Origin of the sequence: uncultured Arthrobacter sp. (assembly GCF_947493765.1) — a bacterium.
In the GTDB taxonomy this organism is placed as follows: Bacteria; Actinomycetota; Actinomycetes; order Actinomycetales; family Micrococcaceae; genus Arthrobacter_D.
The window spans coordinates 1-57472 of sequence record NZ_CANLSZ010000010.1 but is presented as its reverse complement, the minus strand read 5'-3'; the positions used below and the strand labels follow the sequence as shown (position 1 = coordinate 57472).

At 69.3% G+C, this 57472-nt stretch carries 51 protein-coding genes (1 of these 51 cut by a window edge); 21 read left to right on the top strand and 30 right to left on the bottom strand.

Going from position 1 to position 57472, the window contains the following annotated elements:
- Together Q0747_RS12705 and Q0747_RS12700 are read left to right on the top strand one after the other, a co-directional pair.
- A protein-coding gene (locus Q0747_RS12705) for an AbrB/MazE/SpoVT family DNA-binding domain-containing protein (protein ID WP_298255195.1) crosses the window boundary here: on the top strand, positions 1-26 show its final stretch. 247 nt of this gene lie to the left of the window's left edge; 26 of the gene's 273 nt are visible here — the last part of the coding sequence; its start codon lies off the left edge, out of view; the stop codon is at positions 24-26.
- Positions 23-421: a PIN domain-containing protein gene (locus tag Q0747_RS12700; RefSeq protein ID WP_298255193.1), complete on the top strand. Its 399-nt coding sequence runs from the start codon at positions 23-25 to the stop codon at positions 419-421. Before Q0747_RS12705 ends, Q0747_RS12700 begins: the two co-directional genes overlap by 4 nt.
- 53 nt (positions 422-474) lie before the next feature.
- Here the strand turns inward: Q0747_RS12700 and Q0747_RS12695 are convergent, their stop codons facing one another.
- From Q0747_RS12695 to Q0747_RS12685, 3 genes are all read right to left on the bottom strand, one after another.
- Positions 475-1245, bottom strand: a complete 771-nt coding sequence (locus Q0747_RS12695; RefSeq protein ID WP_298255191.1) for a hypothetical protein — start codon at positions 1243-1245, stop codon at positions 475-477.
- 225 nt (positions 1246-1470) lie between these two features.
- Positions 1471-2139, bottom strand: coding sequence for a CPBP family intramembrane glutamic endopeptidase (locus Q0747_RS12690; RefSeq protein WP_298255189.1), 669 nt, complete (start codon positions 2137-2139; stop codon positions 1471-1473).
- Positions 2140-2220: 81 nt separating this feature from the next.
- Complete coding sequence (locus Q0747_RS12685) at positions 2221-3399, bottom strand: thermonuclease family protein (RefSeq protein ID WP_298255187.1); 1179 nt, start codon at positions 3397-3399, stop codon at positions 2221-2223.
- 753 nt (positions 3400-4152) lie between these two features.
- Between Q0747_RS12685 and Q0747_RS12680 the strand changes: the two genes are divergently transcribed.
- A complete protein-coding gene (locus tag Q0747_RS12680) occupies positions 4153-5490 on the top strand; it encodes a DUF1524 domain-containing protein (protein WP_367277719.1) in 1338 nt (445 codons plus the stop codon).
- A 98-nt stretch (positions 5491-5588) separates the two neighbouring features.
- On the top strand, positions 5589-6425 hold the full coding sequence (locus Q0747_RS12675; protein WP_298255185.1) for an endo alpha-1,4 polygalactosaminidase: 837 nt from the start codon (positions 5589-5591) through the stop codon (positions 6423-6425).
- Positions 6426-6505: 80 nt separating this feature from the next.
- On the opposite strand, the gene Q0747_RS12670 is transcribed toward Q0747_RS12675, so the two are convergent.
- From Q0747_RS12670 to Q0747_RS12645, 6 genes are all read right to left on the bottom strand, one after another.
- Positions 6506-7804: a Wadjet anti-phage system protein JetD domain-containing protein gene (locus tag Q0747_RS12670; protein WP_298255183.1), complete on the bottom strand. Its 1299-nt coding sequence runs from the start codon at positions 7802-7804 to the stop codon at positions 6506-6508.
- Positions 7794-11192 (bottom strand): ATP-binding protein, encoded by a 3399-nt coding sequence (locus Q0747_RS12665; RefSeq protein ID WP_298255180.1) that lies wholly within the window; start codon positions 11190-11192, stop codon positions 7794-7796. Before Q0747_RS12665 ends, Q0747_RS12670 begins: the two co-directional genes overlap by 11 nt.
- Complete coding sequence (locus Q0747_RS12660; RefSeq protein WP_298255178.1) at positions 11182-11832, bottom strand: DUF4194 domain-containing protein; 651 nt, start codon at positions 11830-11832, stop codon at positions 11182-11184. Before Q0747_RS12660 ends, Q0747_RS12665 begins: the two co-directional genes overlap by 11 nt.
- Complete coding sequence (locus Q0747_RS12655) at positions 11829-13247, bottom strand: DUF3375 domain-containing protein (RefSeq protein WP_298255176.1); 1419 nt, start codon at positions 13245-13247, stop codon at positions 11829-11831. Before Q0747_RS12655 ends, Q0747_RS12660 begins: the two co-directional genes overlap by 4 nt.
- Positions 13248-13351: 104 nt before the next feature.
- A complete protein-coding gene (locus Q0747_RS12650; RefSeq protein ID WP_298255174.1) occupies positions 13352-14272 on the bottom strand; it encodes an acetamidase/formamidase family protein in 921 nt (306 codons plus the stop codon).
- A 4-nt stretch (positions 14273-14276) separates the two neighbouring features.
- Positions 14277-15731 carry an APC family permease gene (locus tag Q0747_RS12645; RefSeq protein ID WP_298255172.1) on the bottom strand — a complete coding sequence of 485 codons (1455 nt, stop codon included), beginning with the start codon at positions 15729-15731 and terminating at the stop codon, positions 14277-14279.
- Between the two features lie 150 nt (positions 15732-15881).
- Here Q0747_RS12645 and Q0747_RS12640 point away from each other — a divergent pair, with 150 nt between their 5' ends.
- Complete coding sequence (locus tag Q0747_RS12640; RefSeq protein ID WP_298255170.1) at positions 15882-16649, top strand: FadR/GntR family transcriptional regulator; 768 nt, start codon at positions 15882-15884, stop codon at positions 16647-16649.
- A 72-nt stretch (positions 16650-16721) separates the two neighbouring features.
- On the opposite strand, the gene Q0747_RS12635 is transcribed toward Q0747_RS12640, so the two are convergent.
- Both Q0747_RS12635 and Q0747_RS12630 read right to left on the bottom strand, forming a co-directional pair.
- Positions 16722-17417: an ABC transporter ATP-binding protein gene (locus Q0747_RS12635; RefSeq protein ID WP_298255168.1), complete on the bottom strand. Its 696-nt coding sequence runs from the start codon at positions 17415-17417 to the stop codon at positions 16722-16724.
- Positions 17414-18487 (bottom strand): FtsX-like permease family protein, encoded by a 1074-nt coding sequence (locus Q0747_RS12630; protein WP_298255166.1) that lies wholly within the window; start codon positions 18485-18487, stop codon positions 17414-17416. The genes Q0747_RS12635 and Q0747_RS12630 overlap by 4 nt, the downstream gene beginning before the upstream one ends.
- 168 nt (positions 18488-18655) lie before the next feature.
- On the opposite strand from Q0747_RS12630, the gene Q0747_RS12625 reads away from it, so the two are divergent.
- Both Q0747_RS12625 and Q0747_RS12620 read left to right on the top strand, forming a co-directional pair.
- Positions 18656-19843, top strand: coding sequence for a sensor histidine kinase (locus Q0747_RS12625; protein ID WP_298255165.1), 1188 nt, complete (start codon positions 18656-18658; stop codon positions 19841-19843).
- Positions 19840-20466 (top strand): response regulator transcription factor, encoded by a 627-nt coding sequence (locus Q0747_RS12620; RefSeq protein ID WP_298255163.1) that lies wholly within the window; start codon positions 19840-19842, stop codon positions 20464-20466. The genes Q0747_RS12625 and Q0747_RS12620 overlap by 4 nt, the downstream gene beginning before the upstream one ends.
- A 113-nt stretch (positions 20467-20579) precedes the next feature.
- Here the strand turns inward: Q0747_RS12620 and Q0747_RS12615 are convergent, their stop codons facing one another.
- On the bottom strand, positions 20580-20753 hold the full coding sequence (locus Q0747_RS12615; protein WP_298255263.1) for a hypothetical protein: 174 nt from the start codon (positions 20751-20753) through the stop codon (positions 20580-20582).
- A 170-nt stretch (positions 20754-20923) separates the two neighbouring features.
- Here Q0747_RS12615 and Q0747_RS12610 point away from each other — a divergent pair, with 170 nt between their 5' ends.
- Entirely contained in the window at positions 20924-21397 is a 474-nt protein-coding gene (locus tag Q0747_RS12610) for a GreA/GreB family elongation factor (RefSeq protein WP_298255161.1), read from the top strand.
- Positions 21398-21468: 71 nt separating this feature from the next.
- On the opposite strand, the gene Q0747_RS12605 is transcribed toward Q0747_RS12610, so the two are convergent.
- Both Q0747_RS12605 and Q0747_RS12600 read right to left on the bottom strand, forming a co-directional pair.
- Positions 21469-23082, bottom strand: coding sequence for an alpha-amylase family glycosyl hydrolase (locus tag Q0747_RS12605; protein WP_298255159.1), 1614 nt, complete (start codon positions 23080-23082; stop codon positions 21469-21471).
- Positions 23083-23090: 8 nt separating this feature from the next.
- Positions 23091-24125 carry a LacI family DNA-binding transcriptional regulator gene (locus tag Q0747_RS12600; RefSeq protein ID WP_298255156.1) on the bottom strand — a complete coding sequence of 345 codons (1035 nt, stop codon included), beginning with the start codon at positions 24123-24125 and terminating at the stop codon, positions 23091-23093.
- 202 nt (positions 24126-24327) lie between these two features.
- Here Q0747_RS12600 and Q0747_RS12595 point away from each other — a divergent pair, with 202 nt between their 5' ends.
- The 4 genes from Q0747_RS12595 (at position 24328) to Q0747_RS12580 (ending at position 28903) form a co-directional block, all read left to right on the top strand.
- Positions 24328-25593, top strand: coding sequence for a M20 family metallo-hydrolase (locus Q0747_RS12595; RefSeq protein ID WP_298255154.1), 1266 nt, complete (start codon positions 24328-24330; stop codon positions 25591-25593).
- A 186-nt stretch (positions 25594-25779) separates the two neighbouring features.
- Positions 25780-27015, top strand: a complete 1236-nt coding sequence (locus Q0747_RS12590) for an amidohydrolase (RefSeq protein WP_298255152.1) — start codon at positions 25780-25782, stop codon at positions 27013-27015.
- Complete coding sequence (locus Q0747_RS12585) at positions 27012-28421, top strand: amidase (protein ID WP_298255150.1); 1410 nt, start codon at positions 27012-27014, stop codon at positions 28419-28421. The genes Q0747_RS12590 and Q0747_RS12585 overlap by 4 nt, the downstream gene beginning before the upstream one ends.
- Positions 28422-28627: 206 nt before the next feature.
- A complete protein-coding gene (locus Q0747_RS12580) occupies positions 28628-28903 on the top strand; it encodes a hypothetical protein (protein WP_298255149.1) in 276 nt (91 codons plus the stop codon).
- Positions 28904-28960: 57 nt separating this feature from the next.
- On the opposite strand, the gene Q0747_RS12575 is transcribed toward Q0747_RS12580, so the two are convergent.
- From Q0747_RS12575 to Q0747_RS12540, 8 genes are all read right to left on the bottom strand, one after another.
- Positions 28961-31504, bottom strand: a complete 2544-nt coding sequence (locus Q0747_RS12575; protein WP_298255147.1) for an AMP-binding protein — start codon at positions 31502-31504, stop codon at positions 28961-28963.
- Between the two features lie 43 nt (positions 31505-31547).
- Positions 31548-32696 carry an ABC transporter ATP-binding protein gene (locus Q0747_RS12570; RefSeq protein ID WP_298255145.1) on the bottom strand — a complete coding sequence of 383 codons (1149 nt, stop codon included), beginning with the start codon at positions 32694-32696 and terminating at the stop codon, positions 31548-31550.
- Positions 32693-34393: an iron ABC transporter permease gene (locus Q0747_RS12565; RefSeq protein WP_298255143.1), complete on the bottom strand. Its 1701-nt coding sequence runs from the start codon at positions 34391-34393 to the stop codon at positions 32693-32695. The genes Q0747_RS12570 and Q0747_RS12565 overlap by 4 nt, the downstream gene beginning before the upstream one ends.
- A complete protein-coding gene (locus Q0747_RS12560; RefSeq protein ID WP_298255141.1) occupies positions 34390-35412 on the bottom strand; it encodes an extracellular solute-binding protein in 1023 nt (340 codons plus the stop codon). The genes Q0747_RS12565 and Q0747_RS12560 overlap by 4 nt, the downstream gene beginning before the upstream one ends.
- Before the next feature lie 135 nt (positions 35413-35547).
- Positions 35548-36411: an ABC transporter permease gene (locus Q0747_RS12555; protein ID WP_298255139.1), complete on the bottom strand. Its 864-nt coding sequence runs from the start codon at positions 36409-36411 to the stop codon at positions 35548-35550.
- Positions 36401-37348 (bottom strand): ABC transporter ATP-binding protein, encoded by a 948-nt coding sequence (locus tag Q0747_RS12550; protein WP_298255137.1) that lies wholly within the window; start codon positions 37346-37348, stop codon positions 36401-36403. Before Q0747_RS12550 ends, Q0747_RS12555 begins: the two co-directional genes overlap by 11 nt.
- 46 nt (positions 37349-37394) lie before the next feature.
- The gene (locus Q0747_RS12545) at positions 37395-38594 is read right to left on the bottom strand and encodes a hypothetical protein (protein ID WP_298255135.1); all 1200 of its coding nucleotides are present in this window, start codon (positions 38592-38594) and stop codon (positions 37395-37397) included.
- Between the two features lie 836 nt (positions 38595-39430).
- Positions 39431-39691: a GlsB/YeaQ/YmgE family stress response membrane protein gene (locus Q0747_RS12540; RefSeq protein ID WP_298255133.1), complete on the bottom strand. Its 261-nt coding sequence runs from the start codon at positions 39689-39691 to the stop codon at positions 39431-39433.
- A gap of 243 nt (positions 39692-39934) precedes the next feature.
- Here Q0747_RS12540 and Q0747_RS12535 point away from each other — a divergent pair, with 243 nt between their 5' ends.
- Positions 39935-40459: a DUF421 domain-containing protein gene (locus Q0747_RS12535; protein WP_298255131.1), complete on the top strand. Its 525-nt coding sequence runs from the start codon at positions 39935-39937 to the stop codon at positions 40457-40459.
- Entirely contained in the window at positions 40456-41217 is a 762-nt protein-coding gene (locus Q0747_RS12530; protein WP_298255130.1) for a hypothetical protein, read from the top strand. The genes Q0747_RS12535 and Q0747_RS12530 overlap by 4 nt, the downstream gene beginning before the upstream one ends.
- Here the strand turns inward: Q0747_RS12530 and Q0747_RS12525 are convergent, their stop codons facing one another.
- The 4 genes from Q0747_RS12525 to Q0747_RS12510 form a co-directional block, all read right to left on the bottom strand.
- Positions 41218-42441, bottom strand: a complete 1224-nt coding sequence (locus Q0747_RS12525; protein WP_298255129.1) for a helix-turn-helix domain-containing protein — start codon at positions 42439-42441, stop codon at positions 41218-41220.
- A 117-nt stretch (positions 42442-42558) separates the two neighbouring features.
- The gene (locus Q0747_RS12520) at positions 42559-43245 is read right to left on the bottom strand and encodes a glycosyltransferase family 2 protein (protein ID WP_298255127.1); all 687 of its coding nucleotides are present in this window, start codon (positions 43243-43245) and stop codon (positions 42559-42561) included.
- A complete protein-coding gene (locus Q0747_RS12515) occupies positions 43242-44606 on the bottom strand; it encodes a PIG-L family deacetylase (RefSeq protein ID WP_298255125.1) in 1365 nt (454 codons plus the stop codon). Before Q0747_RS12515 ends, Q0747_RS12520 begins: the two co-directional genes overlap by 4 nt.
- Positions 44603-45649, bottom strand: a complete 1047-nt coding sequence (locus tag Q0747_RS12510; protein WP_298255123.1) for an acyl-CoA dehydrogenase — start codon at positions 45647-45649, stop codon at positions 44603-44605. The genes Q0747_RS12515 and Q0747_RS12510 overlap by 4 nt, the downstream gene beginning before the upstream one ends.
- A gap of 122 nt (positions 45650-45771) precedes the next feature.
- Here Q0747_RS12510 and Q0747_RS12505 point away from each other — a divergent pair, with 122 nt between their 5' ends.
- Together Q0747_RS12505 and Q0747_RS12500 are read left to right on the top strand one after the other, a co-directional pair.
- Positions 45772-46632 carry a chromosome condensation regulator gene (locus tag Q0747_RS12505; RefSeq protein ID WP_298255121.1) on the top strand — a complete coding sequence of 287 codons (861 nt, stop codon included), beginning with the start codon at positions 45772-45774 and terminating at the stop codon, positions 46630-46632.
- 212 nt (positions 46633-46844) lie between these two features.
- On the top strand, positions 46845-48227 hold the full coding sequence (locus tag Q0747_RS12500) for an MFS transporter (protein WP_298255119.1): 1383 nt from the start codon (positions 46845-46847) through the stop codon (positions 48225-48227).
- A gap of 95 nt (positions 48228-48322) precedes the next feature.
- Here the strand turns inward: Q0747_RS12500 and Q0747_RS12495 are convergent, their stop codons facing one another.
- Complete coding sequence (locus tag Q0747_RS12495; RefSeq protein WP_298255117.1) at positions 48323-49228, bottom strand: LysR family transcriptional regulator; 906 nt, start codon at positions 49226-49228, stop codon at positions 48323-48325.
- Positions 49229-49352: 124 nt separating this feature from the next.
- Between Q0747_RS12495 and mmsB the strand changes: the two genes are divergently transcribed.
- Both mmsB and Q0747_RS12485 read left to right on the top strand, forming a co-directional pair.
- On the top strand, positions 49353-50243 hold the full coding sequence (gene mmsB / locus Q0747_RS12490; RefSeq protein WP_298255253.1) for a 3-hydroxyisobutyrate dehydrogenase: 891 nt from the start codon (positions 49353-49355) through the stop codon (positions 50241-50243).
- A 27-nt stretch (positions 50244-50270) separates the two neighbouring features.
- On the top strand, positions 50271-51755 hold the full coding sequence (locus Q0747_RS12485; protein ID WP_298255116.1) for a CoA-acylating methylmalonate-semialdehyde dehydrogenase: 1485 nt from the start codon (positions 50271-50273) through the stop codon (positions 51753-51755).
- Between the two features lie 72 nt (positions 51756-51827).
- Here Q0747_RS12485 and Q0747_RS12480 read toward each other — a convergent pair whose 3' ends face one another.
- Both Q0747_RS12480 and Q0747_RS12475 read right to left on the bottom strand, forming a co-directional pair.
- Positions 51828-52673 carry an NAD(P)-dependent oxidoreductase gene (locus tag Q0747_RS12480; protein WP_298255114.1) on the bottom strand — a complete coding sequence of 282 codons (846 nt, stop codon included), beginning with the start codon at positions 52671-52673 and terminating at the stop codon, positions 51828-51830.
- 48 nt (positions 52674-52721) lie between these two features.
- Positions 52722-53387 (bottom strand): SDR family NAD(P)-dependent oxidoreductase, encoded by a 666-nt coding sequence (locus tag Q0747_RS12475; RefSeq protein WP_298255112.1) that lies wholly within the window; start codon positions 53385-53387, stop codon positions 52722-52724.
- A gap of 231 nt (positions 53388-53618) precedes the next feature.
- Between Q0747_RS12475 and Q0747_RS12470 the strand changes: the two genes are divergently transcribed.
- Both Q0747_RS12470 and Q0747_RS12465 read left to right on the top strand, forming a co-directional pair.
- Positions 53619-55244: a glycoside hydrolase family 13 protein gene (locus tag Q0747_RS12470; RefSeq protein WP_298255251.1), complete on the top strand. Its 1626-nt coding sequence runs from the start codon at positions 53619-53621 to the stop codon at positions 55242-55244.
- Positions 55245-55369: 125 nt separating this feature from the next.
- Complete coding sequence (locus Q0747_RS12465) at positions 55370-55990, top strand: DnaJ family domain-containing protein (protein ID WP_298255249.1); 621 nt, start codon at positions 55370-55372, stop codon at positions 55988-55990.
- Positions 55991-56055: 65 nt separating this feature from the next.
- Here the strand turns inward: Q0747_RS12465 and Q0747_RS12460 are convergent, their stop codons facing one another.
- Positions 56056-56742: an NADPH-dependent F420 reductase gene (locus Q0747_RS12460; protein ID WP_298255110.1), complete on the bottom strand. Its 687-nt coding sequence runs from the start codon at positions 56740-56742 to the stop codon at positions 56056-56058.
- A gap of 265 nt (positions 56743-57007) precedes the next feature.
- Between Q0747_RS12460 and Q0747_RS12455 the strand changes: the two genes are divergently transcribed.
- Positions 57008-57322 carry a GAF domain-containing protein gene (locus tag Q0747_RS12455; RefSeq protein ID WP_298255108.1) on the top strand — a complete coding sequence of 105 codons (315 nt, stop codon included), beginning with the start codon at positions 57008-57010 and terminating at the stop codon, positions 57320-57322.
- Positions 57323-57472 lie beyond the last annotated feature (150 nt).

Genomic DNA, 57472 nt, shown 5'->3' with positions numbered 1-57472 from the left:
TTACCGATTCCGAGGACCATTCATGATCGGCTTGGACACCAACGTCATAGTCCGCTTCCTCACTCAGGATGACTCCATTCAGTCGGCGCTCGCTGCCTCGCTCCTCGGCTCCCTCACCCCGGTCCAGCCCGGTTACATCAGTCCGGCGGTGCTGGTCGAGACCTACTGGGTGCTGAGGCGCGGGTACCGGCTTCCGGCGAAGGATGTCGTATCGGCGCTTCTGGCACTTGTATCGAGCGACGAGATCCTCGTGGAGCACGCGGACCTCGTGCGTACTGCGTTGCGACAGGCGCTCGAAGGGCATGACTTCGCCGACGCCTTGATAGCGCTCGACGGCGTCCGGCGGGGCTGCGAGTTCACTGCGACCTTCGATCGGCATGCTTCAGATCTCGAGGGTATGAAGCTCCTGGACAGTGCTTGAGCCTGACCGGTACGGCAGCCGATGCAGACGCTCGAGTGCACATGCCGGCCGGGTCAGGCACCACCACCGAGGACATCCACGTGCACGTGGTCCAGGTGCCGGAGGATCTCGTTCGCGGGGGCCGGCGCCTTATAGGGGTGCCACTGCCCCCGGGCGATGCGGGCGCTCCAGAACTGGTCGTCGAAGATCACGTACTGGATGTCCAGACTCCCGGCATGGGCCACCAGCCACTGCGCCAGGAGCCATCCTTCACGCTGATTCTCCTCGGTGATCGGCCGGAAGAAGACGTCGATCGCCCGGCCGTCGTAGTGGGTGGATTCCTCCCCGTGTCCCTGGCCGACGCCACCGGGTGCGAAGCCGCCCAGGCTCTGCTCACCGAACACCTCCACCATCGCCGTGCGTACCTGCTCGGCGCGGGGAGTGAGCCCGCTGTCGGTCAGCGCCTGCTCCGGCAGGTCCTCGGCGGTCTCACCTCGGCAGCTCAGCACCGGTCCGGGGCCCTCCGACGGACCGACGGCCAGCGCCTGCATCACTGCTTCATCGAGATCGGCGGTGTCCGGGGTCTCTACTCCGCGGGCCTGCAGCGCGGCCGCCGTCGTCGCACGTTCCGCCTCGGCCCGGTCGAGGCCGGTCTCACCATCCGGGGTCCGGACCACGCAGTCCGGCCTCGACAGAAGGGATCCGGCCTCGTTTCCCAGAGTGTCGATCGCGCTCGGTCGAAGCAGCACGAGGACTGTCGCGAGCACTGAGAGCACGAGGAGGAGGACCACCAGTCGCAGGGGGCGGTGCGGCGGGTTGCGGCGTCGGTTCGTCGACGTCGTCACGGCATGCATCCGTTCCCTCGGACGAGGACCTCGAGCCGATTGCCCATCCTCGCGCAAGGGAAAACCGGCCAGACCGATCGGCAGTTCGGGACGATGACCACTCCTTCTCGAGGTGCCTCGGATCTCCGCAGACCAGAGACAGGCACCGAAGGATCAATCGACGGCGGCACCCATTGGTTCCCGTAATGGCCGGTCTGTCGGAGAACTCACGGTGGTCCCTGCAGCTCAGGTGCTCGCGACTGCTGCCAGTACGACGACGGGGAGATCGGCGACGAGGTGAGCCACGATATTCACGGCCAGGCTTCGGCGCCAGAGGTAGAGTGCCCCCAGCGCGACGCTCAGCGGGAAGACGACGAAGACGGTGTGGGGCAGGCCCCACGCCCAATGTGTGAGCGTGAACAGGAGTGCGGGCACGAGCAGTACCAGCACGGTCGGCGCACGCAGGGCAGTGAGCGCGCCCATTGCCACAGCCCGGTAGACGACCTCCTCGGTCACCGCGGCGGTGAGCACCCCGACGACGGCGATACCGACGTCGAACTGTGCGGCGGTCTCGACGGTGCCTGTCTCGTAGCCGCCGATCCCAGCGGCACCGACACTCAGCAGGGGAACCGTGAGTGCGAGTCCTACCCCCGCTGCAAGTGCGAGCATCGTGTCCCGAAAGCTCAGGCGTTTCAGGCCGAGCGTTTCGGCCGGGGCGAGGCGACACCAGCCGATCGCGGCAAGGATCGCGATCACCCACATCGAGGCGAGAGCTACATACGTCCCCACCGGTCCGAGGCGACTCGCGAGCGGGGCCGAGGCGAGAGTCGTGACGAGGGCGGCGACGAGGCAGGTTGTCGCAAGGCCCACGAGGGCATAGCGCGATCGCGCCTGTGCTCCCGACGACTGTGGCATCTGCTCTCCAGCGCATCCGCAACGGCATTACTGGGTCGGATCAAGCGTGACCCCTTCAGGGCACCGGTAGCAATACCACCATCAGCACGGGCGGTAGGTCTTTCCGCCGGGTGCGTAGCAGCGTGGACCGGTGTACCCCGGGTACGGGTCCTGGGCTGCCGGGGGAGGCGGGGCTACGTACGGTTCGACGGGAGGGACGTAGGGCTCGGGTGCCGGCGGGAGATTGCGGATCCCCTCCTGCTCGGCGGCCGCCGCGGCTTCGGCTGCGAGGCGGTCGGCCTCGGCGCGCGCCTCTGCCTCAGCCATGACCCGCTCGGCCTCGATGCGGGCGGTCTCCACGGCGTCGGCCCTGACACGCTCGGCCTCGATCCGTTCTGCTTCCGCGAGTCTGGCAGCCTCCGCTTCGGCGGCTTCGGCGGCCTCTGCCTCTGCGCGGGCCTGGGCTTCCGCTTCCTCGAGAGCCGTGATCTCCGTGTTCACGGTAGCGAGTCGCCGCTGGCCGTCAGCGATCCGGATATCGAGGTCCCTCGCCATCGCCGCCGCTCGTGTGCCACCGAGAGCGAGGACGCGCACGGTGTCCTTGCCGGCATCGAGCGCCTCCCGCACGGCTTTGGCGGTGACCAGGGCAGCGGCGATCCCCGCTGCGGTCGAGGCGAGGGCAGTCCTCGTCTCGCCCATGGGAGCCTCGGTTGCGGCAGTCAGGGCCTCTCCGGCCTGCGTCGCTTCGGCAGGGAGTGTGCACTCCGCCATGGGATCCAGCAGGCCGACACCTGCCTCGGTCGCCTCGTTGTACGCAGCCTGGACGTCGTCGTAGTACTTGCTGTTCGGTTCGACGAGGAGGGGGACGCCCAGGCCCACCCGCGCGAGTTCGGCGTTGACGAGGGTCTGGTCCTCGACGAAGACGGCGGCGAGGACGCGGTCGTACCGGTCGGTGCGCTCGACGTCGAAGTCCAGCGCCACCTGGGTGCCGGGCGGCGTGAGTGACTCGAACTTCTCGGTGGCTTCCTGGCCGAGGCACTCGACCGGCTTGTCGGGGTGCTTGGTCTCGGGCGTGTCGACATTCAGCAGCCGGACCGTCTGGTCGGAGCCGTCGAAGGCGATGACGAGGGTGTCTCCGTCGATCACTCGCACCACGGTGCCCGGCTCGAACTCGGTTGCCGTCCCTCCTGACGACGTCGGGCCCGTGCAGGCTGTCAGGGTGGAGGCGAGGATCGTCGCGGTCAGGAGGGCAGCTGGTGCAATGCGGCGGAACTGAAGCAAATTGATCGGTCTTTTCTGCAGATATCAGGGGGATGACGGTGTACGCGGACCACACTCCACGGCTACCACTGGAATTCGAAGCATGTCTCGATGCTGCTGGAGGAGAAATTGCGGGCTCCGCGGATCGAATATATGCCTACTTCCTCGCCTGAGCCGACCTTCTCCCGGACGTCAGTTGGTGCTCAAAAGCGCGCAACTCTTCTGAAAGCATCGGTCCGGTCGATGCTGTCCTCACGGTCAAGGTGGTTTCATCCCGGGTAAGGCTGCCGTCGATACGCGCAAACCCTCGCGGTCTCCTCAAAAGCGTCTCCGGGTAACTTTTGTCGGTATCCAGAACTTCCTGGGCTATCGGCTCCTGCGCGCTTTGTGCAAGGGCCCTCCAGGCCTTGTGCCGTTTGATCTGCTCGGTGTGCGTCCTCGAGGCGACGGAGGGGTTGGTGGTCGGATTCTTCGCTTCCCGATGTGAGCACTGATCCCAGTGGAAAGACCCGACCGCGCGACGACTACAGCGACCTCCGGGGTCTTGCGGAAAACCTGCGCCAAAACTGAGACGCACTCGTCGGGGAGTGCTCGCTCCCATGTGAGCGGTGAACGATTCTCGGGTTCGTCGTCGACGGCAGTAGTGTTCGCGGGAAACAGCAGCATTGATCCTGGGGGCTTTCCATTTCTTCGCCATCACGTCCGCCTGCCCGCTCGACGTCGTCGAATCGCCGGCCGATCAGGCCGCTGACCGCCGTCGTCGCCGGTCTGGGGTTGTTCCTGATCGTTATCGGTCTCATCACTAGCGGCATCAGCGGTGCCTTGATCATGGCCGCGACCTTCGCGTTCTTCACCGGCCTCTACACGCTGCTGACCAATAGACCTTCCTGGGCTCGTCTCGGCGGTCGCCGGGCCGGCGGCATCACCGCGGGGGTGGCCGTCGTCGCTCTCCTGGTGGGTGGGGCGATCGCGCCGGCGGACGAGACTGTCCCCACCGCCGTTGCGGAACAGGCCTCCGAGGAGGCTGCGGAGCCGTCGGACGAGGCGAGCAGCGGACCGACCAGCACGCCGTCGCCCACACGGTCCGCAACACCGACTCCGAAGCCGACACCTACGCCGACGCCCTCCGCCACCGCCGGCACGACGCCGGACGTTGCACCACTCGATCCGGACGCTGTTGCCGAGGCGTCGGGGGATCCGTCCGCGCCGGCCAAGCAGCCCGAGGCCAATACCGAGGCGCTCGCGCTGCTGGAGACCCTGGCCGTCAAGGGCCGTGCTCCGAAGACGGGCTACGACCGCGAGGAGTTCGGCCGGGCCTGGCTCGACGTCGATCGCAATGGCTGCGATACCCGCAACGACATCCTCAACCGTGATCTCAGCGACATCGTCCACACGAACTCCGTGCCCTGCAAGGTCGAATCCGGTGTGCTGGACGATCCCTACACCGGAACCATCATCGATTTCCAGCGCGGACAGTCCACGAGCAGCGAGGTGCAGATCGACCACGTGGTGGCCCTGGCCGACGCCTGGCAGAAGGGCGCGCAGCAGTTGACCTTCGACCAGCGGGTGGCCTTCGCCAATGATCCGCTGAATCTGCAGGCCGCGGACGGCCCGGCGAACCAGCAGAAGGGCGCGGGCGACGCCGCCACCTGGCTGCCGCCGAACACCGGCTACCGCTGCGAGTACGTGGCGCGGCAGGTCTCGGTCAAGGCGACCTACACGCTCTGGGTCACCCAGGCCGAGCATGACGCCATGAAGCGGATCCTCTCCGATTGCAACGGGATCCTTGCCCCGACCAATCAGATGGCACCGTCGGTCGCGCAGCCGACAGAGGCCGCACCGCCGGCGCCGGCCCCGGCCCCAGCGCCCGCTCCTGCTCCGGCGCCTGCTCCGGCCCCAGCGCCCGCTCCTGCTCCGGCGCCTGCCCCAGCTCCCGCTCCCGCGCCGGTACCCGCTCCAGCACCTGCCGTGCCGGCGGCTCCTGCCCCCGCAGCTCCCTATTACCAGAACTGCGACGCGGTCCGTGCGGCCGGTGCAGCTCCGATCACAGCAGCCTCACCCGGGTTCCAGCCCAAGTTCGACCGCGACGGTGACGGCGTGGGCTGCGAATAGCGACAGCGATCCGACCGGTTGCGGACATCACGGCTTCCTCAGGACGAGCACCGGTTCGTCATCGGCGCAGCCCCCCGATGACGGATTATTGTCAGCTCATGAGAATCCCGCCGACGCTCTGCATGGTCGCGGTCCTCGTGACTGCGCTGGCAGGGTGCTCGGGAACGCAGGAGGCGTCGTCGGCGCTCAGTGAGGAGTCTTCGACCGACGGCGTTGCCGTATCTGACGCCTTTCCGGCGGGTGCTCGACTGGACTACCAGCTGGGCGGTGCGTACGAGCCCGCTACCGGTGTCCAGGTGGTGGTGCGCGACGTCTCGGATCCGCCTGCCGCGGATCTCTACTCCGTCTGCTATCTGAACGGGTTCCAGACGCAGCCGGAGGAATCGGCGTCCTGGGGCGCGGACGGGCTCGTACTGCTGGTCGACGGCGTACCGTTGGCCGATCCCGAATGGCCGGACGAGTTCCTGCTCGATACCTCGACGGCGGACCAGCGCACTGCGATCGCCGAGCGGATCGGCGTGGGTTTGCAGGAGTGTGCCGACAAGGGGTACGAGGCCGTGGAGCTGGACAATCTCGACTCTTACACCCGGTCCGACGGGCTCCTTACTCTCCCGGACAATCTGGAGCTCGCCGCCATGCTCGTGGAGCACAGCCACGACCTCGGGATGCTCGTGGGACAGAAGAACGCGGCCGAGGAGTCCGCCACGTTCAAGGACGTCGGGTTCGACTTCGCCGTGGCGGAGCAGTGTGTCGAGTTCGACGAGTGCGCGGACTACGCCGACGCCTACGGCACAGCGGTCCTGGGCATTGAATATCCGGAGGAGTCCGGAGTCGAGGACCCGTGTACGGCCCCGGACCGGCCGGAGTCCATGGTCCTGCGGGACAGGGACCTGACCAAGCCCGGTGACCGCGCGTACCTGTACCGGGCGTGCTGAGTAGGCCGAATCGGGGCTGCCAGGGCCATTGACGAATCGTCGGTGCATGGCCGCCGGCGGCAATCCGAGGACAGGAGCGCCTAGAGCAGCAGCCGATCCAGGGCCCACTGCCACCGGACAAGCTCCTGCTCCAGCCGTACCGACGGACCATGGCGGTCCTCCCGTAGGGCGTCGTACGCCACCCACTCCTCCGCCGTCAGCCGGGTGAGGACCGCGCGCGACGGCGACGGCTCCATACCCCAGCGGTCCCGGTGCTCCAGCAGCGTCTCCTCGTCCATGAGCACGCTGGCCACGTGCGGATGGAGGGATCTCAGCTGATCCAGGATGCGGAAGCCGTGCGTGTCCAGATCCCCCCAGTAGTCCACCCTGCAGGACCGCAACCACGCGGCATCCTGCAGGGCGGAGAAGCCGTATCCCTCACCGAAGAGGGCCAGGGTGCCGGGACTGTCCGGGAGCGAGAGGAAGTTGACCAGATTCTCCGTGACGACCACGCGCTCCATCGGGAGACCGAGTTCGGCGAAGGCCTCGGCGGTGACGGTGATGTCCCGGGCGCCGCCGAGTACCTCGAGGCCAGGATCGAGCAGCCGGAAACGGACGCGCTCGGGTGCCCGCAGGAAACCGTGGCGGGCCGCGAAGCGGGCAGTAGGCGTGCGTCCCGCTGTGCGGCGGGCGAGGGCGGGCAGCTCGTCGGAAGGAGTGGTCGAGGGATCCGATCCGGCGGGATCTGCCTGCAGCCCGGTCTGCAGCTCACCGGACGGCGTTGTCGCGGGATCCGGGTCGGCGGGCCCTGTCTGCAATGCGGTCACCATCTCGTCGATGGTCTGGCGGTGGCCCTCGACGAACTTCGTGTGCACGCCGGGGAGTCCGAGCTGGCGCACATGGATGCCCGGGTCCGGATGATCGCGCAGCCACACGGCCACCCGCGCGGCCGTCAGCGCGTCCTCGCCCGACTCCACGAGCCGGAGCGGCCGGGCGACGGCCCACACGCGGAGACCGGGGTCGAGCTCCGCGAGGCGCCGCGCCAGCTCGACGGCGCTCCGCGCGTCGCGGGTCTTGCCCACGAACGAGATCTCGTCGTCGACCGCCGCGAAGACGACCGCGGCGGGCACCTGATTGGCGCCGATGGTGGTGCTGCCGAGCTCCACGAATTCGACGTCGTAGGCTCCCGCGGCGGCGGTGAGCTCGCCCGCCCAGCGCCGGGCGGCGGGGTAGTGGTCGCGCAGCTCGGCGGCCGTGGGTTTCTTCAGCGCACGACGTCGGGGGTAGGTACCGGTGGGCTCCAGCACGTCGCGCAGGAGGGCGCCCCGGTCCCACGCCTTTTCGGACGCGGCCCGCAGATCGGCCAGCGTGGTCCACCGACCCGGTGCCTCAGCGGGCACGGCGCTCCTTCTCCTCGCGGTACTCCTCGATGGTCATGTTGCGCAGCTGCGAATCGTCACCGGCGGTATTGGCCACGAAGCCCACATGGGACACGTACGGCTCGATCACGTGGATCTTCTGCAGCGGGGTGACGATCAGCAGCTGCAGCTCCATGCGCTTGAACAGCTCCAGACCGTAGCGCGCCGACTCGTCCGAGCCGCGCCCGAAGGCCTCGTCGATCACCACGAACCGGAAGCTGCGGCCCACGGACCTGGAGCTCCGGGCACCGTTCCTCGCAGCGCCGAGGCCGAACTGGAAGGCGAGCGCCGCGGCGAGGATGGTGTAGGCGAGCTTCTCCTTCTGCCCGCCGGACTTCCCGCCCGAATCGGTGAAGTGCTCGAACTCCTCGCCGGTCTCCGTCCATTTCTCCGACGCCGAGAACGTGAACCAGTTCCGCACGTCGGTGACCCGCGCCGTCCACCGCTCGTCCAGGGCCGTGTATCCCTCGCGACCGCGGAAGCGCTCGATCAGGCGCGCCACCTGCAGGTACTTCTGCTCGGAGTACTGTTCGGTGTCCCCGAGACTGCCCTCCGAACACGCCCGCAGATCCGTCCCGAACTGGCGCACGTCGAGGTCGGACGTGCTCTGGTGCTCGAGCTGGATGTGGCGGCCCGGGTTGTAGTCGATGTCCGCCAGGGACGCGTTGATCTCGTCGATCCGGCCGACGATGTCCTGCCGGCGGCTGTCCAGGAAGGCGTTGAACGCCACCACCTCGTGGATGGTGTTCTGGTTCAGCGACTCCTTGAAGTGGGCCTCGAACCGCGGCAGGTCGTTGCTGGTCAGCTGATCGAGCATGCGGTCGTAGTCCGCGGACGCCTCGAGCGACGCGTCCAGGTCCGCGGTCTCCGTGGGGTAGGCGTTGCGGAAGTCCGCCATCTGCCGCACGGTGGACGCCGCGGCCGTCGCGATGCGCTTGGTCAGGGCGTCGATGGTCGCCGTGAGGACAGAACGCGCCGCGGTCTCCGTCGCGGCGGTGTTCCGGTACGTGAGCGACTTCCCGTCCAGGGTCTCGGACGCGAGGCGGGCGATAGCGGTGAGCACGGCGTCGTCGCCCGTCAGGGGAGTCGTGTCCAGGATCCCGCGGCACTCCGCGATGGTCTCCGCGATGTCGCGTGCGTCCTTCTCGTTGGCGCCGATGCGCTGCTGGAGCGTGGTGTTGCGCGTGTCCAGCTTCGCCAGGCGTACCTGCAGATCGGTCTCGGACCGGGTGAGCTGCTGCAGGACGTCGCTCGCCGCCTCCAGCTCGGCGCGTTCGGTGGTCAGGTCCGCGATCCTGCGGGAGGTGGACTGCCAGCCGATCTCGGCGAATCCCGTGACGGCGCGGACGGTTCCCAGGTGCTGGTTCTTCCGGCCCAGCTCACCGAGCGATGCGTTGAGCCGTGCCAGCCGGGCGTCGATCCCGGCGAGCCGACCCTGCAGCCCCTCACGCTCGGCGTGCAGCCGGGCCATCTTGTCGTGGTTGTCCCAGCCGAGCACGTAGTGACGGCGATCGCCGAGTCCCTGGCGATCATCCTTCTCGTGGCGTCCCCGGCCACCCTTGAGCTGACCTCCCAGCGTGAGGGCCTTGGGGTGACGCCGGAAGTCCTCCATGGTCTCGCAGCACACGTAGTCGAACCGGCTGGTCAGCTCGTCGAGCAGGAAGTCCCGCAGCGGCGTGCCCGCCTTGATGGCGATCTTCCCGGCGAGGGTGCCCGGGACGGCGGGCTGCGGCGCGTAGCTGCCGTTGATGCGCCGATACACGAGGCGCCCGCGCAGATCGTTGCCCTCCACCCACGCGCTGACAGCGCGGTAGTGCTCCTCCGGCACCAGCAGGGACAGGGCGAAGCCGCGCAACGTCCGCTCGGCCGCGCCCTCCCACGCGGCTTCGCCGTCGCGCACGCGCAGCAGCTCGCCCGCGTAGGGCAGCTCGGTCGCGGCGATGCCCGTGCCTTCGCAGAGTCTGCGCCGCATCTCGAGCTGGGCGAGGGGGAGCAGATCGGGTCGGGACTGCAGGGAGCCGAGCTCGACGTCGATGGTCTTCAGCTCGTCGGCGGTGCCGGAGCGTTCCACGCTCACGGCGGTCTGCTGGTCCTGCAGCTCCGTGGTTCGCTCCCGGAGCCCGGTCTCCACCTCGTCCAGTTGCGCCCGGTTGGCGTCGAACAGCACGCGGTCCTCGGGGATCCGGAGTCCGAGATCCTCGGCGGCGGTGCGGTAGTTCTCGAAGCGGGCCCGCTGTGCCCGTGCCTCCTCCTCCGACCGGGCGAGCTCCGCGTCGATCGCCGCCAGCCGTCCGCCCCCGTTGGTGCGGATGTCCTCCTGGATCCCCGAGAGCTCGTGCCGTGCTGCCGCGAGCTCCGCGCCCAGCAGAGCGCTGTCCTCCCGGTACCGGGTGGCCGTGCGGGCGAGCTCGTCCTGGTGCTCCAGGCTGAGGTCCAGCTGCTGCTGCGTGAACCACGGATGCAGCTGGTCCCGCTGGACGCGGGCGAGTCCGTCCTCCGAGCTCAGACGTGCGTGCAGGGCGGAGTGCTCGCGGATCGGCGTCAGCAGGGTTATCTGGTCCTTGGCCCGCAGGACGGCGTCGTGGGCGCGTTTCAAGTCGTCGAAGTGGTGGATCAGATTCGCGATCCGGGCGGCGACGTCGTCCTCCTCCAGCATGTTGGTCCGCACGAAGGACGTGATGTTCTCGACCTGCTTCATGGAGATGGTGCGGTGGAACAGGTCCATGGCCTGGTTGCCGCTGATCCCGAAGTGGCGCTTGAATGCTGCGGCATACGGGTCGAAGGAGTCGTGGACAGCCACACCCGCGCTGCGCAGCTTCCGCTTGAGCCTCGCGGGGTCCTGACCGAAGTCGGAGAAATCGGCGGCAATACTCTGGTCGGTCTCGGCGAGGGAGTAGAAGCGGGCGGGCTGACCCGCCTCCTGCGTGGCCCACAGTGTGATTGCGAGGGTCACGGTGGTGTCCAGCTGCGCGTTGTGGAACACCCCGAGCACCACGGAGAACGCGCCGGTGGAGCGCAGGGCCACGGGCTTCGAGTACTCGCCGCTGCTGCTGCGCGTGCTCTTGTGGAAGCCGCGCACGTAAGACATCAGGCTGCGCTCCTTCTTCTGCGCACCCGCTGCCTTGTTGTAGTCGATCCGGTTCGCCGGCAGCAGCAGCGTGGTGATGGCGTCCACCACCGTCGACTTGCCCGACCCGATGTCGCCGGTGAGCAGACTGTTGACGCCGTCGAGCGTGAAGGTCCTGACACCACCGTGGAAGGTGCCCCAGTTCAGCAGTTCGAGGCGCTGCAGGCGGAAGCCCGGCAGTGCGCCGCCGTCCTCCGCGGGATCGGGCAGGGTGAAGAGGCTGTCCTGGAGCTCAGTGCTCATCTGCTGCTCCCTCTGCTGGTGCCTGTGGTGCGTCGTCCGCTCGTGCCCCGCCGGTGAGCAGTGCGCGGTAGTCGGCGAGCCGTGCGTCGAACTCCTCGAGCCACTGCGCGTCGACGAAGGCCTTGAGGATCCGCATCACCTCGTATGTGCCCTGCTGCCCGCGCATCTTCCGGAGGAACCCCAGCTCCACGATCTTTTTGATGTCGGTGCCGAGCCGGTCGAGCACGCGGGCCTCGTTGCTGCTCTCCGGCAGGAACACCGAGACCATGTCGGCGATGTCCTCCTCCGTCATGACCAGGCGCAGCTCGCTGCTGTTCGTGTCGAACTCGAGCATCCGTCCGCGCAGCAGGGCCAGCAGCAGACTCACGGTGAAGGTGAGCTGCCGGCGCGGGATCAGGCGGGGCAGGGTGCCGTCGGCGTCCTGGCGGGAGCGGAGGAAGGCGTAACCCTCGGGCTCGTCGAGGATCAGCTCGAGACCGAGTACGGCCACGTAGTCCCGTACCTGGGAGGTCAGGGCCAGCAGGGCCTGCCAGGTCTTCTCGTCCGCCTCGGCGTAGACGACGCCCTTGAAGAGGCGGGTCACCACACCCGGGAGCTCGGGAGGTGTGGCGGAGTCGTGGTCGGGCGTGGACAGGGTCACGAGGGCCTCACGAAGATGATCCGGTCGATGGTCGCCTCGCGGATGCTGCCATCGGGCAGTGTCCAGGCGAGCTGTTCGGTGCTGTCCGCGGTCACGGACGCCCACGGCGACTCGGTGGCCAGCTGATAGTACGCCACGATCTCGGACAGTCCCTGGGAGAGCGGGAAGGCCGTGGTGATCTCCGCGAGCGTGACCTGGTCGGCGTCGTCGAGCAGCGCCTCGATGCGTGAGTTCAGGCGCTCGGTGTCCACGTGGAACTGGTCGAAGAGCGCACCGGCATCGACGTCGGCGTCGTCGGCGAGGTGGACGACGTCGTCCACGCTCACCCGGCTGCTGGGCTCGTAGAGCGGGCGCTCGAACGGCAGCGCGACCTCCACGGTGGGTGCATCGATGCTCAGGAAGGGGCCCGACGGCGGCCGGGTGCGGGTGGCGAGCGCGCGGCCCTCGACCCGCCGGATGAGCTGCATGATGCGCTTGTTCTCGAGGAACACCTTGTCGTCCAGCAGCCGGCGCATCTGCTGGGAGAGCTGCCGGACGGTCGCCTGGGTCTGCTCGACGGCGGGCAGCCAGTCCTGGTGCAGGGTCCCGAGCCCGCGGAGTTCCTCCCGTCCGGCCAGCGCGTCGATCTGCGTGGCCCGCTGCAGCAGATCCCGTAACTCCGTGCGGAGCTGCGGGGACATGAGATAGTCCCAGAACCCCTGGAAGGTGCGTCCCTGCAGGGAGCTCGTGATGCCCTGCTGGTTCGCGAAGATCGAGGCGAGCAGCTCGCCCTGCGTCCCCTCCCACGTGGTGATGTGCTCTCGTACCTCGCGGTCGAGGGTGCGGAAGTTCTGCTCGACCTCGCGGAAATCGGCGAGCAGATCCCTGGCGAGACCGGTGAGCTGCTGCAGATGATCCAAAGCCTCCGGTGCTCCCATGACGCTGACCTGACCGGTCTCCAGGCGCTGCATCTCGGCGTCGATCGCGTCCCGCTGCCGCCGGAGCTCGGTCAGGCGCACCTCCGGGTCCGTCTCCGAGCCCTGCACCAGCGCCTTGAGGACGGCGAAGATGCTGGTGAGCCGGGACTGCGTGGCCACGAAGGAGCGACCCTTGAGGGACTCCACCCAGCGGACCGCGTCCTCGGAGGTCGCGGTGAGGTCGTACCGCGGTTCGTCCTGGCCGGGCACGTAGTACTTGCGCAGCCACGCCTTCTCCGGCGCCGCCCAGTCGTCGAGGTAGTCGGCGGCAGAGCGCGGGAAGGCGTCCTCGCCGAGGCTCTCCCGCACACCGAACAGCACGTCGTCGAGCACGTCGACGATGTGCTGTCGCCCCAGGTTCCGCTGGTTCGGCTCGGTGAAGGCCGCCATGAACAGTGCGAGGGCCAGGGGCGCGTGCTGGGCACGCAGCAGCGACCATCCCGCGTGGTTCTCGCGCAACGACGCGATCCTGTGAAAATCCACTCATGCCCCAGGGTCTCTACGTGTCCGGTCTCCTCTCCATGGTAGGTCCCCGTGTATGAGCCCCTGAAGTCCGCGACGAGCTACAGGACGCTCTTCGGGAGGCGGTGGGTGGTCACCGCCCCAACAGGCGTCATGGGGTGCAGCGGGTCGGGATCACCACTGCCCGTCGGCCCGCCGAGCCGGCTGTGCCCGACGGCGCTCATCAGGGCATAGGCGTCACCCTGCTCCCAGCCACGATCCGTGACGAGGAAGTCGAACATGTCCTCGTACCCGCGCGTGATGCTCTCCTGGACGGGATCGCCGAGACCCACGAAGATCCACTCGTCGTCGGTCTCCACCCGCGGGGCACGCAGCTCCATGCCCTTGACGACGTCGACGCTCACCACGGCGATCCCCTCCGCCTCGATCGCGACGAAGGAGGACTCACCCTCGGCCATGATGGCGTGGATGTCCCCGATGGACAGATACGCGCCCTCCACCATCACCGGCAGATAGACGGTGGAGCCCGGCCTGCACTCCGTCAGATCCATGTTGCCGCCCTGGGAGTAGGAGGGCATCACGGTGGAGTTCACGCCGTTCGCAGGCGCCGTGCCGATGCAGCCGATCATCGGGCGGGGCTCGAGCACGTGCCGGTCCGTCACGTGGACACCCTGGGTATCGATGGGGACGCGGCGCGTGAACATCTCCGACCCCATCCGGTGCTGCAGTGCTCCGGTGCCGGGCAGGCTGACGGACCAGCCGCAGTCCTTGAGCCTGATCTCGTGGATGGTCACGGCCAGCGCGTCGCCCGGCTGGGCGCCCTCCACGTGGACGGGACCGGTGACGGGATTCAGCTGTGCCGTGAGCTTGCCCATGTCGCGGTGCTCGTGCAGCTGCGCGTACACCTCGTCACTCGTCTCGAAGCCGATGCGCTCACCCGTTCCGGGCTCGATCCGCAGGGCGGGTTCGGTGGTGGACGAGAAATTCGGCTGGCCGTGGGACTTGTCGAGGAAGTGGTCCATGGTGTCAGAGTCCTCCGCGTTCTCCGGTGGCGGGCACCGGTCGTTGGTCGTCGTCGGGCCCGCCGTCGGCGGCGTCCGACCCGAGCGCACCGGTGGTGCGGCCGGTCCTACGGTAGTAGGCGAAGACGACGGCGCCGATGATCAGCCAGACCACGCCGCCGATCTTGGCCTCGATGCTGGCGTTGAGGAGCACGTAGCCGATGATCAGGAAACCGATGACCGGCACCACCAGGTGCAGCAGGTAGTTGGTGGACTTCTGCCGCACCACGTAGTGCACGATCACCGACAGGTGCAGCAGCATGAATCCGAAGAGTGCGCCGAAGTTGACCAGGGCGGAGATGACGTCGATCTGGCCCACGAAGAAGAGCACGAGCACCGCGGAGATCGCCGAGACGGTCAGGATGGCGTACTGGGGTACCTTGCGGGTGTTGATCCTGCTCAGGAAGGTCGGCAGCTGACGATCCCGGCTCATCGAGTACAGCAGGCGCGAGGTGGCCGCCTGTGCTGCCATGGCGTTGGCGATCCCGAGGGCCAGGACGTTGACCACGAAGAACGCGGTGGCCCAGCCGCTGGAGGAGGCCGCCTCGACCAGCAGGAAGAAGGCGTTGCCCACCTCGTCGTCGCTGAAGGAGGCACGTCCCCCGGCGAGCAGGCTCGCGAACCAGGTCTGCACGATGAAGCAGAACGCCACGATCACCAGGGCGAGCAGCATGGCCTTGCCCGCCGCGTTGCGCTTGCCGGTGGACTCCTCGGCCATGGTGGAGATGCCGTCGAAGCCCAGGAAGCTGAGTACCGCGATGGACAGGGCCGAGGCGAGCAATGGCCCGGTGACCTTGCTCGAGTCCCAGATGGGAGCGCTGCTGAACTCCGCACCCGGGACGGTGCCGCCGTTGAGGGCGACGACGGCGAGGATCACGAAGATCACGACGAACACCACCTCGACGGCCAGGAAGACGCGGTTCATGATCTTGATGGAACTGATGCCCATCAGATTCACCACGGTGTTGATGGCGACGAAGATCAGTGCCCACACCCAGCGCGCGGAGCCGGGGAAGAGCCCGATCATGGACTCGGCCGCGAAGACGTAGAGGAGGGTCGGTACGAGGAGGTAGTCCAGGAGGATGGCCCAGCCCGCGAAGAAGCCGGCTGTCCGGTGGATGCCGCGTCCCACGTAGGAGAACACCGACCCGGCGAGCGGGATCGCCTTCGCCATCTGGCCGTAGGCGAGCGCGGTGAACAGCATCGCGACGAGCCCGATCAGGTAGACCAGCGGCACCATGCCCTCGGAGGCGTTGTAGACCGTGCCGAAGATGGCCCAGGGCGCTATGGGCACCATGAAGATGAGGCCGTAGATCAGCAGATCCACGGTGGAGACGGAGCGTTTGAGCTCCTGCTTGTAGCCATAGGCTTCGAGTTCCTGCTGGGCTGTGGACTCCTGGTCCGAGCGCGATGCGGCCATGGTGATCTTTCCGGTTGAAGGTGGGCAACATCATTGCGCAGAAATGGTTTTACGCCAAGACCTTTTACGGAGCTCCGTCATCTACCATGGAGGATGCCTCGATCGGAGTCCCCGCCGGACCAGGACGCTCGTCGTCGTCCGGACCATCTGGTGAGCCCCGCATCTGCGGTGGCGCCGCTGGCCTCCCCCCTGCGTGTGGCCGATCCCGGTCCCTCCCGCGGGGACGAGATCACCGATCGCCTCATCACGGCCATCGCGGTGGGTGAGTATCTTCCCGGCTCCCGGCTTCCCTCCGAGCGGGAGCTCGCCGCCGCTCTGCAGGTGGGCCGCACCACGGTGCGGGAGGCGATCTCACGACTGGTCGAGGCCGGGCTGCTGGTGACGCAGCGGGGCCGCACGGGAGGGTCCTTCGTCAGCAGCCAGTGGGAGGACTCCTCCCGGGACGCAGTCAGCCGGACCCTGCAGGCCAGGTGGGAGTCGATCAGGGAGCTGAGCGAGGCACTCTCCCTCCTCCACGGGGCGGTGGCGCGGGCCGCGGCGACGAACCACACGGCGGACGACGTCGACCTCCTGACGCAGCGACTGGCCGCGTTCCGTACCGCGGACTCGGGACATCCGTCGCAGCAGGCGGACGCCGCCCTGCACGCCGCCATCAGTGCTGCCGCCCACAATGCGGCGCTCGCCACCATCCTGGCCGAGCTGGAGCGCCGCCTGAGCGTGGCCTCGCCCGCTCATCCCTGGGGCCCGGTGGACCGGATGGCGGCGATGGAGGCGCGCTCGCTGGCCGATCACGAGACGCTGATCCACGCGATCTGCACGGGGGACGCCGTCACGGCGGAGGACGTGGCCCGGCACCACGTCCGGATCGACCTCGAGATCATGGAGGAAGCCCTGGAACGGCTGCTGTCCCAGGGGTGATGCCGGCCGTCGCGGCGGTCCGACGACACGGACGAGGAGCGGTCAGTCGGCCGGCCCTCGTCCACGACCGGTTCAGGCAGGGACCGTCATGGCGCTGCTGAGCCGGCCGTCCACCATGTTCACCGAGCCGTGCATCCGGGGGAGGTGGACGAGGTCGTGGGTGACGAGCAGGGTCGAGGTGTTCATCTCGCCCGTGAGCTGCAGGATCAGCTCGATGATGCTCGCTCCGCGCTCCTGGTCCAGGGCGCTGGTGGGCTCGTCGACCAGCAGGACGCTCGGTTCGTTCATGAGGGCCCGGGCGATGTTGACCCGCTGGCGCTGACCACCGGAGAGCTGGTGGGGCCGCTTGTCGGCCTGGTCGCCCATCCCGACGGCGTCGAGCAGCGTCGCTGCGCGTGCCGAGGCCTCCGCCCGGTGCTGCCTGCTGTTCAAGGCCCCGAGTTCGTTCATGACGGCCAGCTGCTCCTGCGAGGTCAGGGACGGGATGAGGTTCGACTGCTGGAAGACGATGCCGATCTTCGTGCGGCGGAGGTCGGTGGCCTCGGCGGGATCCATGGTCGCCGTGTCGACGTCGTCGATCATCACACGACCCGAGTCGGGGCGGATCAGCGTGGCGGCGACGGCGAGGAGACTGGACTTCCCGGAACCGCTGGGTCCGGTGATGCCCGTGACCGTGCCGGGATGGGCGGTGAGGGACACGTGGTCGACGGCGGTGATGCGGTTCTCGCCGTCGGGGAAGGTGAGGGTGACGTCATCGAGGTGGATCATCGGTTGCTCCCGAGTGCTGTGAGGGGGTCTGCGGAGGTGACTGAACGGAGCGCGAAGGCCGCTCCGGCGAGGCCCAGGGCGATCATGATCGCGGCGGGCAGCAGCGTGGTGAGGGGACTGAGGATGAAGGGCAGTGCCGATCCGAGGAGAAGGCCGAGGAGCACCACGATGCCCAGGCCGATCCCGATCCCGATGACCAGCACCACGAGCGCCTGGCCGAGGGCATCACGGACCAGCGACGCGGTGCTGGCGCCGAGGGCCTTGAGGACGGCGACGTCACCCTTGCGCTGCATGGTCCAGACGGTGAAGAACGCGCCGATGACCAGACCCGAGATGCCGAACAGCATGGCGACCATGAGCAGCAGCGAACCGATCTCCGACTTGAAGGCGCTCAGGGCCATCAGCGATCCGAGTGTGCCCTCCGAGACGGTGGCCTGGACGGTGTCGGCAGCCTCCCAGTCGGGGGAGCCGGTGACGGCGAGGACGGTGGCGAACGTGTCCGGGTTGCCCGTCGCATCGGAGTAGGACTGCCAGTCGCCGAGGGTCATCTGCACCACCGTGGTGTGGCTGTACCAGCGCTCGCCGTCGATCTTCTCCACGGTGTAGGTGGTTCCGGCGATGTCCACCTCCCCACCGACGGTGACACCGAGGTCATCGGCTGCGGTCCCGGACAGGCTGAGCAAGCCGTCGCCGGACGGGGAGGCCGGCTCGAATCCGGGCTGGACGCCGAAGACCGCGATGGCCGCCCGGTTGTCACCGGACTCGGCGCTGGTCTGGCTGATGCCGATCGGCTGCGCCGAGGACACCCCGTCCGTAGCGGCCCACCCCGCAGCCTGGTCCTCCGTGATCCTGGAGTCGGCGAAGGTGGGACTCCCCTCCTGATCATTGGACGGCGTGGAGAAGACCACGCGGTCGCCGGGCAGGTCGAGGACGGCCGAGATGTTCTGGTTGGCGAGTCCGCCGGTCAGACCACTGAGGAAACCGACGAGGACGGTGATGAGGCCGACGACGGCCCCGATGAGGACGAAGCGGCCCCGGGCGAAGCGCAGATCGCGTAACGCGACGAACATGGTGTTTTCCTTTCATGTCACCGGAGGAGATGACACCCTCAACTCTGCCGATCCGCGCTGCGGGACACATCGGCCGCCAGAACGTCCTCGCGGCTCCGAAGGGAGGGTCCGGGAGTCGTCCTTTCGGAGGATGGGAGGGTCGAGTGGTGGTCGCGTAGCATTCAGCCCATGGCCCCTACCGCTCTGACCCCGGTCTTCGTGGGCCTGCGCACAGGGCTCCATGTGCTGTTCGCACTCCTCACCGTCGTCGTGATCGTCCGTGCCGTCCTGCGCCCCGGCGAGTACAGCGCCGTCGTCATCCTCCTCTCCGCCCTCCTCCTGGTGGTCTACGGTCTGGGCGTGCTCCTACCGGTGCGGTCCCGCGCCGGTGCGCCAGTGGTCCGGGCGGCCTGGGTGGGGGTCCTGACCCTCGGCTGGGTGGGTCTGCTGGTACTGACGCCGGACGCAGCCTTCCTGGTCTTCGCCCTCTTCTTCCTCTACCTGCACCTCCTGGGCCGGTGGTGGGGTTCCGCCGCGATCGTCGTCTCGACCGCAGTGGCGATCACCGGGCTGGCGCTCCACACCGGGTGGACCGCCGGCGGGGTGGTCGGTCCCACCGTGGGTGCGGGCGTGGCCCTGCTCATCGGACTGGGCTACCAGGCCCTGGCCCGCGAGGCGGAGCAGCGCGAGACTCTCATGCGTGAGCTCCTCGCCACGCGCGACCAGCTGGCTGCGACGGAGCACGAGTCCGGGGTGCTCTCCGAGCGCGCCCGGCTGGCACGCGAGATCCACGACACCGTGGCGCAGGGACTCTCGAGCATCCAGTTGCTGCTGCACGCGGCCGAGCGCGCCGATGCCGACAGGCCCGGCGTCGAGCACATCCGGCTGGCGCGCGAGACCGCGGCCGCCAATCTCGCCGATACGCGCCGCTTCATCCGCGAACTCACCCCTCCCGAACTCGACGACCAGGGGCTCGGGGGTGCCCTCCGCCGCCTCGCGCGGACGCAGTGGTCGGCCCAGGGACTCGCGGTGCGGGTGCGCGTCTCCGACACGGTGACGCTGCCGATGCACCTGCAGACGGCGCTGCTGCGCATAGCGCAGGGAGCGGTGGCGAATGTGATCCAGCACGCTCACGCCACCACCGTCACCATCACCCTCGACGTCGACCGGAGCGACGTGCGCTTCACGGTGACCGACGACGGCGAGGGGTTCGACCCGCAGGTCCTCACCCCTGCGACGGGCGGGACGACGGACTCGTTCGGTCTGCAGGCCACCCAGGAGCGCGTGCAGCAGCTCGGCGGCACGCTCAGCATCGAGGCGTCCCCGGGCCACGGGACCACCCTCGCCGTGACGCTCGCGCCGGGGGAGGCCGCATGATCCGGGTGGTCATCGCGGACGACCACCCCATCGTCCGCGCGGGGCTCAAGGCACTGTTCAGCATCGAGCCCGACATCGAGGTGGTCGCGGAGGCCGCCACCCCCCAGGAGGCGCTCGACGCCGCGGAGCACGAGAATCCCGACGTCGTCCTCATGGACCTGCAGTTCGGCAGTGGTGAGACGACGACGGGTGCCGGTGCCACCCGCACCATCCGGGCGCTCGATGCGGCTCCCTATGTGCTGGTGCTGACCAACTACGACTCCGACGCCGACATCCTCGGAGCCGTCGAGGCCGGCGCGAGCGGCTACCTGCTCAAGGACGCACCGCCGCACGAGCTCATGAACGCCGTCAGGGCCGCCGCGGCGGGCGAGAGCGCCCTGGCCCCGGTGATCGCGTCGCGTCTCCTCGACCGCATGCGGGAGCCTCGGGTCAATCTCAGCTCCCGCGAGATCGAGGTGCTGGAGCAAGTGGGGGCCGGGCGCACCAACCAGGAGATCGCGGCGGGACTTTTCATCAGCGAGACCACCGTGAAATCACATCTGGCACATATCTTCTCGAAACTCGACGTCGCTTCCCGGACGGCGGCCGTCTCCGTGGCGCGCCGTAAAGGAATTCTGCGCTGACAGAAAGCAAAAAGGCACCATCCCGTCAGGAATGGTGCCTTTCACCGGAATTCGCACTTGTCCAGGCGGCCACTCGGAGGTCATGACCGGGCGGACGTGCCCGTGTGCCGGTGCTACCGCTGATTCTTGCGGGGCTTCGAGAACAGCAGGTCACTCGAGTCGGCCTTCGCCTTCTTCTCGGCCCGCTTCTCGAGGATCGACTTCCCCTGCTTCTTCGTGCCAACACTTCTAGGAGATTTTCCCGACACGCGATCACCGCCTTTTCTTTTCGCTATGGCATCAACCATACGCGGTAATTTTTTATTTGCCAGTCCCCTTTTTCCCGGCCAGAAGTCCCGGGGGTCGGAGAGAATTGAAAAGAAAAATAAAGCGGCTAAACTTGTGTATTCACCAGTCCGTCGAAATGCCGCGATCGATCCTGCCCGGACCCGGTCCCGTCACCTTCAGAGGAGTCCCGATGACCCATCCATCCGCACCCGTCACCTGGCTCACACCCCAGGTCCACGCACGCCTGCAGGCGGAGCTCGACGGCCTGCTGGCTGCTCGCGGAAGTCAGGGGTCCGCGGAGCGGGTGGCCGCGGAAGCACGCATCCGCCAGCTCATGTCGGTGCTGAAGGACGCGCGGACCCATCAGCCGGCCGACGACGGTGTCGTGGAGCCCGGGATGCTGGTCAACGCCGTCATCGACGGTCACCCCGAGGTGTTCCTCATGGGCAGCCGGGAGATCTTCGGTGAGAGCAGCATGGACGTCTTCAGTGAGCGGAGCCCGCTCGGGCTCGCCATTCACGGTCTCAAGCCCGGGGACGAGGCGTCCTACCGGACGCCGCGCGGCGCCACCGTGTCCGTCTCCGTGGTGTCCGCGACACCCTACGCCGGAGCGGAGGTCCCGCCCGCGCAGGTCACGACGCCGGATCTGGCCGGAGCGAGCTGACCGGGTCACGGTGACGGGGACTGGGCAGGTTCGCTGCCCGGACGCCCGATCCGGTGCCAGGACCGGTGCAGCTACGCCCGGCACACCCACGCGGCAGCGTCGGGCGGGAGGAGCCCCTCGGTGGTCAGGGCCGAGGACGCCAGGATGATGCGCCCTTCCGGGAGGCGGACCGGAGCATCGCCCATCGCGACGGCGACCAGGAACAGCTCGCTGCGCTCGCAGACGAGCAGGCCATTGTCCTCGGCCCGCCACATGCCGCCGTCGTGAGGTGAGAGGACGCCCTCCTCGTGCAGGGAGCGGCGGAGGTCAAGGGCTGCCCTGACGAGGTGCAGCGTCGAGGCGGCGTCCCGCTCCCGCGCCTCGACCGACATCGACCCCCAACCCGGTGGGATCGGCAGCCAGGGAACCGCATCGTCCGTGGGCGAGAAGCCGAACGAGCCAGCCGGCGCGATGGTCCACGGCAGGGGCACCCGGGCCCCGTCCCTGGACACGCCGCTGCGCGTCCACATCGGATCCGCCCGGGCCTCGGCGGGTACATCCACCTCGGGCAAATCCACTTCCTGGCCCTGGTAGATGTACGCGCCGCCGGGCAACCCGAGGAGGGCGAGCAGTCCGGCACGGGCACGCACGACACCGCGCCCGCCGCCGTCGTCGAACCGGGTGACGGTCCGGACGAGGTCGTGGTTCTCGAGGGCCCAGGTCGGTGGTGCTCCGTGCTCCCTGCGGGCGGTATCGAGCTCCGTACCGATCCTGGCCCACGCCGCGGGATCCCAGCCCACTGTGGCGAAGGTGAATGCGAAGGCCTGGTGCATCTCGTCGGGCCGCGTGTACCGGGCGGCGCGATGCGGCGCCAGATTCACCTCGCCCACGAGGACCCGTGCGGGGGAGTAGGAGTCGGCGAGGCGGCGCCACCGCCGGTACACGGCGTGGACCTCCTCCTGGTCGGACACCTGTGGGTTGGAACGCAGACCGTCCACGACGTCCTCCGGGCGGTCGGCGTCGGGCAGGCCCTCCGCCTTGAAGAGTGCGTGCGCGACGTCGATGCGCAGCCCGTCCACGCCGCGGTCGAACCAGAAGCGGAGCACGCCCTCGAAATACTCGCCCACGGCGGGATTCCGCCAGTTCCAGTCCGGTTGACCGGGGGAGAAGAGGTGCAGGTACCACTGCCGGTCCGTCTCCGAGTCAGGGGCGATCCGGCTCCAGGCACTGCCGCCGAAGACGCTCCGCCAGTTGTTCGGCGGGTCACCCTCGAGTGCGCCCCCGGGCCCGTCCTCGATATGGAACATGGCGCGCTCGGGCGAACCTGGAGCAGCGGCGACGGCGGTCCGGAAGAACGGATGCTCCGACGAGCAGTGATTCGGAACCACGTCGAGGATGACCCTCAGGCCCAGGGTGTGCGCGGTTGCCAGGAGGTCGTCGAACTGTGCCAGGGTGCCGAACAGGGGGTCGACGCCGCAGTAGTCGCTCACGTCGTAGCCCTGGTCCACCTGCGGGGACGGCTGAAACGGTGTCAGCCAGATGCCGTCGACGCCGAGCGACGCGATGTACGGCAGGCGGCGCAGCAGGCCGGCGAGATCCCCGACGCCGTCGCCGTCGCCGTCCGCGAACGAGCGCGGATAGACCTGGTAGATGACGGCCGTGCGCCACCACTCGGTGCCGGAGGCGGCGTCCGGCGGGCGCGTCACCCGGCGCCCTACGACGGCGGAGGGGAGGTGGTCGCGCGGACCACCAGCTCCGGGGGCAGCAGGGTGCTGTGCGGTGTGCCGCCGGAGAACTGCGCCAGCAGCGCATCCACGCTCAGTGACCCCATGCGCGCCAGATCGGAGCGGATGGAGGTCAGCGGCACCGGCAGGGTCGCGGCCAGATCGAGATCGTTGTACCCGATGAGCGCCACGTCCGTGCCCACGCGCCGGCCGGCGTCGCGGAGGGCACCCATGGCGCCGAGGGCCAGGAGATCATGGACCGCGAAGATCGCCGTGGGTGGCTCGGGCAGTCGCATGAGCGCAGCTCCGGCGATCGCTCCCGAGGGCGTGCTGAAGGCCGACTCGACGCTGTAGGCATCCGGGACGGGGTGCCCGGCGGCCTCGAACGTCCGCCGGAAGCCCAGGGTCCGCTCTCGGCCTGTGCTCGCGAGCTGGTCCCCGGAGATGACGCCCACCCGGCGGTGGCCGAGGTGCAGGAGGTGCTCGGCGGCGAGCCGGCCGCCCTGGTAGTCGTCGGTCGAGACCGACAGGTGTCCCTCGAGCGTGCGCATGACCAGCACGTAGGGGACACCGCGGTCCCGGAGTTCCAGGGCGGCGGAGTCGCCACTGTGCGAATCCCCGATGATCACGCCGTCGATCCGTCGGGAGAGCATCGCGTCCAGTCTCATCCGGCGCTGCTCGGGGTCGTCCAGGGTGTTGGCGACGACGGTCCCGTACCCGGCGGCGCTCGCCGCGGCATCGATGCTCTCGTAGATGGAGGCCAGGACGAGGTCCGTCAGGCGGGGGACGAGCACCCCGATCAGGCGCGAGCTCCCCGTCCTCAAGCCGGCCGCTCCGACGTCCCGGCGATATCCGAGCACCGCGGCCAGTTCGCGCACCCGCTGGATGGTCTCGGCACCGACGCCCGACGGGGTCTCGCTCAGCGCGCGGGAGGCGGTGGAGACGTGGACCTGGGCGTGGCGTGCCACGGTCGCCAGGGTGACCGGGCGGGTCCTGGCCGGTGGTGCACTGGGGTCATCCTTCATCAGCTCGAGTCTAGAGCCCACCACGGCTCGGCGAGGCATCCGGAGCCGGAGGGCAAAGGTTTGCGGCGCAGTCGAGAGCCTCGGGGGGATGTGGCAGGAACCTTGACGGAAATCCCGTGCCGTAGTGTGATGTACACCATATCTTCTGTCCATCCTGCTGTGGATTGCGGCTCGCAATCGATTGCGCCAATGACGGGTCCTCATGCTCCGATCGCACCAGTCCGAACTCCACGAGCGCCTCGCCGCCGGCGTCACGGAGCTCGCCGCCTTCCGTGACGACGAGCGGCCGGGCTGGACCCGCGAGATCTTCAGCGATTCGTACCGGGCCTCACGGGAGTGGACGGCGGAGCGCATGCGCGCTGCCGGGCTCGAGGTGCACCGCGACACCGCCGGAAACATCGTCGGTCGCCTGGCGGGCCTCGACCCCTCCGCTCCGGCCCTGGTCACCGGATCCCATACGGACACGGTGGACGGCGGAGGCAGATTCGACGGTGTCGTCGGGGTCCTCGGCGGCATCGAGGCGGCGCGGCTCCTGGCCGCCGGGGGCAGGCCACTGAGGCGCGATCTGCTGGTGGTCGACTTCCTCGGGGAGGAATCCAACGGCTTCGGCCTCAGCTGCCTGGGGAGCCGGGCGGCCGCGCAGGAACTGACGGCTGAGGATCTGGACCGGTGCGACTACCGGGGCGTAAGCCTCGGCCGGGCCTACACCGACTTCGGACTGGACCCGGCGAAACTCTCCGACGTCCCCTGGGCGCGCCGGCCGCTGCAGGCGTTCGTGGAACTGCACATCGAACAGGGGCCCACGCTGGAGCAGCGCGGGCTCCCGCTCGGCATCGTCACGGCTATTACGGGGATCGAGCGCTTCATCGCGTCCTTCGCAGGCTCGGCCGATCACGCCGGCACCACCTCCATGGAGGACCGCCGGGACGCCATGATCGCTGCCGCCGAGGGGGTCCTCGCCGTTCGTGCCGAGGGCTGCGGTGCGCCCACTCACGGTGTGGCGACCACCACGCGCGTGGACTCGGAATCGCGTTCCCCGAACGTGGTGCCCTCCCTCGTCCGCATGTACGGCGAGGTCCGCAGCGTCGATCCCGGCTGGCTGTCCGGGGTGCAGGGGCGCCTGGGAGCGGAAATCGCCGCGCGTGCCGCGACGCTCGGCGTGGACGTGGGCCTCGAGTGGTCCAGCGACAACGCCGTCGTCGAGGCCGCCCGGGGGGTCCAGGATGTTGCCGGTGCCGCAGCGGACACGCTCGGGCTGGCCTGGATGCCCATCCCCAGCGGTGCCACGCACGACGCCGTGCACATGGCCTCCCTCGCTCCGATGGGCATGATCTTCATCCCGTCGAAGAAAGGCAAGAGCCACTGCCCCGAGGAATGGAGCAGCACCGAGGACATCGCCGTCGGGGTGCAGGCGCTCGTCGCGACCCTACAGCGCCTCGACGCCGGCGGCACCCGCCCCCAGCACTGAATCCGCCCACCCCCTACCTGGAGCTTCAATGGAAACTGCACCGAGGGACAGTCCACGGACGTCCTCGCCGTCGCCGATCTGCCCGTCCTCTGGATCCTCGCCAGCGGCGTCACGCGGCAGGACCGCGGCGCCCAGTACGCTCGTCAACTGACCCACCCCGCACCCGACGTTCCCCGAAAGGACATCATGACCATCGACACCGCAGTCCTCGAGCTCTCCGAGGCCCACACCGACGCCATGCACGAGCTCTATCGGCACCTTCACGCCCACCCCGAGCTGTCCATGCAGGAGACGCAGACGGCCGCGTTCATTCAGAACGAGCTCGACGGACTGGGACTCGAGACGTTCGTGAGCGGCGGGACGGGCGTGGTGGGGGTGCTCCGCAACGGGGAGGGCCCCGTAGTGGGGTACCGCGCCGATACCGACGGTCTGCCCATCGCGGAGGACACCGGCCTGGACTTCGCGAGCACGGCGAAGGGGAAGCTGGCCGACGGGACGGACGTGCCGGTCATGCACGGGTGCGGCCACGACACCCACATGACGGTGGGTCTCACGGCCGCCCGGCTGCTCAGCGAGAACCTCGGCGCGTGGTCCGGGACCGTGGTCTTCATCTTCCAACCCGGGGAGGAGACCGGGGCCGGAGCCAAGGCGATGGTGGCTGACGGTCTGTGGGACAGGGCTCCGAAGCCCTCGGTCATCTACGGGCAGCACGTCTGGCCCGGGCTCACCGGTACGGTGAGCATCAGCAAGGGCACCGCCATGGCGATGGCCGACTCCTGGAAGGTGACAGTCCACGGCAAGCAGTCGCACGGCTCGCAGCCGGAGCTCTCCATCGACCCGATCGTCCTCGGAGCGCACATGGTGGTACGGCTGCAGACGGTGGTCTCGCGCGAGGTGCACCCGATGAAGTCGGCGGTGGTCACCATCGGGACGTTCCACGGCGGGCTGAAGGAGAACATCATCCCGGCGTCCGCGGAGTTCACGCTCAACGTGCGCACCTTCGACCCCGAGGTGCGCGAACTGGTGCTGGGCTCGCTGCGCCGCATCATCAGCGCCGAGGCCGCCGCATCGGGGGCGCCGGAACCGGGCATCGAGGAGATCACGAGCTTCCCGCAGTGCTACAACGACCCCGACACCACCACGGAGCTGATGACGGTGCTCGGCGAGGTGCTCGGCGACGACGCCGTGATCGAGTCCCCGCCCGTGATGGGCAGCGAGGACTTCGGTCTGCTCGCCGAGGCGATCGGTGTGCCCAGCGTGTACTGGTTCTTCGGCGGACACCCGCAGGAACTGCTCGACGGCGACGCACCCGTGGCCGGCAACCACTCGCCGTACTTCGCCCCGGCGATTGAGCCGACCCTGACCACCGGCGTCCGCGCGGCGATGACGGCCCTGCTGTCCCGGGTGGGCACGGGCGCGTGAGGGGTCCGCTCCACGAGCTGTCCGCCGTCGGGATCACCGGTGCCATCCGGCGTCGGGAGATCTCGGCGCGCGAGGCGCTCGACGCCCACTTCGAACGGATCGACGCCGTCAACGGGCGCATCAACGCCGTCGTCACGGAGGACCGCGAGGGGGCGACGGCGCTCGCGGCGGCGGCAGACGCCCTGACGGCGTCGAGCGCACCGCTGCCGCCCCTCCACGGGCTGCCGATGACGCACAAGGACACGCACAACACGCAAGGGTTGCGCACCACGCAGGGTTCGATGGTGTTCAAGGACTTCGTGCCGACGTTCGACGATCTGATCATCTCCCGGCTCAGGGACGCCGGGGTGGTGACCACGGGCAAGACCAATGTGCCCGAGTTCGCCGCGGGGTCACACACCTTCAACGACGTCTTCGGCACCACCGTGAATCCGTTCGACACCTCGCGCAGCGCCGGCGGGAGCAGCGGGGGAGCGGCGGCTGCCATCGCGGCACGCATCCAGCCCCTCGGTGACGGCAGCGACATGGGCGGATCGCTGCGCATCCCGGCGTCGTTCTGCAACATCGTGGGATTCCGGCCGTCCCTCGGCGTCGTCCCCGCCGTACCGACACGCAACGCCTGGTCCTGGCTCGCGCGCAACGGGCTGATGGCCCGCGACGTCGAGGACATCGCGCTGGGCATGACGGCGATCGCGGGACCCCACGCGGCCGTGCCCTACACCTATCCGGTGAGGCGCTCCTTCGGCGCTGTCCTGGAGCGGGACCTGACGGGGCTGCGGATCGGGTGGTCCGCGGACTTCGGACTCGGTGTGCCCGTGGACCGCGAGGTGCTGCGGGTCCTCGAGGGGCAGTTGCAGGTCTTCTCGGATCTCGGCGCGGTGGTGGAGGAGGCGGCCCCCGATCTCCGGGACGCGGACCAGGTGTTCACCACCACGCGGGCGTTCGACTTCGTCCTGGCGTTCCGCGAGCTGGTCGGGAAGCACGGCGAGGTGATCAAGCCCGAGGTGCGCTGGAACGTGGAGCAGGGGCTGCGGCTCACCGCCGAGGAGCTCGTCGACGCCGCTCTGGCGCGCACCCGCCTGGATGCCGGCGTCCGTCGCTACTTCGGGACGTACGACGTCTTCGCGTCCCCGGCCACGCAGGTGCTGCCGTTCGATGCGTCGCAGCGGTATCCGACGTCCGTCGACGGTGTGGAGTTCGAGACGTACCTGGACTGGATGCGCTCGGCCTGCCTGATCTCCGCGACCGGTCTGCCCGCGGTGTCCGTGCCGGCCGGCTTCAGCGCGGACGGTCTGCCGGTGGGCCTGCAGCTGGCCATGCCGCATGGATCGGACGTGGAGCTGCTGCGTGTGGCGTACGCGTTCGAGCAGGCCACGGGCTGGGCGAAGCGGGTACCCGATCTCTGAGCTTCGGCGGGATGCCGGGAGCGGTCGCGAGCGGAGCGCCGTCGTGCGTCGGGACGCCGGATGCGTGCGGCATCTGGCGCCACGGGGCACCCGATCCTAAGCTGGATGCATCCGCTCCCGGACCGGCACGACGGGCGCACCCCGTTCCCACGGCGGTGCCGCCCACCGGGTCGGTGCGGGATTCCCAGCTCGAGGAGGAACCAGCCATGGCACAGCATCCGGGTCAGCCGATCACCGACGACAGCATCAAGGTCCGCCAACTCAGTCACTACCAGTTCAGCTGGATCGCGGGAGAGCCGGGGCAGCCCGGCACGTGGACCCTCCAGCTCGTGCTCGATCAGGGCGCCTGGGAAGAAGTCCTCACCATCGACGCCGACGACGCCGACAATCTCCAGGACATCCTCTCCACCGCCGGGACCGTCTATTACGACGTGCAGCGGCGCACACTCATGTTCGGCACCACCGAAGCCGGCCACCACTAGGCAGCGGTCCCGTCGGGCGGCATCGACGACGTCCGTGTCGGTGCCCGTCCGGACTGCTCAGCCGGCGGGCAGGTGGGTCCGCCGGCGAGCCACCGGGCGGGACGACCGGGTCCTCGCCGAGAGGGTTGTCGCCAGCCACTGGCACAGCGCCCAGTAGGCCACGCCCACGGGGAGGGACCCGATCACCGCGGTGACCTGGCCGAGCGGCAGGAGCACCGGGTAGACCAGCCAGTGGGTCAGGTAGATGTACAGCGACGCCGCCGCGAGCCAGCCGGTCACGCGGCGCAGGATCGCCGGCACGGGCAGGGCCGGGACCCAGGTCAGGAGCAGGACCCCCACCACGATCGTCGCCTCGCGCAGCGGATGGTCGAAGAAGCCGGGCACCACGAGCACGGCCAGGACGGAGACCAGGACGCGCCGCTGCACGGTCCCGGCGCGCGCCACGGCCCAGCCGAGGGCGAAGAGCCAGAAGACCGGGAGCGGTTTGGGCAGCCCGGGATCGACGATGTCGTACCGGCTGAGCAGTGTCAGGGCGAGCAGCCCCAGGGCGAAGAGGAACGGCGCGCGGCGCTCGAGACGGTCGAGCCAGGGGACGAACATCAGCGCCGTCACGGCGATCAGGACGTAGACGAGCATCTCCACGAACCAGAAGTGCCACTCCGTCGTCACCTCCTGGGGCCCCACCATCGCGTTGAGCAGGAAGATGTTGGCGATGCTGTAGTCGTCCGTGAGCACGTAGGCCAGGAAGATGAACGCGACCGACGGGACGACGATCCGCGTCAGGCTCCTGACGTGCCGCCGCAGCCGATCCGGTCGGGTCCCGGTGAGCTGGAACCGCGCGAAGTTGAAGCCCGCGACGACGAACAGCAGATGCGCGGTGTGGAACGTGAACAGTTCCACGTGCGCGGCCACGATGCAGATGATGGCGACGGCGCGCAGCACGATCGAGGGTTCCAGCAGGGAGACCAGCCGTCGGCGGCGCGGGGCCCTCCTCCCCGAGAGCTCGCCCACGGTCATGAGGTGCCAGCCCGGTGGGAGCTGCCCCAGGGCGGCTTCCAGCCGCACCGACAGCGCCACGTAGGACAGCGAGTCGCCGTCGAGCGAGACGAAGGTGTCCGTGGGGTCCACGCCGGGTCGGTCGAGGCTCTCGGCGAAGATGCGCGGCACGTCGGCCGGGCCCTCGCGCAGCGACGCGTGCTCCGCAGGAGCGGGTGCCGGCCCGGCGTCCAGGGACCGGACGGCGGGGTAGTCGATCTTCCCCGTGGCGAGCCGGGGCAGGTACTCCACCGGGTGCAGCCGGAGGGAGGCACGCGGCACACCCAGATCGGAGGCCAGGACGGCGGCGAGCATCCCCGGATCGTGGTCGCCCTCGAGGGCGATCACCAGGGACTCGTCGGCTTGGGCGTCGGAGCCGGCGACGGCGGCCGTGACGCCGAGCTCGGCGAGGATGCGTTCCACCTGCCCCAGGTCCACCCGCAGCCCGGCGATCTTCACGAAGCGGCTGCGCCGGCCCACCACCTCGTAGAGCCCGTCCGCGTGCTCCACGGCGAGATCGCCCGTCCGCAGCTCGTGGACCTCACGGCCGAGCGCGAGATCGGCCGGGCTCTCGGCGTAGCCGAGCATCACGTTCGGCCCCGTGTACACCAGCTCTCCTGCGGCAAGCCCATCGACCGGGTCGATCCGGAAGGAGCCGCCGGGCACCGGCACGCCGATGGTCCCAGGGTGCTCCGCCGCCAGGTCCGGGGGAAGATACGCCATGCGCGCGGTGGCCTCGGTGGCCCCGTACATCACGAACAGGTCCCAGCCTCGCCGCTGGCCCGTCCTCGCCCAGGCCCTGACCTTCTCCGGGGCGAGCCTGCCCCCGGCCTGGGTCACGTACCGCAGGCTCGGCAGGTCCATCTCGGCGAAGCCCACGCGCTCCAGGAGGTCGAAGCTGTAGGGGACGGCGGCGAAGGAGGTGGCCCGGTGGTCGCGGACGAGGTCCCAGAAGCAGGGATCCACCACCGACAGTTCGGTGAGCACCACACCGGCGCCGCGGAGCAGATGGCTGTTCAGCACGGACAGTCCGTAGCAGTAGCTCATGGGGAGCGTGGTGAGGGCTCGATCGGCGGAGTCGATACCGAGGTAGGTCGCGATGGAACGGGCGTTCGCCACCAGATTCTCGCGGGAGAGCCGCACCAGCTTGGGTGAGCCGGTCGACCCGGAGGTACTCAGGAGCAGGGCCAGCTCCGGATGCAGCTCGTGGCGCGTGCCCGGCCACCGCTCGTCGAGCTGGACGGTGCCCTCGCCGGTGCGCAGGACGACGTCGGGCTGGTACCTGGTGATCATCGGTTCGAGCGCGGCGGGTTTGTCCGCGGGGACCAGCAGCAGGGGATGCCCGGCGGTGATTGCCGCGAGGTAGGCGACGAGGGACTCCAGGTCGTTGCGTGCGGCCAGCAGGACGAGGCGGCGTTCGGTGCCGAGACGGGCTGCCAGCTCGTCCACCAGTTCGGCGAGGTGCCGGTAGCTCAGTGTGCCGTCCGAGGTCAGGATCGCGGGTCGGTCGCCGTGGCGAGCCAGATCCGTGAAGGTGGCTTCGGAGAGGTCGGGTGGTGGGGTCACCGGTTCACCGTAACCCAGAAATCGAGGTTAGGGAATCCTACCCTTACCTATCCTGAGGAGTGTCGGCGCGACGGGCGCCGACCGGCGGTGTGGTGACGGCCCGGTCCCCGATGAGCAGGGTGGGCGAGGTGCCGGCGGTGACGGTCACCGTGACCGCCGTGCCGACGGGGAAGCGCACCGTGTGCGGCTGCCATGAGCGCAGGGTCCGCCCGGAGGCGAGCTGCACGTGGTGGAGCACGAAGGCGCCGTGGTACTCGACCGCGGAGACCCGCGCCGAGGCCGTCGGATCCGCCTGCAGGGCCACCTCGTGCGGGCGCAGGACGACGTCGACCTCCACATCGCTGTCGGCCCACCCCGGCACCGTCGAGACGATCCCGATCTCGCAGGTCAGCAGGGCCCGGTGCACGCGGGCGGGGAGGAAGTCGGCGTCGCCCATGAAGGAGGCCACGAAGCGGGTCGCCGGGCGCTCGAAGACCTTCTCAGGAACGTCGGCCTGCTCGATCACGCCGTCGTGCATGACCACCACGCGGGACCCGACGGAGAGCGCCTCCGTCTGGTCGTGCGTGACGAGCACACCGGTGGTGCCCGTCTCCCGCAGCGTGGCCACGGTGTCGCGGCGGACCTGGGCGCGCAGCGACTCGTCGAGGCCGGAGAACGGTTCGTCCAGTAGGACGACGGCGGGACGCGGCGCGAGCGCCCGCGCGAGGGCCACGCGCTGCTGCTCGCCACCGGAGAGCTCGTGCGGATAGCGGTCCGCCAAATGGGCCAGCTGCACCAGGTCGAGCAGTTCGCCGGCGCGCCGACGGCGGTCGGTGCGGGAGAGCCGGTCGAGGCCGAACTGCACATTCTGGCCCACCGTCAGGTGGGGGAAGAGCGCGTGGTCCTGGAAGACGAGCCCCACGCGCCGGAGTTCCGGATTGACGAAGACGCCCGACCCGGCGACGACGGAGCCTGCCACGCTGATCCGGCCGGCGTCGGGACGTTCCAGGCCCGCCACGAGCCGCAGCGTGGTCGACTTGCCACAGCCCGAGGGGCCGATCAGGGTCACGAGCTCGCCGGCGGGGACGGACAGGTTGAGCGCATCGACGCCGCGGGAGGAGCCGTAGTGCTTCGTGACGCCGTCCAGGGCGAGGGCCGGCGGGGTGTCCTCCGAGGCCGTGGGCACGGGAATGGTCTCCATCTGGGCGGTCATGGCCGCACCTTCCTGGTCGTGGTTCCACGCGCCTCGTTGCGGTGGGTCTGGCGGACGAGGACGACCACGGGGATGATCGCCACGAGGACGATCACGAGGGCCGGCAGCGCCGCCTTCTCCCAGAAGTTCTCCCGCGCCAGCTCGTACACCCAGACGGACGCCGTGGTGAATCCGAAGGGTCGCAGGAGCAGCACGATCGGCAGCTCCTTGATGGCGTCGATGACCACCAGCATGAGTGCCACCGCGACCCCCGGGCGAGCCAGGGGAAGGTGGATCCGGCGCAGGATCCGCCGGGGCGTGGCCCCCAGGCTCAGGGCGGAGGAGGTGACGGTCGGGGAGATCTTCTCCAGGCTGGCCCCGACCGATTGGTAGGCCGGAGCGAGGAAGCGGATGACGTAGGCGTAGAGGATGCCCGCGACCGACCCGGTGACGATCAGTCCCGTGCCGCCGGGGATCCCCAGGTTCTCCAGGGTGGTGTCCGCGGCCGAGAACGACAGCAGCACGCCGATCCCCACGACGGCTCCGGGCACCGCGTAGCCGAAGGTGGTCAGCTGGGCCGCGAAGGCGACGAGGCGGCCGCCGCCCAGCCGGATGGCGTGCCCGACGGCGAGGGCGATGGCCACGCAGCTGACCGCGGTGAGCAGGGCGACCAGCAGGCTGTTGCCCAGGTACTCCACGAACCGCGGGTCGGCGAGGACGGAGGCGTCCGAGAGAGCCTGTCCCACCGCCCAGAGCAGCAGTTGCGCCACGGGGATGAGGAAACCGGCGGAGAGTGCCGCCACGCACAGCGCGGTGGCCCCCCACGCTGCGGCGCCGGAGAGCTGTTCGGGCTGGAAGCCCTGCCTCCGCCCGCCCTGCTGGTGGTAGCGGGCGCGGCCGCGCAGGGCGCGCTCCCCGACCAGCACGGCCACGGCGAACAGCAGGACCAGCACCGCGAGCTGCGTGGCCGCGTGGAAGTCGAACGTGCCCTTCCAGACGAGGTAGACGCCTACGGAGACGGTCTGGACGTTGAAGTACTGCACGGTGGCGAAGTCCGTCAGGGTCTCCATCATCACCAGAGCCAGTCCGGCGGCCAGGGACGGGCGGGCCAGGGGGAGGACCACGCGTCGCAGCGCCCGCGCGCGGCTGGAGCCCAGCGTGCGGGCGGCGTCGTACGTGCCGGAGGACTGCTCGATCAGCGCCGAGCGTGCCAGCAGGTACACGTAGGGGTAGAGGGACAGCGAGAGCACGAGGATCGCTGCCGGCAGGGATCGCACCTCGGGGACCCAGACATCGGTCCCGAAGACGCCGCGCAGCAGCGACTGGACGGGCCCGGCGACGTCGAACACGGAGAGGAAGACGAAACCGAGCACATAGGCCGGCACGGCAAGGGGCAGCACGAGCAGCCACACGAGGATGTTCCGCAGCGGGAAGCGGTAGGCGGTCACGAGCCAGGCCAGTCCTCCGCCCACCACGAGGGAGCCGGCGCCCACGCCCAGCATCAGCGCGAGGGTGGTGAGGATCATCTTCCCCAGATCCCGCGGGGGAGCGGTCCCGCCGAGGCTGCCGATGCCCTGGAGGACCACCGCCAGGACGGGAGTGGCGACGACGACGGCGACGGCGACGACGAGCGCGGACCATGCCGGACGACCGACGCCGGTCGTCCGGTAGCGCCGCTGCGGCGTCCGGCCGTCGGCGAGGGTCGCCGGTTCGGTCACCGGTATCCGGCCTCGGCGAGCAGATCGACGGCCTCGGCGTTGAAGGTCCCGTAGGCCTCCGCGTTCAGGGGCATGCGCTTGAAGTCCCCGAACCCGGCGATGATCGGTTCCGGTTCCACGGAGGGATTGACGGGGTACTCGTGGTTGGCGTCCACGAACGCGTTCTGGCCGTCGGTGGCGAGCCACTCGATGAGTCGCAGCGCGTCCTCCGGGTTGTCCGCGCCCTCCACCACGCCGGCACCGGAGATGTTCACGTGCGTCCCCGCGCCCTCCTGGCTGGCCCAGAACAGGTCCACGTCCAGATCGGGGTTCTCCTCGAGCAGGCGGGCGAGGTAGTAGTGGTTGTTGATGCCGACGTCGCACGTGCCGGCGTCGGTCGCCTCGAGCAGCAGCACGTCGTTGCTCATGATGGCGACGTCGTTGGCCACCCACCCCTGCACGATCTCGAGGGCGCGCGCCCGGCCGTGGAGCTCGATCAGGCTGGCGACGAGGGACTGCGTGTAGGCGGAGGTCGCGTCCCGCATGCACAGGCGCCCCTTCCACTTCGGGTCGGCGAGCCCCGCGTAGGTCTCGACCGCGTCGAACTCCGACGGGTCCACGGCGTCGGGGTTGTACGTGACGGTGCGGGCGCGGAGGGCGAGGCCGTACCAGCGGCCGTCGGCCTCGCGCAGGTCCTCGGGGACGGCGTCGCGGAGCACGGCGGAGTCGGTGGCGGCGAGCTCTCCCTGGCGTGCGCCGTTCCAGAGATTACCGGCGTCGACGGTCATGAAGACGTCCGCCGGGGTGTCATCACCCTCCGCCTTGAGGCGCTCCAGGAGCTCCGCGTCGTCGCCGCTGATGAACTCGACGCTGATGCCCGTCTCGTCGGTGAACTTGCCGAAGGCGCCCTCGAGGTCGTAGTGCCGCGCCGAGTAGATCTGCAGATCGGCGGACCCTCCACCGAAGGCGCCGCAGCCCGTCAGCGTGGTGGCCAGGACGGTCAGTCCCGCGACGGCGGTCAGGAGGGGGCGGGAACGCATTCGGATCTCTTCTCGGACGAGGTGGTGGTGCGGCGCGGGCGCCGGACGAAGCAGGCAAGCCTAGCCTAACCGAATAAGGTCAGCGCGGCGTAACCTATTGGGTCCGGCAACCCCTGGGACGACCTGCCGCCGGTATCAGCTGAGGACGTCCCTCGTGCTGAAGCGTCCGTAGGCCAGGGCGCCGAAGACCGCGATGTAGCCCAGCTGCAGCAGCGCGTTGTCCGCGAAGGAGGTCCACACGATCGGCTCCCGCAGCAGATCCGCGAAGCCCAGCCAGTAGTTCGTGAAGAGCCAGGGGTGCAGCCACTCCAGCTGGGGGAGCGCACCGAGGATCTGCGCGACGGCGGCCAGCGCCGCGGTGGCGGCCATGGCGCCCACCGGGATGGTGGTCAGCGTGGAGATAAACAGCCCGATGGCGCTCAACCCCAGCAGGGACACCGTCACGTACAGGGCCAGGAGCAGCAGTCGGACGAAGTAGCCCCCGATGCCGACGGTGTCCCCGGAGAGCAGCGTCACCGGCCCCACGGGGAAGAGCAGCGCGCCGATGATCGCACCCGTGACCACGACCGTGAGAGTGGCGACGAAGCAGAACAGGGCGGCTCCGGCGTACTTCACGAGCAGGAGCCGGATACGCCCGGCAGGAGCGACCAGCAGGTACCGGAGGGTGCCGAGATTCGCCTCGCCGGCGATGGTGTCCCCGGCCACCACGCCGATGGTCAGCGGCAGGAACAGCGGAATGGCCACGGTCAGTGCCGTGAGCGAGACGAACAGACCGTTCTGGGTGATGCTGTTCAGGAACGCCGGACCGCGTCCGCTGCCCGAGGTGTCGGACGAGACCCGCACGACGACGGCGATCAGGATGGGGATCAGGGCGAGCGCCCCGATCATCGCCCAGGTCCGCAGCCTCCGGAACAGGACGGTGATCTCGGACAGGACGAGGGTCAGTCCGAGGCTCCCGCCGGAACGCGATGGGCGGGTACTGACGGATTCAGCCGGCAACGTCGAACCCCTCTCCGGTCAGGGCGACGAAGCGGTCCTCGAGGGACGCGCCGCTGGCTTCGAATCCCCGCACCCGGACCTCGGCCCGGACGAGGGCGGTGTTCACGGTCTCCGGGAGGAGTCCGGGCACGGAGAGCTGGGCGGTCACGACGTCGTCGCGCCCGTGCACCTCGGGGGCGAGCCCCAGGCCCAGGAGCACGCGCCGCGCCTCGAGGGGATCGGGGGTGGTGATGCGGACCCTGGCGGTGCCCTCGTCGCGGAGCTCGTCGAGGGTACCCTGCGCCACGAGTCGTCCGGCGCTCATGACCGCGATCATGGAGCACATCTGTTCCACCTCCGCGAGCAGGTGGCTGGAGACGAAGATGGTGGTGCCGTCGTCGGACAGGGACCGGATGAGGTGACGGACCTCGCGGGTGCCCTGCGGGTCGAGTCCGTTGGTCGGCTCGTCGAGGATCAGCAGATCCCTCGGCGCGAGCAGCGCGTTCGCGATCCCGAGGCGCTGCTTCATGCCCAGCGAGTAGGCGTGGGCGCGCTTGTTCGCCGCGTGACCCAGACCCACCCGTTCCAGCGCGGCGTCCACCCTGGCGGTGCGGGTACTGGGTGAGGTGTGCCGGTCCGCAGCGTCGAAGCGGCGCAGATTGGCCCTTCCCGAGAGGAACGGGTAGATCGCAGGCCCTTCGACGAGGGCGCCGACACGCGGGAGTACGGCGCGGGCGTCACGGGGCATCTCGCCGTCGAGCAGGTCGATCTCGCCGCTGGTCGCGGTGGCCAGTCCGAGGAGCATCCTGATGGTGGTGGTCTTCCCCGAGCCGTTGGGCCCGAGGAAGCCGAACACCGTGCCACGGGGCACGGCGAGATCGATACCGCCCACGGCCGCCTGCCTGCCGAACACCTTCGTGAGCCCACGTGTCCGGATCGCGAAATCGGTCGTACTCATCCGTGGACCCGCACGACCGGCGCGGGCCGCACGGACGAACCGGTCGTCACTGCCGGGCGGCTGCGACGAGCTGGTCGATCCCGACGGCGCCCATGAGGATCCGGCCGTCGTCGGTGATCAGGACCGAGGCGAGCGACGTCTGCAGCGCGCGTCCGCCGTCGACGTCGGTAAGTGCCTGCTCCAGGAGCGCCTGCGCACCGGCCACCTGCTCCGGGTCCATGCCGGGCTTGATCTCCATGATCTCGCCCATCCCGGCCTCGCCCGACCCCGGGGCGATGCCCATCAGGCTGGCGCTGCCGGCCGGCAGCTCCACGATGGTGCTCCAGCCCTCACCGATGACCGTGGGCTTCGCGGTGGGCACGGCAGGCAGGTCCGAGTCCTTCCCGTCCACCAGGGCCCTGGCCTCGTCCACGGTGGGTGCCTCGATGACCGTGGCGCCGGGGGGAGGAGTGAAATCGAAGATCGTGGCATCGGGGGCGCTGAAGTCCACGTCGCTGAAGGCGGCATCGAAGGCCGCATCCTCCTGGCCCTTCGCCTGGACGGCGACCCCGAGCGGAACCCCGGTCTCCGAGTCGATGCTCACCGAGATGGTGCCGATGAGCGTAGCGGGATCCTCCGGTGTGAGGCGCAGTTCGTAGGCACTGCGGTCGGCGACCCGACTGGTCCCGTCCACCGCGACCTCCGTGCTCGGGTCGATCTCGGTCAGGAAGAGCTCCGCGAGCTCCGCCGGCGTGCGGGGAAGATCCTGCAGCTCGGGGTGGTCGGCGACCTTCTGCTGCAGCCTTGCTTCCAGTTCGGCCTTCGCGGCATCCTTGTCGGGAAGCGCCGCGTGCCTCACCTCGTTCGTCGCGGAATCGTAGGACCAGGCGTCGGTCGAATTGACGATCACGTCGCGCTGCGCCAGTTCGTCGAGCACCTGCACGCGTGCCCTGTCCGGACCGTCGACGAAGACCCGGGCGGTGTGCTCACCGGTCAGCAGCTCGAGTGCCAGGGAGGTGGGATCGTTGCTCGAGGTCCCGCCGGAAGGCGTGGCCATGCCCACATCCGGGAGGCCGAGGTTAGAGGACTGCTCCACGGTGCCGGAGTAGGCGTCGTCCGTGCTGGTGGCCACGAACTCGAGCAGTTCCTGGGCGGTCTTCGCGGGAAGCTGCGGCTGGGCCTCGGCGACCGCGGTACCGCTCACGGAGGCCGCGACGATCACTGCGGGGACGATGCCGGCCGGAAGCCAGCGCCAGTTCTTGTTCATGAGTGAGCCTTTCGAGCGGATCTGTGCCCCATGTGATGCCACGCTACCGCGACGCGCTGACAGTTCCATGGGCACGGGTACCTGCCCAACGAGCGGGCGCACGCGGACGTGCCGTGTCCTGTGGTCGGCCCACGGCGTCGGGCGGCGTCGGCGGCGTCGGGCGGCGTCGGGCAACCTGTTCTGTCCCACTGTTCGAGGACGCACGGTGGGGAGGGACGTTCGATCCCACTGCTCAGGCTCGTTCGTTGGGATCGACGGGATGCTCCACTCCGCGGGGGTGCTCCCTCCTACTGCTCAGGCTCGTTCGTTGGGATCGACGGGATGCTCTACCCCGTGCGGCGTTGGATCCCACTGCTCAAGGACGCTCGGTGCACTGGGATCGACGGGATGCTCCACGCGGCCCGGGTGCTCCCTCCCACTGCTCGGGCTCGTTCGTTGGGATCGATGGGATGCCCTACTCCTCGTGGCGTTCGATCCCACTGCTCGAGGACGCTCGGTGGGGAGGGGCGTTCGATCCCACTGCTCGAGCCGGTGCACTGGGATCGATGGGCTGCTTCACTCGGCGAGGGTGATCCCTCCCACTGCTCAGGCTCGTTCGTTGGGATCGACGGGATGCTCCACTTGGCGAGGGTGCTCCCTCCCACTGCTCGAGGACGCTCGGTGGGGAGGGGCGTTCCTTCCCACTCTGCGAGCCCGGCTACTGGGAACGATGCAAGGCTCTGCTCCGCAGCGCGCCCGGTGGCCCACCATGGAGCAGGCCCGAGGGCGTCGGCCACGCGTCGCCGGACATGAGAAAGGGGCGACCGGAGCCGCCCCTTCGATGGAACCGTCGAGCTCTAGCGGGTGACCTTGCGCCGCCCCGCGATACCCTCTGCCACACCGATCAGCAGGACCGCCGCGATGACGGCCACGATGAAGCCGAAGATGTTGAGTTCGAAGACGCCACCGGTCCCCGCGAGATTCGCGATGAGGCCGCCGATGACGGAGCCCGCGAGGCCGAGCAGGAGGGTGGCGAGGAGACCGAGATTCTGCTTCCCGGGCTTGATGAGGCGTGCAAGGGCGCCGATGATGAGTCCGGCGACGATGAAACCGATCATGAGAATTCTCCTTCTGGGATCCCGTCAGTGCGGGATGTATGGGGTGATGTGACGCAACTGTGGATCGCCGTCGACCACGTCCACGATATTCGATCGCGGATCCAGGCGCGGGTGGCGACCCACGAACTGCTCAGCGTACTGTCGATCCAGTGCCCGCACGGATACAGCTCAGCTGGAGGAGACGATAATGACGAACACCGGAGCCCGCGACCTACAATTCTCCCCGAGGGGCTAGGACCCGCCGTGTGGTTCGACTCCTGGGCCGATATTCTCCGCGTGCTGATCGTGGGAGCCGTCTCCTACGCCACCCTCGTCGGCCTCCTGAGGGTGTCGGGCAAGAGGACCTTGGGTCAGCTGAACGCCTTCGACTTCGTCATCACGGTGGCGCTCGGGTCGACCCTGGCGACCATCCTGCTCAGCTCGGATGTCGCGTACGCCGAGGGCCTCGCGGCCCTCGTGCTCCTGGCCGGCCTCCAGTTCCTCGTGGCCTGGATCTCCGCTCGCTGGCCCGCCGCACGCAACACCATCACCGCCCGGCCCACGGCCCTGGTGGTGGACGGCCGGCTGCAGCACGAGGAGTTACGGCGGAACAGGCTCACCGAGTCCGAGGTGTTCCAGGCCGTCCGGGTCTCCGGGACGGGTGACCTGTCCACCGTCGGCGCCGTGGTGCTGGAGACCAACGGGACCCTGAGCGTCATCCCGCACAGCTCGCTCGGCACGGGAGCGGCATTGAGCGGTGTCGTCGGATACCCCAGCCCCCACGCGTGACCGACGAGGGAACGACGGCGTCCCTCGAGGAGGGCGAGTGGCGCGCCGAGGTCGTCGCGGCCCGGCTCGACAAACCCATGGGCATCCTCGGGGTGATCTTCCTCTTCGTCGTCCTCGGGCAGCTCCTGGCCACCGACCCCGGCATGGTGACCACCTTCACGGTGCTCGGGTGGGTGTTCTGGGTGGTCTTCGTCTCCGAATTCCTCCTCCGGGCCTACATCGCCCACTTCAGCGGTCGCTTCTGGAAGAAGAACTGGTGGCAGGTGGTGTTCCTCCTCGTGCCGTTCCTGCGCTTCTTCCGTGCACTGCAGGCCCTCCGCTTCGTCAGGGTGGCGAGGCTCGCACGGTTCGGCGGGATCATCTCCGCCGGTGTCCGTGGCTCACGGTCCGCGGGGCGCCTCCTCTCGAGCCGCATCGGGTGGCTGATCGCGGTCACCGCCGTCGTCATCCTCGCCTCGAGCCAGCTGCTCTATGCCACCGGAGCCCATGAGTCCTACGCCGACGCACTCTTCGAATCCGCAATGGCGACCATCACGGGGTCCGGCCTGACGTCCTCGACCACGTTCGGGCGGATCCTCCAGGTCCTGCTGGCCGTGTACTCGGTAGGGGTCTTCGCCACCCTGGCAGGCTCGCTCGGCGCCTTCTTCCTCCGCGGGGCGGACCCCGCACCGGCCGAGGCAGTGGTCGTCGAGCCACCGGAAGCCCGGGAGCGTCCAGCCGACGGCCCCACCGGACCTGATCAGGCCGCAAGACCGTGATCAGGCGGTGAGGAGGCCCACCTGGTCCATCAGCTCATGGGCCTTCTCGTCGGCGCCGGCCTCCGTGCAGAGGCGTGCGGCCTCGAGCAGATGCCGGACCCCCCGCGCCACGGAGCTCCGGGCCACGAAGTAGTTGCCCACACAGATCTCGAGATCGAGGGTCGATTCGAAGTCGAGGAGCGCGCGGCCGCCGTCGACCTCCGTCAGCAGCTCGCCCGCGGTCTCGAGATCCTCGCGCAGCAGGGCGAAGCCCGCTTCCGCGATCATGACCTCGAACCGGTAGCGCGGATTCTGCAGGACCTGCGCACCTGCCCGCGCATGGTCGAGCGAGGTCCGCACGGTCTCGTCGGCGATTCCTGCCTGCAGCGCGAACATGGCGCTGGACCGGTGGAACTCGGCCCACGCCTCCAGATCCGCTTGCGGCGAGAGCAGGCGTGCGGCCAGCGCGTGCTGTTCCCGGCCGACCTCGATCTCACCGCGGCGGAATGCGACATTGCCGATGGCCCATGCCCCACGGGCCACCAGCAGCGACGGCACAGCAGGCACGTCCCGGACGTCCAGCCCGGTCGCCACCTCCCAGGCGGCATCGAGCTGGCCCTTCACCGAGAGAGCTGCGATGAGGATGAAGGCGGCCTGGAGCCGGGTGGGGGAGTGCTCGGGCAGCAGGGAGGCCGACTCCACCGACCGGTGTGCGAGGTCGAGCGCCTCGAGGAGGCGGCCGGTGGTCCGGGCGATCGTGGACAGGCGCCCCTGCACCACCGAGTGGAGTGCGGGGCCGGCCACCAGCAGTGAGGATCCGTCCATCCGCAGCAGGACGGCCTCTGCCTCCGCCAGCCTGCCGGCGGTGATCAGCGACTGCGCCTGCAGCATGGACATGTCCCACCAGACAGGTGCGTTGCGCTGGTCGCGGGCCAGGCCGGCGGCGTACTCGGCCTCCGACGCCGCCAGGGCGGCATCCTGCAGGTCGCGCGCATGATTGGCGGCGAACATCGCCGCGGCAAGGGCGGGTGCGTCCTCCACCGTCGGCGGCTCCACCCACCAGGAGAGGGTCTGCGCCTCCATGCCGAGCACCGCCGCGAAGTGCCGCACCATCTCGGCGGAGGGCTGGCGCTGGCCTCGCTCCAGGAGGGAGACGAAGTGGGGCGGATAGATCCCCGATCCCAACTCCGCCTGACTCAGTCCCTTGGCATTGCGTGCCCGCCGCAGCATGTCCCCGAATCGCATCCTGTCCTCATCCCCCATGAGTGGTCACTGCGACCCGCTCCAGGCACGAGGTTCGAAAGGTGACACTGAATGTCTAGCAGATGCTGTGGACAAAACGGGACACGCCACTGTGCGCCGTCAGCCGAGCATCCGCAGATAGGTCGAGAAACCTGCGGCAACACGACCGACGGTGCGCGACGACGTCGTCACCTGCAGCTGTCCCGACGCGATCCAGGCGGCACCGCAGAGCTTCGCGCGCTCGACCAGATCGACGTCCTCGTCCTCGGTGAGGGGGGCGAAGCCGCCCACCTCCTGGTAGGTGCTGCCCCTGATCCCCAGATTCGCGCCGTGGATGTGGTGGTGGCCGTCGGCGGCCACGTAGTCGTCCGCCCACCGCTGCCACCGTTCCGCGTTCTCCGGGGTGAGGGTGGGGCGGACGGTCCCCAGGACGAGATCGTGGTGGACGGCGAGCCGGTGGTGCCGGACGAGCCACTCCCGGGGCACGAGCGTGTCGGCGTCGGTGTTGGCGATCCAGGTCCGCTCCGGCAGCGCGTGCGAGCGGGCCAGCGCGAAGCGCACACCGGCGTCGCGCGCGGCCCCCACGGATCCGAAGTTGCCGGCGAGGACCGAGACGCCCGCGATGCTGCGTGCAGCGCTCGCCGAGCCGTCGGTGCACCGGTCCAGCACCACGGTGATGCTCACCGGGGTGCGCGGGATGGTGCTCTGGAGGTGCTCACGCGCGGCATCGAGGTCCGCGAGGCAGGCCGGCAGCCAGTCCTCCTCGTCGCGGGCCGGCAGGACGACGGCGAGCTGGCCGGGGATCACAGCAGGCCCTCGCGTCGTGCCACGGAGTGGGCGGGGGGCGGGACGAAGACCTCGAGGAGGAAGTCCTCCTCCGTGTGCAGGGCGAGGGTGGTCAGTTCCGGGACCCGGCGGACGCGCTCGTGCACGTCGGCGCCGTCGAGCTCCCACCCCTCGATCGGGTGGCGCCAGTGGCAGAGGACGAGCACGCCGTCCTCGTCGAGCGACGCGAGGATCAGCGCGATCACCTCGTCGAGCTGGTCGGAGGACAGGAAGTACCCGGTCTCGGAGAGCACCACGAGGTCGAACGGTCCGTCCTCGCGGGGCCAGTCGCGGGGCACGGTGGCGAGCCGGGCCTCGGCGGCGTCGTTCGTGCTCAGCACCTCGGCGGTGCGGCGGACAGCGGTCTCGCTGGTGTCGAGGGCCAGGACGTTGTCCGAGACGGTCGCGAGCTCCCGGGTCAGTGCTCCCACGGAGCAGCCGACCTCCAACGTGCGGCAGAAGCGCTCCCGGGGCAGGCTGGCGATGGTGAGTGCGCGCTTCCTCCGTTCGTAGAAGCGCTCGGCCACCTCCCACGGATCGGCCTTGTCCTGATGCAGCCGTTCGAAGGTGGAGGACCCCTCCGAGACGAAGAAGGCCTCGTAGTTGCGGTCGAAGTGCTCCAGGAAGTCGGCCGAGAGGAGCACCTCGTCGCCGGGTGCTGCGGACAGCGGGGTCACCTGCGAGGCGTGGGTGGCCAGGGCCGAGGTCTTGCGGGTGTGGTCGTCGGAGTCGAGGTGGTGCAGTGACAGGTCTGCGAGCTGGTCCGCCTGCTCCTCCGCCGTACCCCAGTGCCAGAGCCAGATCGGGTACTCGAGCAGGGGTGTCTGGTGGGCTTCGCACACCTCTGCGGCTGCCCGTCCGACGGCGTCGTGATCGGTGTGGCCGTCGTGCCGCCACGGAGCTGCGACCAGGGTGCGCGGCGCCTCGCCCTCGCCCAGGAGCCGGGTGAGGGCCGCGGCGGCGTCCTCCTGCGTGATGCCGCCGTCGGGCAGGCCCTCGAAGCACAGCGCCGCGGCCGGAGCCAGCACCTGCACCGCATTGGCCACTTCCGTACGCCTGAGTTCGGCCAGCTGAGTCCGCGAGTAGGTGGGGGAGTCCGGATGAGAGGCCTCGCCGTCGGTGAGGACGACGACGTCGCACCGTACGCCCTCGCGGGCCAGCCTGGCGAGGAGCCCGCCCGCACCGAGCGTCTCGTCGTCGGGGTGGGCGGCGAGCAGGATGAAGCGGGACGGGAGGCGGCCGTCGAACAGGGCTTCGATCTGCAGATCCGCACCGGAGCGATCCTGCTCCCAGCTCCTCCAGTGGCTCTCCGGTGTGCTGTGGTCGTCGTGCGCGAAGGTCACCACTCCGGGTTCCCCTCGGCGGACCGGGCGAGGACTCTATCCCCGAGCGCGGCGTCGTCACGCTCGGCGTGGTGCTGGCGCAGGTAGAGCGTCAGATCGGCCACCCGTGCGGCGTGGGTCTCGTCGAACGCGAGGGGCGCGGGTCCGAGGCCGTGCGCGGCCGCGTCGAGCACCAGTTCGGCGCAGCGGAAGGCCGAGGACCGCACCCGGGCCGCGAGCAGGGCGCCGTCCTGACCGGACGCACGGCCGGCGTCGACGGCGTCCGCGGCGTCCCCGAGCACGGTCCTGGCCTCGTGGAGGGCGGCGTCGACCCGGCCCAGGTGGAGAAGTGCCACCTGGTCCGGGGTGCGGCGCCCGGCCGCGGCGAGCATGGTCCTGGCGATCCCGAGGGCGCCGCCCAGCCAGCACGCGGCGACGCCGATCCCGCCCCAGGCGAAGCCGTCGCGGTGGAGGTACCAGTCCGTCCCGCCCACCGGCGTCGCGGCGGCGCCGTCGAGGTGCACGGAGCAGCTGGTCACCATGGTCAGGCCGCGACTCACCCAGGCGTCGGGCGGGTCGACGACGACACCGGCGGCGCGGAGATCGACGGCGAAGGCTCGGCGCCCGCCGTCGCCCACGTGCGCAGTGATGATCGCGTGATCGAGGTGGTCGGCGAGCGAGCACCAGGGTTTGGTCCCGGTCAGGATCCAGCCGTCGGGGCCGGTCGACGCGCTGACGGCCACGCCGGGTCCTTCGGCGGCGAAGACCCCCCAGGTCCCGGCGGCGCCGGCACGATGCAGATGGGACAGCCCCGCCTGGTCGAGGATGGCGAGGGCGTCGAGGTGGGGCTCCACCGCACGCGCCACGGACAGATCGGTTGCTGCGAGGGTGCTCAGGATGCGCCAGATGTCAGGCGTCCGCCCGGTGCCGGGCAGTGGGGCAGTGGTTCCGAGGTCGGCTGCGAGGGAGAGGGCGTCCGGAACGGAACCTCGTGCTGCTGCGGTCCGATCAGCCAGTTCCTGCAGCAATCCGTCGTGGGCGAGCTTCTCTTCCTGCAGCGTCACAGGCGCATCTTCTTCGAAGTCGGGGCATCAACGGCCAGCATGTTCGAAGTCTACTGGTGGTTCTCCGCGGCGTGACGCACCACCTCTTTCGGCCGGAGCTCCGACCCTGGGACAATTCGTCGGTGACCACCATTCGAGGCGGTGCTGTCGTCGCTGCCGGCCGTCGCCACTCCATCGGCGTGACACTCGACGGCTCGGTACTGACCGCGGGCAGGCCGGAAGCGGATGAGTGCCGGGTGGGGGACTGGACCGGCATCGTCGCGGTGGCCGCAGGGAACGTACATACGGCGCCGAACACAGGCCGCTCGCACACCGTCGGCCTCCGTGCGGACGGCACCGTCGTCGCGCGAGGCTGGAACAGCAAGGGGCAGTGCGACGTCGACGACTGGACGGGCGTAGCAGGCATCGCCGCCGGGTGGCGGAGAACCCTCGCGGTCCTGGAGGACGGGACGGCTCGAGCGGCAGGTCGGCGCGGTGAGGGAGCTTGCGAGATCGAAACGTGGGAGGACCTGGTCGCCGTCGCCGCGGGGGACTGGCACTCCGTGGGACTGCGCTCGGACGGTACGGCGGTAGCGGTCGGGAACGATCGGAGGGGCCAGTGTGAGGTAGCGGGCTGGCGGGATCTTCGCGCGATCGACGCGGGCTGCCTGCATACGGTCGCGCTCACCGGGGAGGGCCGCGTCCTCGTGGCCGGCGACCGAGCGGCGAGCGCTCCGGACACAGGGGCGTGGCGTGGCGTGGTCGCGGTCTCAGCGGGCAGCTTCCACACGGTCGCGGTGACCGCTGACGGTCGGGTGCTGGCCGCAGGCGACAACAGCCAGGGGCAGGGCGAGGTGTCGTCCTGGCGCGGCGTGGTCGCTGTCGCCACGGGTTCCGCCCATACGCTCGGAGTTCGCGCGGACGGATCGGTCTTGGCTGCGGGGTGTGATGACGACGGCCAGTGCGTCACGTCGTCGTGGCTCGTGCGCCCAGCCGGCGCCTGAGGAGCCCCTCTTCGCCCGGAGCTCCACGTCCACGGAGAGGAGACCGTGCGTATACGCACACTTGCTCTGCGCGAATGAGCGTTGATCGCGCCCCTGCCCGCCGTCATACTCGAACTGCCCCGGTGTGCTCCCGGTCACAATCGAGAGCACGACGGCGAGCGACGCCGCACACGACGATGTGAGTCGACGAAGACTTCGAAGGAGCAGCCAGGATGAGTTCAGCGCAGCACACACCCCCGCAACGGCAGGAGCCCGACGTCAAGGAGTCGGGGCTGAAGAAGGTCGTGGCGGCGTCGATGGCCGGCACCGTGGTCGAGTGGTACGAGTTCTTTCTCTACGCCGCGGCCGCCACGCTCGTCTTCGCCAGCGTCTTCTTCCCGAACGCCGAGTCGGAGCTCGACGCGATCATCGCGGGCTTCCTGACCTACGCCGTCGGCTTCGTGGCGCGCCCCATCGGCGGGATCGTCTTCGGCCACTTCGGCGACAAGTACGGACGCAAGCAGCTCCTGCAGGTCAGCATCATCCTCGTGGGTGCCTCCACGTTCCTCATGGGCTGCCTGCCCACGTTCGACGTGGTGGGCTACTGGGCACCCGGCATGCTCGTGGTGCTGCGCTTCATCCAGGGCTTCGCCGTCGGCGGTGAATGGGGTGGAGCCGTGCTGCTGGTCGCCGAGCACAGCCCCAGCAAGAGTCGCGGCTTCTGGGCCAGCTGGCCACAGTCGGCGGTCCCCATGGGCAATCTGCTCGCCACGGGTGTCCTCTTCGGCCTGTCCGCCGTCCTCGACGACGCCGCCTTCCTCGGCTGGGGCTGGCGCGTGGCCTTCTGGCTCTCCGCGGTGATCGTCATCATCGGCTACTACATCCGCACGAAGGTCAGTGACGCCCCGATCTTCCTCGACGCACAGAAGGACGTCGTCGAGGGCGCCAAGGGCTACGGCGTCGTCGAGGTCTTCAAGCGCTACCCGCGCGGCGTCTTCACCGCCATGGGCCTGCGCTTCGCCGAGAACATCCTGTACTACCTCGTGGTCACCTTCAGCATCACCTATCTCAGCACCGAGGTCGGGGAGGACCGCACGAAGATCCTGCTGCTGCTGCTCGTGGCCCATGCCCTGCACTTCTGCGCCGTGCCGATCGTGGGGCGCTACTCGGACAAGCTCGGCCGCAAGCCGGTCTATCTCGCCGGGGCCGTCCTCGGCGCCACCTGGGGATTCTTCGCCTTCCCCATGATGGACACCGGTAACGACTTCATCATCCTCGCGGCCGTCACCATCGGACTGATGTTCCACGCGCTGATGTACGCCGGGCAGCCGGCCATCATGGCCGAGATGTTCCCCACCCGCATGCGCTACTCGGGAGTCTCCCTGGGATACCAGGTCACCTCGATCGTCGCCGGCTCGCTGGCTCCGATCATCGCCGCGACCCTCCTGCGTGACTACGGTTCGTCGACGCCGGTGGCCATCTACCTGCTGCTCGCCTGCTGCGTGACGATCGTCGCCGTCCTCGCCCTCCGCGAGACCCGCGGCATCTCGCTGCTCGACGTCGACGAGGCGGATGCGCGCGGGACCGCCGAGCTCCTGGCGGGCAGGAAGAAGTAGCGCAGGCACCACACGGGAGCCACGCAGGGGGCGACGACGGCGGCAGGTCCGCGCCGTCGTCGCCCCTGCGTGGTGCGGGCGACGAGCGCCGGGCGTCAGGCGCCGAGCTCGCCCGCCCGCTCCGTGATCTGGTGCCGGACGGCCGCCACCACGGCCTGGACCGCGGTGGACCGCAGCGACTCCGGGCGCGCGATGGCCCAGATGGGCAGCTGGCGGTGGAAGTCCTCGCGGAGGACCGGCACCAGACCGCTTCCCTTGGGGACCATGAAGCTCGGCAGGAGCCCGATACCCGCGCCGGCGTGGACGGCGTCCACCTGCGCGAAGATGCTCGTGGCCTGGAAGGACGTGACCGGCAGGGGCAGCTGCGAGGAGCGGTGGCCGAGCTCCCACACCTGCAGCGCGGACTCCACGTAGGAGACGAAGCTGTGGTGGCGGATGTCCTCGAGGCGACCGGGCAGGCCACGGCGATCCGCGTACCCGGCACTGGCGTAGAGGCGCAGGAAGTAGTTGGTCAGGAAGATCGGCTCCGCGTTGGCGGACTCGGTGCGACCCACCACGATCTCGAGATCGACCCCTGAGCGGTTCTGGCTCGCCTTGCGGGTGGCGCTGAGCAGCTCGACGTCGAGCCGCGGGTTCTCCCGCTGGATCTCCACCAGGGCCGGCATGACGAAGCGTGCGCCGAAACCGTCGGGCGCGCTGACCCGCATGAGCCCGGTCAGCACGTCGGAGTCGGACAGGCGGGCATCGAGTTCACCGAGGCTGGTCTCGATCACCTCCGCCGCCGCCACGGCATCCACACCGAGCGCCGTCAGCTCCCAGCCCTGCGGCGTCCGCTCCAGGGTCCGGCCGCCGAGCTGCCTGTCCAGCGCGAGGATGCGGCGGGAGATGGTGGTGTGCGTGGTGCCGAGGGTCTCGGCGACCGCGTTGAACCGGCCGAGCCTCGCGACGGTGAGGAGGATCAGGAGATCGTCGGGACTGGGCAGGCGGCGGAAGTCGACCATCGAGCCCCTTCCACCCAGTGGTGTGCATTAATGCGCATCGCGTCTACGAATTCTTCCCTTGATCGCACCCTAGCAGCGGGAGAAGGTGGGGAGGACGGAATCTCACGAGCAAGGGAGCTTGAAGATGGCAACGATCGGCTGGATCGGACTCGGCAACATGGGCGGTCCCATGACCGCGAATCTCGTCAATGCAGATCACACGGTGCGAGGGTTCGACCTGAATGCCGACGCACTGGCGGCAGCCGAGGCCGGCGGACTCACCGCGGTCTCCTCGATCGCCGAAGCGGTCGACGGCGTCGACGTCCTCTTCACGATGCTACCCAAGGGCGAGCACGCCCGGGCCGTGTATCTCGGGGACGACGGCGTCCTCGCGCACGCGGACACCTCCACGCTCCTGGTCGATTCCTCCACGATCGACATCGAGTCAGCCGCCGCCCTCCACGAGGCGGCGGCGGAGAAGGGCTTCCGCTTCGTCGACGCGCCCGTTTCGGGTGGGATCAGCGGCGCGAAGGCCGGCACCCTGACCTTCATGATCGGGGGCGAGGAGGGCGCCGTGAAGGACGCCACCGCCCTGATCGAGCCCATGGCGAGGAACATCATTCCCACGGGTGGCGCCACCACGGGGCAGGCCGCGAAGATCTGCAACAACCTGATGCTGTTCATCAATCTCGCGGCCACGGCCGAGGGCGCCGTGCTCGCCGATCGCCTCGGCCTGGACAAGCAGGTGTTCTGGGACATCGCCTCGGTGTCCTCGGGCGACAGCTGGGCCCTTCGCACCTGGTACCCGGTTCCCGGCGTCGTGGACACGGCTGCCTCGAACAACGATTTTGCTCCGACCTTCACCGCCGAACTGGCGAACAAGGACATCGGCCTCGCGATCGCCGCGGCACGTGACACCGGGACGCCGCTTGAGATCGGCGAGCACGTCCAGCAGCTCTTCCAGCGACTCCTCGACGACGGCCAGGGCGGCAAGGACTGCTCCATGATCATCAAGCTCGTCGACGGCACGCTCTAGTACCCGCTCCACCTCGAAAGGATCACCATGCAGCAGATTCCGCACTACATCGACGGCAAGCGCATCTCCGACGCCGAGCGCTACGGTCCGGTCCACAACCCGGCAACGGGTAAGCAGGAGAAAGAGGTCGCCTTCGCCTCGCCGGCGCGGGTGGACGAGGCCGTCGCCGCTGCTGCGGCGGCCCTGCCGGAATGGCGCTCGGCCAGTCTCGCCAAGCGGTCGGCCGTCTTCTACAGGGTCCGCCAGCTCCTCACGGAGCGGAAGTCCGAGCTCGCGGCCATCCTGACGAGTGAGCACGGCAAGGTGCTCTCGGACGCCGAGGGTGAGATCGCGCGAGGTCTCGAGAACATCGAGTTCGCCACGGGCCTGTCCCACATGCTCAAGGGTGAACGCTCGGAGCAGGCGTCCACCGGGGTCGACGTCCACTCGATCCGCCAGCCCGTGGGTGTGGTCGCGTGCATCACGCCGTTCAACTTCCCGGCCATGGTGCCGCTGTGGATGATCGGCAGTGCGATCGCCTGCGGCAACACCGTGCTGCTGAAGCCGAGCGAGAAGGATCCGTCGTCGTCCCTGTTCATCGCCGAGATCTTCTCCGAGGCGGGGCTGCCCGACGGCGTGCTGAACGTGGTCCAGGGAGACCGGGAGGCCGTGGAGCACATCCTCGACCACCCCGAGGTGAAGGCCGTCAGCTTCGTGGGTTCCACCCCCATCGCGAGGAGCATCTACTCCCGTGCCGCCGCCAACGGCAAGCGCGTGCAGGCCCTCGGAGGTGCGAAGAACCACATGGTGGTGCTGCCCGACGCCGATCTCGACATGGCTGCCGACGCCGCGATCTCCGCCGCCTACGGCTCTGCGGGGGAGCGGTGCATGGCGGTCAGCGTGGTCGTCGCGGTGGGTGACATCGCCGACGATCTCGTGGATGCCGTGAAGTCGCGGATGGGCTCCCTCAGGATCGGCGCCGGGACGGACGACAGCTCCGAGATGGGTCCGCTCATCTCGGCCGAGCACCGTGACCGCGTGGCGTCCTACGTGAAGAACGCCGCCGGCGAGGGTGCCACTGTGGTGGTGGACGGTACCGAGCAGCAGTTCGACTCCGACGGCTTCTTCATCGGCGTCTCCCTCGTGGATCACGTGACGCCGGGCATGAAGGTGTACGACGACGAGATCTTCGGACCCGTGCTGTCCGTGGTCCGGGTGGCAACCTATGCGGACGCGGTGCGCGTGGTGAACGAGAACCAGTACGGCAACGGTGCTGCGATCTTCACGCGCGACGGCGGTGCCGCCCGCCAGTTCGAGTTCGAGGCCGAGGCCGGGATGATCGGCGTCAACGTGCCCATCCCCGTACCCGTCGGCACCTACTCGTTCGGCGGTTGGAAGGACTCGCTCTTCGGCGATACGCACATGTACGGGCCGGAGAGCATCAGGTTCTACACGCGCGGCAAGGTCGTGACCACCAGGTGGCCCGACCCGTCGACGTCGAAGATCGACCTCGGCTTCCCGCAGGTCGACTGAGCGTGCGACTCCCCGGGGACTGCTGCACGGCAGCCCCCGGGCGACGTCGTTCGCTCTTGAACGGGCTCCGCGTCAGCCCAGCTCGGGCTTCGCGATCACCGCGATGTCATCGTCACCCGACCCGCTGCGCTGCGCGTCCGTCAGCGACTGCAGGGCAGCGGTCACCGCCGGCAGCGGATCCTCGGACGAGCGCAGCATGAGCCGGAGATCCTTCGCGAGCAGATCCGCGGAGAACTGGGTGTCGTCGAACGTCCCCCCGGTGATCACGTCGCCCTTCATGCCGGCGATGACCGCCAGCCCGGTTCCCTCGAGCTGTTCGAGCACGGCCGCGGCGTCGAGCCCGTTGGCCTTCCCGAGACGGAGTGCCTCGACGAGGCCCTGCAGCGTAACGCCGAGGGCGAGATTCGCGAGCAGTTTCCCCGTCGCCGCAGCGGCCGGGGTATCGACGCGTCGCAGACGCTCGTCGTCGGCCCACAGCGCTGCGAGGGGTTCGACGACATCGAGATCCGCGTCCGCGCCGCCGAGCACGACGCCGAGCCGACCGGCTCTGGCCGGAGCGCGACTGCCGATCACCGGACCGTGGACGTACCGGATCCCGGCAGCCGTGGCATAGTCCGTGAACTCGCGGGCGTCAGCGGGGGAGACCGTGGTGACGTCCAGCCAGACCGCATCAGCCGGCAGGTCCAGACCCGACAGCACCACCTCCCGGACCGTGTCCGGACCGAAGAGCACCGTGAGCACCACATCCGCGTCGCGGACGGAATCCTCGGGCGATTCCGCCCTGGTGGCTCCGGCCTCCACCAGTCGGTCGACCTTGGCAGGTGTCCGGTTCCAGGCGCTCACCTCGTGGTTCGCCGTGAGCAGGTGCGTACCGAGTTCGTGCCCCATGCGTCCGACGCCGAGCAGTGCGATCTTCATGAATCCTCCAGCTGGTCGAGAGCGGCCGGTAGTGGTCGGGAGCGCCGGTCAGTCGGCGCTGACCTGATGGCGGAAGGTGTCGCGGTCGGTGTGGAGCTTCCACAGGATCTCGGCGAGTACGGCGGGATCCTTCTCCGGATCGCCCTCGATGATCCGCCCTCCGACGATGAGCTGTGACACCTGGATGCCCTCCTCACCGAGCACCTCGTTCAGCAGCTGCACGTAGGCGGCCTGGCCGGCGAAGGCCACGGACGTTCCCGTGACCGAGCGGCCGGGCTTCACCGCCGACCCGCCGTTCACGAAGAGGATGGTGCCACGGTTCTCGCCGAGGAACCGCATGCCGGGGACAACCTGGTGCACCGCGGCGACCGGGCCGTAGATGGAGAACTCGATGGGCCCCTTGAGATCCGCGGGGGTCGTCTCCAGGACGGGCCGCATGAAGTCCTTCTGCGGGAGGGGGCTGTACTGGAGTACCTCGATGGGGCCGAGGGTCTCGGTGGCGGCCTCGAGCGCTGCCGCGATCGACTCCGGGCTTCGGACGTCTGCGACGAAGCCCCGTGCGTGGACACCCTCCTTGCCCAGATCGTCCGCGAGGGCATCCAGTCTGCCCTGGTTCCTGGAGATGAGGGCGATGGAAAAGCCCTCGGCTCCGAAACGGCGTGCCACGGCGGCGCCGAGGCCGCGTCCTGCTCCGATGATCGCAAGTGTCGTCATACGAGGTGTAAGCAACAGGAGGGAGGGATCATTCCGCCCACGCCCTTTGACATCGCCGCCCCTCCTGCCGTAGAGAGGATCGTCGGCGTGCTGCCGGCGGTCCCTCGGGATCGCGCAACGTCGTCGTCCACCACGCTCCCCGAGAGGAACCCGCCCGTGCCTTCCACCGCCACGTCCGATGCCGTCGAGCCCGAGGTGCCCGGGTCCGGCGCCACCCAGCAGGCCGAGCGTATGCAGGATCCCGACTGGTGGCGCCAGGCGGCTGTGTACCAGATCTACCCGCGGAGCTTCGCCGATTCCGACGGGGACGGCATCGGCGATCTCCGGGGAATCACTTCCCGGATCCCGTACCTGCAGGAGCTCGGTGTCGATGCCGTCTGGCTCAGCCCCTTCTACCCCTCCGCGCTCGCGGACGGCGGGTACGACGTCGACGACTACCGCGACGTCGACCCCCGGCTGGGTACGCTCGAGGACTTCGACGACATGATCGCGGCGCTGCACGGGGCCGGCATCAAGTGCATCGCGGACATCGTGCCGAACCACACGTCGAACCGGCACGTCTGGTTCCAGGAGGCGCTGGCGTCCCCGCGGGGTTCCGAGGCGCGCGAGCGGTACATCTTCCGCGACGGCAAGGGTCCCGACGGCTCCGCGCCGCCCTCGGACTGGGACTCGGTCTTCGGCGGGCCCGCCTGGGAGCAGACCCCGGACGGCCAGTGGTACATGCACATCTTCGCCCGGGAGCAGCCGGATCTGAACTGGGACAACCGTGAGGTCCGTGACGACTTCCTGCGGACACTGCGGTTCTGGTCGGACCGCGGTGTCGACGGCTTCCGCGTGGACGTGGCGCACGCCCTGACCAAGGACATGACGGAGCCGCTGCCGTCCAAGGCCGAACTCGCCCCGGAGGGGGAGAACGCGCACGGGCAGCACCCGTTCTGGGACCGCGACGACGTCCATGCGGTCTTCGAGGAGTGGCGCGCCGTGTTCAACGAGTACACGCCGCCGCGCACCGCCGTCGCCGAGGCCTGGGTGCACGCCGACCGGCGGGCCCGCTACGCCAGCCCGGAGGGCCTCGGACAGGCCTTCAACTTCGATCTCCTCCGCGCCGACTGGGACGCCGACCAGTTCCGCGAGATCATCACCACCAATCTCGCCGAGGTCGGCGCATCGGGCGCGTCGTCGACCTGGGTCTTCTCCAATCACGACGTCGTCCGCCACGCCACGCGCTACGGCCTGCCGCCGGCGGAGGACGGCGCGAGCCAGGACGGACGTGCCTGGCTGCTGGACGGCGGGCCCGAGAGCGCGCTGGACCGGGAGCTCGGTGAGCGCCGGGCCCGGGCTGCCACCCAGCTGATGCTCGCCCTGCCGGGCTCGGCCTATCTGTACCAGGGTGAGGAGCTCGGGCTGCACGAGGTCGCCGACATCGCCGACGAGGCCCGCCAGGATCCCACCTTCCTCCGGAACACGGGCGTGGACGTGGGCCGCGACGGCTGCCGGGTACCCCTGCCCTGGACGGCCACGGGCACGTCCTTCGGCTTCGGCGACGATGGGACCCACCTGCCGCAACCCGCCTGGTTCGGCGAGTACGCGGTGGACGTGCAGGAGGAGGATCCGGCGTCCAGCCTCGGCTTCTACCGCCGTGCGCTCGAGCTGCGACGCGCGCTGCAGGGCACGGAGAGCCTCGAGTGGGTGGAGGACTCCGCCGACGTGCTCCACTTCGTCCGGCCCGGCGGATGGCGGACCCTGACCAACTTCGGCCCCGAGCCGGTGGATCTTCCCGCGGGTACGGTGCTGCTGAGCAGCTCGCCCCTCGAGGACGGACGGGTGCCCGCCGACACGACGGTCTGGCTCACCTAGGATCCGCGGGCCGGCGCCCCGGGGATGTCCAACCCGGGTGCGTTCGTCGGCAGGAGAATCGGTTGCACGCGTCTCGGGCACCCCGGAATACTTGCAGGACCGGCACGAACGACGCGGGAGGCGCCATCAGCAGGTCAGGGGAGCAGGAGGAGAGGCTGCGGAAGGCGGCGCAGTACCGCGCGGCGCAGGGCGGCGCTGCGGAGCCGGGTGATGCGCTGGCGGAACTGGAGCGCCAGAACGACGGCGACGATCGGGTCAACGGCCTGGCACCGTTGCGGCCGGGGGAGGACGAGGCGGAGCGGGCACGCCTGATCGTGGACCGGGCGGTGGCCCGAGGGGATTTCGACACCCTCGCGCTCGCCGGCAAGCCGATTCCCGGTCTGGGGGAGGCACACGATCCGGACTGGTGGGTCAAGGGCCTGATCCAGCGCGAGAACATCACCGGACTTGGTCCGCAGGCCATCCTGCTGCGCAAGGAGGACGCCGAGCTCGACGCCCGCCTCGATCGCCAGTACACGCCGGCGCAGGTGCGGGAGATCCTCGAGGACTTCAACTACCGGGTCATCGACGCACGCCGTCAGCTCCTCGGCGGACCTCCCGTGATCACCAGGCTGCGCGACGTCGACGTGGAGCTGGAGCGCTGGCGGGAGCGCAGGGAGGCGGCGCGGCGGGCAGCCGAGGCCGCCGCACCACCCGTGCCGGCGCGGATCCCCTTGTGGAGGCGCCTCCTGAGAGGCTCCGGCTGATCCGGTCCGATCTGATCCGGACGGACGAGTCAGTCCGTGTCGATCCGTCTCTGTGCAGCGGCCCGTCAGTCCATGTCCGCGTAGCGCTTCGCAGCCCCGAGAGCCTCCCGCATGCCCTCGGCGTCGAGCACTGCCCCGTAGGCCGCGGTGTCGCGCTGGAAACGCCAGCCCTCCGCGAGGGATCCCGCGTCGACGGCGTCGAAGCCGAACTCGTCGAGCAGCTCCACGACGGCCTGCTTGGCATCGGAATCGTCCCCGGCGATCGGCAGTGCCCGGCGTCCGGGGGTGCCCGAGGGCGAACCGTCCGTGGTCAGCTGCGAGAACTGGATGTTGTTGAACACCTTCACCACGGAGGAACCCGGGAGATGATCCTGCACCATCTCGCTCGTCGTGGTCGTCTCGTCGTCGAGCTGCGCAATCTGGCCGTCGCGCTCCGGGTAGTAGTTGCACGTATCGATGACCAGCTTCCCGGCGAGCGGCTGGACCGGGACGGCGTCGAGGTTCTTCAGCGGGATGGTGACGACCACGATGTCACCCCCGCTCGCGGCGTCGTCGGTGGTGCCGGCGCGGGCTCCGGTCCCGAGCTCCGCGACGAGGTCCTGCAGGGTCTCGGGACCCCGTGAGTTGCTCATGATGACCGGGTAGTCACGGCCGACGGCGAGGCGCGCGAGTTGTGCGCCGATGTTACCGCTGCCGATGAAGCCGATGGTGCTGCGCGTTGTCTCTGGCGTGGTTGTCGTGTTCTCACTCATGCCCAGCACAACGGCTGGGCATGAGTCTTATTCCTCGACACTTCCGGCGAGCGGGCGATCAGGGTGGGGCGTCCGGGATCGCGCGATGACCTCTTGGTGATCCTCAGGAGGCAGCATATGGTTGCTGTAGCGAACTTATCTGCACTGCTTACCCTCCGAGCGGACCTTCTTGCCACTGCCTCTTCAGCACGCCACCCCGATTCCCTCCATTCGACGCGGGTCTTCCGTCGCAGCTCGGGCGAAGGAGCGGCAACGACTGCGGGCGGTGGACAGGACCCGTCTGCTCGATTCCGGCGATGAAGAACGATTCGACCGGCTGACGCGCCTTGCCCAGCAATCCTTCGGCGTTCTGTCGGCGGTCATCTCGCTCATCGGGGACGATCGGCAGTTCCTGAAGTCCTTCGTCGGACCCCCGTTCGTCCGGTTCTACGCCGGCCTGCCGCTTCGTGGACCCGGAGGATGGTTCGTGGGCAGCATGTGCATCCTCGACACGGAACCGCGCATCCTGGGCCGCGAGGACCGCACCCTGCTCCAGTGCCTCGCACAGGAAGCCGAACTCGAGCTGAACCGCGGCACCTGACGTCGCCGGATCCTGCGCCCGTTCATGTCGCTGTCGTCCGATGCCAGTCCCTGTGCAATTCCTGACCTTCGGCGGCTCTTCACGAACCAGGGTGTAGGACGGGTCTGAATCCGCCTGATTCGAGCAGGGATCGGGCGATGTAGTTGGCGA

Bases quoted from the DNA above. Each gene is read 5' to 3' on its own strand.
- Q0747_RS12700 (WP_298255193.1), top strand. From the start codon at position 23: ATGATCGGCTTGGACACCAACGTCATAGTCCGCTTCCTCACTCAGGAT.
- Q0747_RS12690 (WP_298255189.1), bottom strand. From the start codon at position 2,139: ATGCCACAGTCGTCGGGAGCACAGGCGCGATCGCGCTATGCCCTCGTG.
- Q0747_RS12675 (WP_298255185.1), top strand. From the start codon at position 5,589: ATGAGAATCCCGCCGACGCTCTGCATGGTCGCGGTCCTCGTGACTGCG.
- Q0747_RS12665 (WP_298255180.1), bottom strand. From the start codon at position 11,192: ATGAGCACTGAGCTCCAGGACAGCCTCTTCACCCTGCCCGATCCCGCG.
- Q0747_RS12650 (WP_298255174.1), bottom strand. From the start codon at position 14,272: ATGGACCACTTCCTCGACAAGTCCCACGGCCAGCCGAATTTCTCGTCC.
- Q0747_RS12645 (WP_298255172.1), bottom strand. From the start codon at position 15,731: ATGGCCGCATCGCGCTCGGACCAGGAGTCCACAGCCCAGCAGGAACTC.
- Q0747_RS12635 (WP_298255168.1), bottom strand. From the start codon at position 17,417: ATGATCCACCTCGATGACGTCACCCTCACCTTCCCCGACGGCGAGAAC.
- Q0747_RS12630 (WP_298255166.1), bottom strand. From the start codon at position 18,487: ATGTTCGTCGCGTTACGCGATCTGCGCTTCGCCCGGGGCCGCTTCGTC.
- Q0747_RS12625 (WP_298255165.1), top strand. From the start codon at position 18,656: ATGGCCCCTACCGCTCTGACCCCGGTCTTCGTGGGCCTGCGCACAGGG.
- Q0747_RS12620 (WP_298255163.1), top strand. From the start codon at position 19,840: ATGATCCGGGTGGTCATCGCGGACGACCACCCCATCGTCCGCGCGGGG.
- Q0747_RS12615 (WP_298255263.1), bottom strand. From the start codon at position 20,753: ATGGTTGATGCCATAGCGAAAAGAAAAGGCGGTGATCGCGTGTCGGGA.
- Q0747_RS12610 (WP_298255161.1), top strand. From the start codon at position 20,924: ATGACCCATCCATCCGCACCCGTCACCTGGCTCACACCCCAGGTCCAC.
- Q0747_RS12600 (WP_298255156.1), bottom strand. From the start codon at position 24,125: ATGAAGGATGACCCCAGTGCACCACCGGCCAGGACCCGCCCGGTCACC.
- Q0747_RS12595 (WP_298255154.1), top strand. From the start codon at position 24,328: ATGCTCCGATCGCACCAGTCCGAACTCCACGAGCGCCTCGCCGCCGGC.
- Q0747_RS12590 (WP_298255152.1), top strand. From the start codon at position 25,780: ATGACCATCGACACCGCAGTCCTCGAGCTCTCCGAGGCCCACACCGAC.
- Q0747_RS12580 (WP_298255149.1), top strand. From the start codon at position 28,628: ATGGCACAGCATCCGGGTCAGCCGATCACCGACGACAGCATCAAGGTC.
- Q0747_RS12570 (WP_298255145.1), bottom strand. From the start codon at position 32,696: ATGACCGCCCAGATGGAGACCATTCCCGTGCCCACGGCCTCGGAGGAC.
- Q0747_RS12560 (WP_298255141.1), bottom strand. From the start codon at position 35,412: ATGCGTTCCCGCCCCCTCCTGACCGCCGTCGCGGGACTGACCGTCCTG.
- Q0747_RS12550 (WP_298255137.1), bottom strand. From the start codon at position 37,348: ATGAGTACGACCGATTTCGCGATCCGGACACGTGGGCTCACGAAGGTG.
- Q0747_RS12545 (WP_298255135.1), bottom strand. From the start codon at position 38,594: ATGAACAAGAACTGGCGCTGGCTTCCGGCCGGCATCGTCCCCGCAGTG.
- Q0747_RS12540 (WP_298255133.1), bottom strand. From the start codon at position 39,691: ATGATCGGTTTCATCGTCGCCGGACTCATCATCGGCGCCCTTGCACGC.
- Q0747_RS12525 (WP_298255129.1), bottom strand. From the start codon at position 42,441: ATGCGATTCGGGGACATGCTGCGGCGGGCACGCAATGCCAAGGGACTG.
- Q0747_RS12500 (WP_298255119.1), top strand. From the start codon at position 46,845: ATGAGTTCAGCGCAGCACACACCCCCGCAACGGCAGGAGCCCGACGTC.
- Q0747_RS12495 (WP_298255117.1), bottom strand. From the start codon at position 49,228: ATGGTCGACTTCCGCCGCCTGCCCAGTCCCGACGATCTCCTGATCCTC.
- mmsB (WP_298255253.1), top strand. From the start codon at position 49,353: ATGGCAACGATCGGCTGGATCGGACTCGGCAACATGGGCGGTCCCATG.
- Q0747_RS12485 (WP_298255116.1), top strand. From the start codon at position 50,271: ATGCAGCAGATTCCGCACTACATCGACGGCAAGCGCATCTCCGACGCC.
- Q0747_RS12480 (WP_298255114.1), bottom strand. From the start codon at position 52,673: ATGAAGATCGCACTGCTCGGCGTCGGACGCATGGGGCACGAACTCGGT.
- Q0747_RS12475 (WP_298255112.1), bottom strand. From the start codon at position 53,387: ATGACGACACTTGCGATCATCGGAGCAGGACGCGGCCTCGGCGCCGCC.
- Q0747_RS12470 (WP_298255251.1), top strand. From the start codon at position 53,619: ATGCAGGATCCCGACTGGTGGCGCCAGGCGGCTGTGTACCAGATCTAC.
- Q0747_RS12460 (WP_298255110.1), bottom strand. From the start codon at position 56,742: ATGAGTGAGAACACGACAACCACGCCAGAGACAACGCGCAGCACCATC.